Source organism: Gilliamella sp. B2838, from assembly GCF_026536185.1.
GTDB lineage: Bacteria > Pseudomonadota > Gammaproteobacteria > Enterobacterales > Orbaceae > Gilliamella.
Window position 1 is genome coordinate 230,686 of record NZ_JAFNOO010000003.1, and the last position, 57,671, is coordinate 288,356.

At 34.9% G+C, this 57,671-nt stretch carries 55 protein-coding genes, 1 tRNA gene and 1 pseudogene (2 of these 57 only partly in view); 47 read left to right on the forward strand and 10 right to left on the reverse strand.

Annotation, left to right across the window (positions count from 1 at the left end):
• The 3 genes from J3U63_RS04815 to J3U63_RS04825 form a co-directional block, all read right to left on the reverse strand.
• Nucleotides 1-1,131 carry the 5' portion of a sugar diacid recognition domain-containing protein gene (locus J3U63_RS04815; RefSeq protein WP_267344227.1) on the reverse strand. The gene continues 24 nt to the left of window position 1, outside the view, so 1,131 of the gene's 1,155 nt are visible here — the first part of the coding sequence; its start codon is at nucleotides 1,129-1,131; the stop codon falls past the left edge of the window.
• Between the two features lie 242 nt (nucleotides 1,132-1,373).
• Entirely contained in the window at nucleotides 1,374-2,531 is a 1,158-nt protein-coding gene (locus J3U63_RS04820; RefSeq protein WP_267344226.1) for a glycerate kinase, read from the reverse strand.
• Between the two features lie 17 nt (nucleotides 2,532-2,548).
• Nucleotides 2,549-3,850: a GntP family permease gene (locus J3U63_RS04825; RefSeq protein WP_267370711.1), complete on the reverse strand. Its 1,302-nt coding sequence runs from the start codon at nucleotides 3,848-3,850 to the stop codon at nucleotides 2,549-2,551.
• 399 nt (nucleotides 3,851-4,249) lie between these two features.
• Between J3U63_RS04825 and yegQ the strand changes: the two genes are divergently transcribed.
• Nucleotides 4,250-5,593 (forward strand): tRNA 5-hydroxyuridine modification protein YegQ, encoded by a 1,344-nt coding sequence (yegQ, locus tag J3U63_RS04830; RefSeq protein WP_267367005.1) that lies wholly within the window; start codon nucleotides 4,250-4,252, stop codon nucleotides 5,591-5,593.
• 56 nt (nucleotides 5,594-5,649) lie between these two features.
• Here the strand turns inward: yegQ and proA are convergent, their stop codons facing one another.
• From proA to gpt, 4 genes are read right to left on the reverse strand one after another with little or no spacing between them, the layout of a single operon-like run.
• Nucleotides 5,650-6,903, reverse strand: a complete 1,254-nt coding sequence (gene proA / locus J3U63_RS04835) for a glutamate-5-semialdehyde dehydrogenase (protein ID WP_267370712.1) — start codon at nucleotides 6,901-6,903, stop codon at nucleotides 5,650-5,652.
• 31 nt (nucleotides 6,904-6,934) lie between these two features.
• Nucleotides 6,935-8,044, reverse strand: a complete 1,110-nt coding sequence (gene proB, locus J3U63_RS04840; protein ID WP_267370713.1) for a glutamate 5-kinase — start codon at nucleotides 8,042-8,044, stop codon at nucleotides 6,935-6,937.
• A 26-nt stretch (nucleotides 8,045-8,070) separates the two neighbouring features.
• Nucleotides 8,071-9,333 carry an alpha/beta hydrolase gene (locus tag J3U63_RS04845; protein ID WP_267370717.1) on the reverse strand — a complete coding sequence of 421 codons (1,263 nt, stop codon included), beginning with the start codon at nucleotides 9,331-9,333 and terminating at the stop codon, nucleotides 8,071-8,073.
• Nucleotides 9,334-9,349: 16 nt separating this feature from the next.
• On the reverse strand, nucleotides 9,350-9,883 hold the full coding sequence (gene gpt / locus J3U63_RS04850) for a xanthine phosphoribosyltransferase (RefSeq protein WP_082209453.1): 534 nt from the start codon (nucleotides 9,881-9,883) through the stop codon (nucleotides 9,350-9,352).
• Nucleotides 9,884-10,022: 139 nt separating this feature from the next.
• Between gpt and J3U63_RS04855 the strand changes: the two genes are divergently transcribed.
• The 6 genes and pseudogenes from J3U63_RS04855 to serC all read left to right on the forward strand — a co-directional run bounded on the left by J3U63_RS04855 (nucleotide 10,023) and on the right by serC (nucleotide 17,809).
• On the forward strand, nucleotides 10,023-11,486 hold the full coding sequence (locus J3U63_RS04855; RefSeq protein WP_267332649.1) for an aminoacyl-histidine dipeptidase: 1,464 nt from the start codon (nucleotides 10,023-10,025) through the stop codon (nucleotides 11,484-11,486).
• 294 nt (nucleotides 11,487-11,780) lie between these two features.
• Nucleotides 11,781-12,791, forward strand: a complete 1,011-nt coding sequence (gene argC / locus J3U63_RS04860; protein WP_267367007.1) for an N-acetyl-gamma-glutamyl-phosphate reductase — start codon at nucleotides 11,781-11,783, stop codon at nucleotides 12,789-12,791.
• A 92-nt stretch (nucleotides 12,792-12,883) separates the two neighbouring features.
• Nucleotides 12,884-13,663 carry an acetylglutamate kinase gene (argB, locus tag J3U63_RS04865; RefSeq protein ID WP_267332651.1) on the forward strand — a complete coding sequence of 260 codons (780 nt, stop codon included), beginning with the start codon at nucleotides 12,884-12,886 and terminating at the stop codon, nucleotides 13,661-13,663.
• A 104-nt stretch (nucleotides 13,664-13,767) separates the two neighbouring features.
• Nucleotides 13,768-14,985: pseudogene (locus tag J3U63_RS04870) on the forward strand (argininosuccinate synthase); the annotation flags it as partial.
• Nucleotides 14,986-15,190: 205 nt separating this feature from the next.
• Nucleotides 15,191-16,564: an argininosuccinate lyase gene (argH, locus tag J3U63_RS04875; protein ID WP_267370720.1), complete on the forward strand. Its 1,374-nt coding sequence runs from the start codon at nucleotides 15,191-15,193 to the stop codon at nucleotides 16,562-16,564.
• A 159-nt stretch (nucleotides 16,565-16,723) separates the two neighbouring features.
• Complete coding sequence (serC, locus tag J3U63_RS04880) at nucleotides 16,724-17,809, forward strand: 3-phosphoserine/phosphohydroxythreonine transaminase (protein ID WP_267370722.1); 1,086 nt, start codon at nucleotides 16,724-16,726, stop codon at nucleotides 17,807-17,809.
• 54 nt (nucleotides 17,810-17,863) lie between these two features.
• Here the strand turns inward: serC and J3U63_RS04885 are convergent, their stop codons facing one another.
• Complete coding sequence (locus J3U63_RS04885; RefSeq protein WP_065633640.1) at nucleotides 17,864-18,226, reverse strand: DUF4156 domain-containing protein; 363 nt, start codon at nucleotides 18,224-18,226, stop codon at nucleotides 17,864-17,866.
• Nucleotides 18,227-18,448: 222 nt separating this feature from the next.
• On the opposite strand from J3U63_RS04885, the gene J3U63_RS04890 reads away from it, so the two are divergent.
• The 20 genes from J3U63_RS04890 to J3U63_RS04985 all read left to right on the forward strand — a co-directional run bounded on the left by J3U63_RS04890 (nucleotide 18,449) and on the right by J3U63_RS04985 (nucleotide 37,188).
• Nucleotides 18,449-18,525, forward strand: a tRNA-Ile gene (locus J3U63_RS04890).
• 54 nt (nucleotides 18,526-18,579) lie between these two features.
• Nucleotides 18,580-19,476 (forward strand): ParA family protein, encoded by an 897-nt coding sequence (locus J3U63_RS04895; protein WP_267347894.1) that lies wholly within the window; start codon nucleotides 18,580-18,582, stop codon nucleotides 19,474-19,476.
• Between the two features lie 40 nt (nucleotides 19,477-19,516).
• On the forward strand, nucleotides 19,517-20,848 hold the full coding sequence (locus tag J3U63_RS04900) for a replicative DNA helicase (protein WP_267347892.1): 1,332 nt from the start codon (nucleotides 19,517-19,519) through the stop codon (nucleotides 20,846-20,848).
• A gap of 13 nt (nucleotides 20,849-20,861) precedes the next feature.
• Nucleotides 20,862-22,496, forward strand: coding sequence for a ParB family protein (locus J3U63_RS04905; RefSeq protein ID WP_267355822.1), 1,635 nt, complete (start codon nucleotides 20,862-20,864; stop codon nucleotides 22,494-22,496).
• Nucleotides 22,497-22,510: 14 nt separating this feature from the next.
• Nucleotides 22,511-23,110, forward strand: coding sequence for an STY4526/YPO1902 family pathogenicity island replication protein (locus J3U63_RS04910; protein WP_267347890.1), 600 nt, complete (start codon nucleotides 22,511-22,513; stop codon nucleotides 23,108-23,110).
• Nucleotides 23,111-23,120: 10 nt separating this feature from the next.
• On the forward strand, nucleotides 23,121-24,380 hold the full coding sequence (locus J3U63_RS04915) for an STY4528 family pathogenicity island replication protein (protein WP_267347889.1): 1,260 nt from the start codon (nucleotides 23,121-23,123) through the stop codon (nucleotides 24,378-24,380).
• Between the two features lie 123 nt (nucleotides 24,381-24,503).
• Entirely contained in the window at nucleotides 24,504-25,169 is a 666-nt protein-coding gene (locus tag J3U63_RS04920) for a PFL_4669 family integrating conjugative element protein (RefSeq protein WP_267347887.1), read from the forward strand.
• A gap of 20 nt (nucleotides 25,170-25,189) precedes the next feature.
• On the forward strand, nucleotides 25,190-25,723 hold the full coding sequence (locus tag J3U63_RS04925) for a DUF3158 family protein (protein ID WP_267347885.1): 534 nt from the start codon (nucleotides 25,190-25,192) through the stop codon (nucleotides 25,721-25,723).
• 2 nt (nucleotides 25,724-25,725) lie between these two features.
• Entirely contained in the window at nucleotides 25,726-26,151 is a 426-nt protein-coding gene (locus tag J3U63_RS04930; protein WP_267347883.1) for a hypothetical protein, read from the forward strand.
• A gap of 65 nt (nucleotides 26,152-26,216) precedes the next feature.
• The gene (gene ssb / locus J3U63_RS04935; RefSeq protein WP_267347882.1) at nucleotides 26,217-26,750 is read left to right on the forward strand and encodes a single-stranded DNA-binding protein; all 534 of its coding nucleotides are present in this window, start codon (nucleotides 26,217-26,219) and stop codon (nucleotides 26,748-26,750) included.
• 63 nt (nucleotides 26,751-26,813) lie between these two features.
• Nucleotides 26,814-27,038 (forward strand): helix-turn-helix domain-containing protein, encoded by a 225-nt coding sequence (locus J3U63_RS04940; RefSeq protein ID WP_267347881.1) that lies wholly within the window; start codon nucleotides 26,814-26,816, stop codon nucleotides 27,036-27,038.
• Between the two features lie 336 nt (nucleotides 27,039-27,374).
• Nucleotides 27,375-29,399, forward strand: a complete 2,025-nt coding sequence (locus J3U63_RS04945; protein ID WP_267347879.1) for a DNA topoisomerase III — start codon at nucleotides 27,375-27,377, stop codon at nucleotides 29,397-29,399.
• A gap of 1 nt (nucleotide 29,400) precedes the next feature.
• Complete coding sequence (locus J3U63_RS04950; protein WP_267347878.1) at nucleotides 29,401-30,675, forward strand: AAA family ATPase; 1,275 nt, start codon at nucleotides 29,401-29,403, stop codon at nucleotides 30,673-30,675.
• A gap of 142 nt (nucleotides 30,676-30,817) precedes the next feature.
• Nucleotides 30,818-31,054, forward strand: a complete 237-nt coding sequence (locus J3U63_RS04955) for a hypothetical protein (RefSeq protein WP_267347876.1) — start codon at nucleotides 30,818-30,820, stop codon at nucleotides 31,052-31,054.
• Between the two features lie 549 nt (nucleotides 31,055-31,603).
• Nucleotides 31,604-32,173, forward strand: a complete 570-nt coding sequence (locus tag J3U63_RS04960; RefSeq protein ID WP_267347874.1) for a hypothetical protein — start codon at nucleotides 31,604-31,606, stop codon at nucleotides 32,171-32,173.
• Entirely contained in the window at nucleotides 32,170-32,967 is a 798-nt protein-coding gene (locus tag J3U63_RS04965; protein WP_267347873.1) for a hypothetical protein, read from the forward strand. Before J3U63_RS04960 ends, J3U63_RS04965 begins: the two co-directional genes overlap by 4 nt.
• Before the next feature lie 9 nt (nucleotides 32,968-32,976).
• Complete coding sequence (locus tag J3U63_RS04970; RefSeq protein WP_267347872.1) at nucleotides 32,977-33,747, forward strand: TIGR03759 family integrating conjugative element protein; 771 nt, start codon at nucleotides 32,977-32,979, stop codon at nucleotides 33,745-33,747.
• A gap of 65 nt (nucleotides 33,748-33,812) precedes the next feature.
• Nucleotides 33,813-34,271 carry a PFL_4695 family integrating conjugative element protein gene (locus tag J3U63_RS04975; RefSeq protein ID WP_267347939.1) on the forward strand — a complete coding sequence of 153 codons (459 nt, stop codon included), beginning with the start codon at nucleotides 33,813-33,815 and terminating at the stop codon, nucleotides 34,269-34,271.
• Between the two features lie 38 nt (nucleotides 34,272-34,309).
• The gene (gene traD / locus J3U63_RS04980; protein WP_267347871.1) at nucleotides 34,310-36,484 is read left to right on the forward strand and encodes a type IV conjugative transfer system coupling protein TraD; all 2,175 of its coding nucleotides are present in this window, start codon (nucleotides 34,310-34,312) and stop codon (nucleotides 36,482-36,484) included.
• 5 nt (nucleotides 36,485-36,489) lie between these two features.
• On the forward strand, nucleotides 36,490-37,188 hold the full coding sequence (locus J3U63_RS04985) for a TIGR03747 family integrating conjugative element membrane protein (RefSeq protein WP_267347869.1): 699 nt from the start codon (nucleotides 36,490-36,492) through the stop codon (nucleotides 37,186-37,188).
• 35 nt (nucleotides 37,189-37,223) lie between these two features.
• On the opposite strand, the gene J3U63_RS04990 is transcribed toward J3U63_RS04985, so the two are convergent.
• Complete coding sequence (locus J3U63_RS04990) at nucleotides 37,224-40,229, reverse strand: Tn3-like element Tn3 family transposase (protein ID WP_001143759.1); 3,006 nt, start codon at nucleotides 40,227-40,229, stop codon at nucleotides 37,224-37,226.
• A gap of 163 nt (nucleotides 40,230-40,392) precedes the next feature.
• Here J3U63_RS04990 and J3U63_RS04995 point away from each other — a divergent pair, with 163 nt between their 5' ends.
• From J3U63_RS04995 to J3U63_RS05070, 16 genes are all read left to right on the forward strand, one after another.
• Nucleotides 40,393-40,950, forward strand: coding sequence for a recombinase family protein (locus J3U63_RS04995; protein ID WP_152953140.1), 558 nt, complete (start codon nucleotides 40,393-40,395; stop codon nucleotides 40,948-40,950).
• 173 nt (nucleotides 40,951-41,123) lie between these two features.
• On the forward strand, nucleotides 41,124-41,984 hold the full coding sequence (locus J3U63_RS05000; protein ID WP_000027057.1) for a broad-spectrum class A beta-lactamase TEM-1: 861 nt from the start codon (nucleotides 41,124-41,126) through the stop codon (nucleotides 41,982-41,984).
• Between the two features lie 245 nt (nucleotides 41,985-42,229).
• Nucleotides 42,230-42,544 carry an RAQPRD family integrative conjugative element protein gene (locus J3U63_RS05005; protein ID WP_267347863.1) on the forward strand — a complete coding sequence of 105 codons (315 nt, stop codon included), beginning with the start codon at nucleotides 42,230-42,232 and terminating at the stop codon, nucleotides 42,542-42,544.
• The gene (locus J3U63_RS05010) at nucleotides 42,537-42,782 is read left to right on the forward strand and encodes a hypothetical protein (protein WP_267347862.1); all 246 of its coding nucleotides are present in this window, start codon (nucleotides 42,537-42,539) and stop codon (nucleotides 42,780-42,782) included. The genes J3U63_RS05005 and J3U63_RS05010 overlap by 8 nt, the downstream gene beginning before the upstream one ends.
• Nucleotides 42,783-42,805: 23 nt before the next feature.
• Nucleotides 42,806-43,168 carry a TIGR03745 family integrating conjugative element membrane protein gene (locus J3U63_RS05015; protein WP_267347861.1) on the forward strand — a complete coding sequence of 121 codons (363 nt, stop codon included), beginning with the start codon at nucleotides 42,806-42,808 and terminating at the stop codon, nucleotides 43,166-43,168.
• 16 nt (nucleotides 43,169-43,184) lie between these two features.
• The gene (locus tag J3U63_RS05020) at nucleotides 43,185-43,568 is read left to right on the forward strand and encodes a TIGR03750 family conjugal transfer protein (protein WP_267347859.1); all 384 of its coding nucleotides are present in this window, start codon (nucleotides 43,185-43,187) and stop codon (nucleotides 43,566-43,568) included.
• Nucleotides 43,565-44,233, forward strand: a complete 669-nt coding sequence (locus J3U63_RS05025) for a PFL_4703 family integrating conjugative element protein (RefSeq protein ID WP_267347857.1) — start codon at nucleotides 43,565-43,567, stop codon at nucleotides 44,231-44,233. Before J3U63_RS05020 ends, J3U63_RS05025 begins: the two co-directional genes overlap by 4 nt.
• On the forward strand, nucleotides 44,226-45,050 hold the full coding sequence (locus J3U63_RS05030; RefSeq protein ID WP_267347855.1) for a TIGR03749 family integrating conjugative element protein: 825 nt from the start codon (nucleotides 44,226-44,228) through the stop codon (nucleotides 45,048-45,050). The genes J3U63_RS05025 and J3U63_RS05030 overlap by 8 nt, the downstream gene beginning before the upstream one ends.
• A gap of 1 nt (nucleotide 45,051) precedes the next feature.
• A complete protein-coding gene (locus tag J3U63_RS05035; protein ID WP_267347853.1) occupies nucleotides 45,052-46,476 on the forward strand; it encodes a TIGR03752 family integrating conjugative element protein in 1,425 nt (474 codons plus the stop codon).
• On the forward strand, nucleotides 46,476-46,913 hold the full coding sequence (locus tag J3U63_RS05040) for a TIGR03751 family conjugal transfer lipoprotein (RefSeq protein ID WP_267347851.1): 438 nt from the start codon (nucleotides 46,476-46,478) through the stop codon (nucleotides 46,911-46,913). Before J3U63_RS05035 ends, J3U63_RS05040 begins: the two co-directional genes overlap by 1 nt.
• Nucleotides 46,913-49,684 (forward strand): conjugative transfer ATPase, encoded by a 2,772-nt coding sequence (locus J3U63_RS05045; protein WP_267347850.1) that lies wholly within the window; start codon nucleotides 46,913-46,915, stop codon nucleotides 49,682-49,684. The genes J3U63_RS05040 and J3U63_RS05045 overlap by 1 nt, the downstream gene beginning before the upstream one ends.
• Nucleotides 49,684-50,076, forward strand: coding sequence for a hypothetical protein (locus J3U63_RS05050; RefSeq protein WP_267347848.1), 393 nt, complete (start codon nucleotides 49,684-49,686; stop codon nucleotides 50,074-50,076). Before J3U63_RS05045 ends, J3U63_RS05050 begins: the two co-directional genes overlap by 1 nt.
• Nucleotides 50,073-50,477 (forward strand): TIGR03757 family integrating conjugative element protein, encoded by a 405-nt coding sequence (locus tag J3U63_RS05055; protein WP_267347847.1) that lies wholly within the window; start codon nucleotides 50,073-50,075, stop codon nucleotides 50,475-50,477. The genes J3U63_RS05050 and J3U63_RS05055 overlap by 4 nt, the downstream gene beginning before the upstream one ends.
• Nucleotides 50,477-51,409, forward strand: a complete 933-nt coding sequence (locus J3U63_RS05060; RefSeq protein ID WP_267347845.1) for a TIGR03756 family integrating conjugative element protein — start codon at nucleotides 50,477-50,479, stop codon at nucleotides 51,407-51,409. The genes J3U63_RS05055 and J3U63_RS05060 overlap by 1 nt, the downstream gene beginning before the upstream one ends.
• Nucleotide 51,410: 1 nt before the next feature.
• Complete coding sequence (locus tag J3U63_RS05065) at nucleotides 51,411-52,730, forward strand: integrating conjugative element protein (protein WP_267347843.1); 1,320 nt, start codon at nucleotides 51,411-51,413, stop codon at nucleotides 52,728-52,730.
• Nucleotides 52,731-53,081: 351 nt separating this feature from the next.
• Complete coding sequence (locus J3U63_RS05070; RefSeq protein ID WP_267347841.1) at nucleotides 53,082-54,692, forward strand: conjugal transfer protein TraG N-terminal domain-containing protein; 1,611 nt, start codon at nucleotides 53,082-53,084, stop codon at nucleotides 54,690-54,692.
• A 55-nt stretch (nucleotides 54,693-54,747) separates the two neighbouring features.
• On the opposite strand, the gene J3U63_RS05075 is transcribed toward J3U63_RS05070, so the two are convergent.
• Nucleotides 54,748-54,999, reverse strand: coding sequence for a hypothetical protein (locus J3U63_RS05075; RefSeq protein ID WP_267347839.1), 252 nt, complete (start codon nucleotides 54,997-54,999; stop codon nucleotides 54,748-54,750).
• Between the two features lie 688 nt (nucleotides 55,000-55,687).
• Here J3U63_RS05075 and J3U63_RS05080 point away from each other — a divergent pair.
• From J3U63_RS05080 to J3U63_RS05095, 4 genes are all read left to right on the forward strand, one after another.
• On the forward strand, nucleotides 55,688-56,074 hold the full coding sequence (locus J3U63_RS05080) for a hypothetical protein (RefSeq protein ID WP_267347836.1): 387 nt from the start codon (nucleotides 55,688-55,690) through the stop codon (nucleotides 56,072-56,074).
• A 78-nt stretch (nucleotides 56,075-56,152) separates the two neighbouring features.
• Nucleotides 56,153-56,704, forward strand: coding sequence for a DUF3275 family protein (locus J3U63_RS05085; protein WP_267347834.1), 552 nt, complete (start codon nucleotides 56,153-56,155; stop codon nucleotides 56,702-56,704).
• A gap of 93 nt (nucleotides 56,705-56,797) precedes the next feature.
• Nucleotides 56,798-57,376, forward strand: coding sequence for a hypothetical protein (locus J3U63_RS05090; protein ID WP_267347832.1), 579 nt, complete (start codon nucleotides 56,798-56,800; stop codon nucleotides 57,374-57,376).
• A gap of 9 nt (nucleotides 57,377-57,385) precedes the next feature.
• Nucleotides 57,386-57,671: the beginning of a DUF6094 domain-containing protein gene (locus tag J3U63_RS05095; protein ID WP_267347830.1), read on the forward strand. Its footprint extends 1,196 nt past the window's final position; the window shows 286 of its 1,482 coding nt (coding positions 1-286); it begins with the start codon at nucleotides 57,386-57,388; its stop codon lies beyond the right edge, outside the window.

A 57,671-nucleotide genomic window follows, 5' to 3' on the forward strand; every position in this document is an offset into this window, starting at 1 on the left:
ATAAAGTAACACTCGGTCGTCAAATTTGGCCAAATTAAATCCTGTTAAAGCCGCAATTTTATTTAAACGATACTCTAATGTATTGCGATGAATAAATAATGCTTCTGCAGTTTTGTTATATTGTAAATTATGACAAAACCAAGTGGAAAGTGTTTTTTGTAGTACTCCATTAGAGTCTTCTAATTGTAATTTTTTCAAAGGTGATAGTAACTCTTCAGCTTGCCAATCTTGATTTAAGCTATCAAGTAATACAGGTAAAATAAGTTCTTGATAATAAAAGTTACGACATTGTGGCATCCTTTGTTTACCGACTAACAGCGCTGTTTTAGCTGTTTGATAGGAACGGACAATCCTATCTTTATTTTGATGAAAATAGTTCCCCAATGAAATTCTCACTAGGAATTTACTGGAAGATTTGATATGACTTACTAATTGTTCTAATTTTTGTTTATGACTAGCAAGATCCCAACGATTAAATTTATTCAGTGCCGGCATCAACATGACAATTTCTGTTAATGATTTTATTGCAACAAGATTATTCTTAGTAATGTTAATTATCTCATTTTGTATATATTGTAATTCACTCATGGCAGTTTGTATGCCTAGTTGACCGCTATCAACCTCAATAATCACAACAACGTACGGTAAAGAAAGATCGATATTGAGTTTTCTGCTCCATTCTGTCACATCTACTACAGTATTCTCTGATTGAATTACGGATAAAATAAATTCTTCTTTTAAGCGATTATCTTGTGATAATTGATTAAGTAATTGCGCTTGTTCCATCATCATTTCGGCTGACATGCAAACTAACTGAGCAAATTGTGTGATTTTAGTCGGTTCGCCGGTGATGCCGATTACGCCAACGATTTCATCGTTTAATTTAAGTGGAAAATTGACGCCAGGCTTAACTCCTTTAAGTTTTTTTGCTGTAGGTGAATCGATGGTTACTACTCTTTTTTGTGAAATGGCAAGCATTGCGCCTTCATGTAGTTGTCCAATTCTATCCAAATCTCCACTACCAATAATTTTACCCTCGCCATTCATGACATTAACGTTGTGCTCGATAATTTTCATTGTTTTTTCAACGATATATTGAGCAAGAGTTGGCGTGAAATTATTAGATTTCATAGGACAAATACCTTAAAAGATTAATAATAAAATAGCCATTAAAATATTGGATCTAAATTGCATTTTGTATAAAACTTATTGTAATAATATCAACTTAAGTTATGTAAATCATTTTCTAAAATGAAAACGATAATATCTTTACTATATTAATAAAGAAAATTTTATTTATAAAAAAGGATAAAGTTTAACTAAATTTTATCTTTTAGTTTACTCTATCCTTTTTACTTATTTTCGGATGTTGCCTAGATTTTGTTTTTAAGTTGAGCAATATTAATTAAACGAGCTATATTTTCACTTGTTCGTTCAATATTGCAAAAACCTGAATCCAATAAATCTTCTATATTTGCAGCACATGGAATGATGCCAAAAATTGCATCAATTCCTTCCGGATATAGTTCATTAATATTTTTACCAACAGTACCCGCTAATGCAATAACAGGTATACTTAAGTCTTTAGCAACTTGTGCAACACCATAAGGTGTTTTTCCGAATTTTGTCTGGAAATCAATACCACCTTCGCCAGTGAAACAAAAATCGGCACCTTTTAATTTGTTTTTTAAGCCACTGTATTGGATAACAATATCAATGCCTCGTTCCATCTTACTGTTAGTAAAAGCCATTAATCCTGCTCCTAATCCACCTGCAGCCCCTGCACCAGGAATAGTCGCTACATCTTTGCCGAGTTGAGATTGGATAATCGAGGCATAATGTTTTAAATTGTTATCTAATTGTTTGACCATTTCAGGGGTAGCCCCTTTTTGTGGACCAAAAACGTTTGAAGCACCTTTTTCTCCACATAATGGATTAGTTACATCACTTGCAACTATAAACTGAACTGTATTTAGTGCTGGATTTATATCAGTCACATCAATTTTTACCAATTCAGCTAGCGCACCACCACCTTTGCTTAATATTTTATGATCTTTATCATAGAATTTAACCCCTAAAGCTTGAGCCATTCCAGCTCCACCATCATTAGTTGCACTTCCACCAATACCTAAAATGATTTTCTTTACGTCATGTTTTAAGCAAGCTAGAATCAATTCACCAGTACCGTAAGTTGTGGTAATCAACGGGTTACGTTTTTCTTTTGATATTAATTGAATGCCACTTGCAGAAGCCATTTCAATAACTGCAGTAGTTTTATCACCCAATATTCCATAATGTGCAGTTACTTTATCGCCTAAAGGACCTGTTACTTGACAAGAATAAAGCGTACCATTTGTTGCATCAACTAAGGATTGTGTTGTTCCTTCACCACCATCAGCCATAGGAACATGAATAAAATTTGCATCAGGGTATACTTTTTTTAAACCTGATTCCATTGCTTTACAAACTTCCTTTGCAGTCATACTTTCCTTGAAAGAATCCGGTGCAAGTACAAATGTTTTTTGTTTCATAACATAATATCCCGATATTAAATAATAAAGTCATATAAAATTGTTGCGACGATTGTCATCGTGCCACCAACAAGTGCTTCAAAAGGAATTAATTTCATACGTTGTTTAATTGACATGTTCATACTATTACCAGTGACATGGAAATAGTTACCTTGAGGTAAGGAGTCAATTACCGTTGCACCGGTATGCATCATGACAGCAGCGCTTATACTTGGTATTCCTAAATCAGTAATGGTTGTACCGAATGTACCGGTTGCTAGAATTACCCCTGTTGATGTTGAAGCGGTTGCTGCAGCCATTAAAATACCTGAAATTGGTGACAGGTAATAACCTGATATCCCCATAGAATCAATAATATCAATGACTTGTTTAGCGAGGTTAGATGAACCAATTAATCCCGCTATAGCACCAGCTCCGACCAAAATAAGTACAGTCGGCGTCATTTTATCGATACCTGATTTAGTGTACAGCGCAATTTTACGATGCTGACCCATCGCTAGCATACCAACCATACCGGCAATAGGTAAAACATATAATGCATCTAGTTTTAAGTTAGTTAAAAAATCAATATGAAAAATATTACCAATTGGACTTAGCATTAGTAATAAGATAGCAGTAACGGGGGCGACAATAGCTTTTCCTAATGAAGGATTATTGGTTTTTTCATCAGTATTATTTTTTAACATTAGCACTTCTTGAGTCGCGATTTTGTCGCCTTTATTTTTTATTAATGAAGCAATAATAACTGTAGCCATTAACCCAAATATTGCAGGAATGAAACCAGCTATCATCACATCGCTTAAACTTAAATTAAATCCATTTGCAACGGCTATAGTATTTGGGTTTGGTGAAATAATATTTCCTGCTTTTCCTCCTCCAGATAGTGCTAATAAAAGTGCTAAACGTGATATGCCCATTTTATTGCCGACTGATAGTGCGATAGGGGCTACGATTAATACTGCAACAGGTATAAAGACACCTGATGCGGTAATAATTCCTGTTGCTAACGCTAAAGCGAGTAATGCTTTTTTCTCACCTAATTTTCGTACCACTGCTTGGGCAATCGTTTCTGCAGCGCCCGATTCCATCATCACACCAGCTAAAATACCTGCAGCTAATACACGAATCACCGTTCCCATAATACTTTGTGTACCGCTAGTTAATATCGATACTGTTTGAAGTAAGTTTGCGCCACCAATAAAAGCACCAATGATAGCGCCAAAGAATAGTGAATAAACAGGATTTATACCACGCAAAATTAAAAAAATAGCTAAAAACAAACCTATTAGTGCACCGTACCAATTGATCAGTTCAGTCATTAAAATCCTCCTTGTTTTGAAAATAGCATTAATTTGAATTCGGCTAATTTTAATCTTAGGATGAGTTTAAAGCTATGTAACATTGCCCAAAAATCATAAGTTATAAGTTTAATAAAATTGGGCGTAGTTATAATTTGATGTGAGCTACGTCACATTATTGGGTAATATATTTATTATTTTAACAATAAGTTAGAATATATGTTTCAATATATGATTGATGTTATATTTTTTTAAGTGATTTTTACAAAATATTCTTACATGATGCTTAAAATCATTTTTTCTAAATTAAGTGATTCACATAAATTTGCCAACCGATCCGCTAAAGCGTAAAATGCCCACCTATTTTGCTTAACCTATTACTAATAAGTAATACTGACTTGAAATCAGAGGCATTTTTTAATGACAAATTTATATGCAAAACCCGAATTACTTTCTCCTGCTGGTTCTTTAAAAAATATGCGCTACGCATTTGCATATGGCGCAGATGCGGTTTATGCCGGTCAACCACGTTATAGTTTGCGCGTTCGTAACAATGAATTTAATCACGAAAATTTAGCTATCGGGATTAATGAAGCCCATGCACAGGGTAAAAAATTTTATGTGGTTGTTAATATTGCGCCACACAATTCAAAATTAAAAACATTTATTCGAGATTTAGAACCAATCGTTAATATGAAGCCTGACGCATTTATTATGTCAGATCCAGGATTGATTATGTTGGTTCGTGAGCATTTTCCTGAAATGGAAGTGCATTTATCGGTGCAATCGAATGCCGTTAACTGGGCGACAGTAAAATTTTGGCAAAAAATGGGATTAACCCGTGTAGTTTTATCGCGTGAATTATCACTCGATGAGATAGCTGAAATACGTGAAAAAGTACCTGAAATGGAGCTTGAAGTATTTATTCATGGTGCACTGTGTATGGCTTATTCAGGGCGTTGTCTGCTTTCCGGTTACATTAATAAAAGAGATTCAAATCAAGGTACTTGTACTAATGCGTGTCGTTGGGAGTATAAAGTATCTGAAGGCAAAGAGGATGAAATAGGGCAAATTGTGCATAAATGTGAACCTATACCAGTTCAGCAAATTGATCCTACTTTAGGTATTGGACCAACCACTAATCAGGTTTTTATGCTTGAAGAATCTGGGCGCCCAGGTGAATATATGCAAGCCTATGAAGATGAGCATGGCACTTATATCATGAATTCAAAAGATTTAAGAGCTGTTGAGTTAGTCGGTGATTTGACTAAGATCGGTGTTCATTCTTTAAAAATCGAAGGGCGAACTAAGTCTTTTTATTACTGTGCCAGGACTGCTCAAGTTTACCGTCAAGCTATTGATGCAGCAAGTGAAGGTAAACCTTTTGATCCTCGCTTATTAGCTGAATTGGATTCTTTAGCGCATCGAGGCTATACTGAAGGCTTTTTACGCCGTCATAAACACGAAGATATGCAAAATTATGTGCATAGTCATTCAGTGTCAGAGCGGCAACAATTTGTTGGTGAGTTTAGCGGTGAACGTTTAAATGGTCTTGCCGAAGTGATTGTTAAAAATAAGTTTTCGGTAGGCGATAGTGTGGAAATGATGACGCCAAAAGGCAATAAAAATTTTGTAATTGAACGAATGGAAAATAAAAAAGGGCAACCTGTTCCAGCAGGTCTTGGTGATGGACATATTGTTTATATCCCAATACCCGAAGAAATTGACCTAAATTATGCACTACTAATGCGTAATTTTGATTAATTTAGTTACGATTCAAAACTGTTCGGCAAACAAGCCGAACAGCCTTTACTATCTGACTATTGACGAATCAAATCGTCACCAAAAGCTATCCATTTATAAGTCGTTAATGCCTCAAGTCCCATTGGTCCGCGCGCATGCAGTTTTTGCGTACTTACGGCAACTTCAGCACCAAGGCCAAATTGTCCACCATCTGTAAAGCGAGTAGATGCATTGACATAAACCGCTGCTGCATCAACTAAATTAACGAACTGTTCGGCATTAGCTAAATCACGCGTTAAGATAGCTTCGGAATGACCACTGCCATATTCGCGAATGTGTTCAACAGCCATGGTTAGCGAATCAACAATGACAATATTTAAATCTTTTGATAGCCATTCTTGACGAAGCTCTGCATCTTCAACAGGAAATACGTTGGCAACGCCTGTTTCTAAAATTTTAAATGCATCAGCATCGGCATGTAATATTACGTTATTATCTGCCATGATTTGACTAAGTTTGGGTAAAAATGTATCGGCAATATTAGTATGAACAAGTAATGTTTCAAGTGTATTACAAGTACTTGGACGTTGGGTTTTTGCATTAATAATTATTGGAAATGCACAATCAAAATCCATACTTTCATCCATGAACATATGACAAACACCAATTCCACCTGTAATGACTGGAATAGTGGAGTGTTCACGACACAATTTATGCAAGGCTGAACCACCACGTGGAATAATCATATCAACATATCGGTCGAGCTTTAGTAGTTCATTGATATATTTACGATCAGGATTATCAATAAATTGTATCGCGGTTTTGGGCAATCCAACTTGTTCTAATGCTTGTTGAAGAATCGCTATAATAGCGGTATTGGTGTGAATAGTTTCTTTACCGCCACGTAATATTGTGGCATTGCCTGTTTTTAAACATAATGCTGCAATATCGATAGTTACATTGGGTCTTGCTTCATAAATTACGCCGATAACGCCTAGCGGCACTCGGTGACGTTGTAACTTTAATCCGTTTTCTAAGGTTGAGCCATCAATGACTTGACCGATTGGATCGGTTAATAATTCGACTTTACGTACATCATTTGCGATAGAGGCTAGCCGTTCTGGGGTTAAAAGTAAGCGATCAAGTAGTGCCTCACTTAATTCTTGTTGTTTAGCGACTTCAATATCTTTTTTGTTTGCATTAAGGATGATTGTGCTGTTTTTTTCGAGTAAATCAGCAATACTACTTAACACTTTATTTTTAATGGCAGTAGGGCATTGTGATAATTGATATGAAGCTTGTTTTGCATCTTTTCCCATCTGTTGTAACATTTTTTGCCTCTATATATAATATTTTTATAGGTTATTTAATTAACATATCATCACGATGTACAGCAACAGCGCCATATTTATAACCAATGATTTGGTTGATTTCTTGAGAATGGTGTCCTGCAATTTGTTTTAATGCATCACTATTATAACGAGTTACACCTCTAGCGATTCGTTTTCCTGACTTATCACAGATATCAATGACTTCTCCACGCGAAAAATCTTTTTCAACCGCTACAATTCCTTTAGGTAAGAGTGAACTACCATTATTCAAAATCGCGTTGACAGCGCCGTCATCTAGTATCACTTTTCCAGCATTTGGTGCGCCATATAACCAATGCTTACGATGTTCTAATGGGGTTTTTTGTGGTAAAAAACGCGTTCCAACCGATTGATTATTGACGGCATCAATTATCACATTTTCTTTATTTCCTGCCGCAATGATGACTTCTATTCCTGCACTACCTGCCACTTCGGCTGCCTGAATTTTAGTGCTCATGCCTCCGGTGCCAAGACCTGAAACACTATCCCCTGCGATGCTACGTAAATGATCGTCAATATGTTCAATTTCTGCGATTAATTTTGCATTTTTGTCGGATCTCGGATCGGCTGTATATAAGCCTTCGATATCTGTTAATAATATAAGTTTATCTGCTTGGGCTAAAATAGCCGCTAGTGCAGACAAATTATCATTATCTCCAACTTTGATTTCGGCAGTAGCGACAGCATCATTTTCATTGATTACAGGAATGATATGGTTATCTAACATTGCCTTTAAGACATCTTGAGCATTTAAAAACCTTTCACGATCTTCTAAATCGGCTCGGGTTAGTAACATTTGCCCAATGTAAATTTTGTAAATCGAAAATAATTGTTCCCAAAGTTGTATTAACTTGCTTTGCCCAACAGATGCTAACAATTGTTTTGAAGCGACAGTATTAGGAAGAGTAGGGAATTTTAGGTATTCACGACCTGCAGCAATTGCCCCAGATGTCACAATGATAATTTTATGTCCGGCTTGATGTAAGTGAGAGCATTGTCGAATCAACTCAACTATTCGAGCACGATCTAATTCTTTCGTGCCACCAGTTAATACACTGGTACCAAGTTTAACCACTACAGTTTGTTGTTTTTTATTGTCCATAACAATACTCTTTTTAAAATAATGTATTACAAAATAGTCTCCATCCATTTTACCGATTGCGTTAGAGCATCATGTAAGTTTTTTTGTAATGGTGTTTTTTGTATTGTAACTATTTTATTTTGCTTAGTTGAATGAATTAATTTTGCTTCATTAATACTACTTAATTTATCACCTTCAAAAACAATATTCATAACAGGCAAAGAACAAGTATGGGTCAAAAGGCCCTGATTTTTAAGCGAAAAATAATTTAATTCTGCTGCTAATTGCTGGTTTGATACACAAGGTAATCCAAGGCGGCTTGCTAACATGTCTTTATAAACATTAGGAAGACTTTTTTGTAATTCTTTATTTACAAACATTTCATGAACAAACGGCGTGAAATTAAATAACCCTCTAATTTTATTGGGCATTAAGTAAGCCAAACGCGTTGCAATATGTGAGCCAAATCGAAAGCCCGCAACAATAACACGATTACTATCAATCCAAGGAATGTTTGAAAGCTGTTCAATAATAGCTTGGTAAATTTGGCTACTATTTTGTGTTAAAGCGAAGTTACGACTAAAACCAACAGTTGGTAAATCGACTGTTAACATCGCTAGTCCATTTGGTGCTAAAAATTCACTGAAATATCGGTAATAATCGATTTGTAAATTACCCAATGCATTACATACTAAGACGACAGGGCATACACCATCACAATTTTGTGGTAAATGTAAAATTGTTTTAACATTACGCCCATCGACGTTAAATTCCAATTCTTTGCTTGTAAATGGTGAATAGCTTAATGCCTTATGATAAGCTTGGTAAGCACATGTTTGCGCATACATAGCTAGCTCATCATTTTTAAAATGAGGATAGCTTGCAATACTACAATATTGACTAGCAATCAAATAATATTGATTTAATTTAGATTTATTATCTTCAGTTAAATTGGATTTATCGATAGAATCCGCTTTGGCTTGCCATTTTGCTGCTTGATTCAAAAACTCATAAATCCAATTACCTGGTTGATAACCAATGACTGAATCTAACCAGTTATCATTGGTATGGCGTTTGGTCGAGGCAGCTATTTTTGATAGTACTTCTTCCAACTCTAATTTGGGTAAACCACGCCAATACCATAAAATAGGATTAACAATCCGATACCATTTTGAATCAACTTCACCATCTAATGGGCTAACACTGTTACCTTCGCTGCAATCAATACGATTGACCAGCGTGGTTGTTTCAGGATAATCATATTGTGGTTTAAAGATCTTTTCTGATAGGTTTTCGGTATTTGTTATCACAACCTTAGTATCCTTATTATTTGTGGTCACTAATCGGTTTTACAAACATCACGCCAGTATCCCATGGTTGTTCAATCCAAGTATCTTGCTCGATATCCACAATATAATCATCAACTAATGGTTTACCTGCTGGTTTGGCAAAAATAGTAACAAAGCGTGCTTTAGGATACATATCTCGAATAGTATGAGCTGTATTACCTGTATCAACTAAATCATCAACGACAATAAAACCTTCACCATCGCCATTTGCTTGTTTTAAGATTAACTTTTCGCGTTGATGATCATGATCATAACTTGAAATACAAACAGTATCGACATAACGGATACTTAGTTCACGAGCAAGAATCGCAGCAGGAACTAAACCACCACGACTAACAGCAATGATGCCTTTCCATTGGTTTGCGGGTAATAATCTTTTTGAAAGTTGTCGACCATAGGATTGTAGCATTTCCCATGTTACGTTGAATTTTTCTTTTTCAGCGATGAGTTCTGCTTTATGTTGTTTTTTAGCTTGAATTTCTTCTTCTGTTAGTGTTTGTTCTATTGACATGAGTAACCTGCAATTTTAATCGTTAATAAATTAATATTAATGGGCTTGAAATAGATGTAAAATTGCACCTTATTATAGAGTGATTAGACAAAAAAAACCACTCATTAATTCATTAATGACATAATATTGAGGTTAAATTATGCTATCTACACTAAAGCCAAAATTTGTTTGGCAGATTTTTAATGATATTTGTAAGATTCCACATCCTTCTCATCATGAACAAATGATAACTAAATATATCGTTGATTTTGCCAATTCACATCACATCCGTTGTGAACTTGATAAAGTTGGTAATATTTTGTTAACAAAACCTGCAACTAAAGGGATGGAACATTGCCCATCAATTGCATTGCAAGCTCATATGGATATGGTTCCACAAAAAAATGAAGGCACAGTCCATGATTTTTTTACCGATCCTATTGAAGCCTATGTTGATGGCGAATGGGTTAAAGCAAAAGGAACGACACTTGGCGCCGATAATGGTATTGGTTTAGCATCAGCTCTAGCTGTTTTAGTCGATCCTGCCATTGAACACGGTCCAATTGAAGTTTTAGTGACAACGTCGGAAGAAACAGGTATGCATGGTGCATTTGGTTTGCAACCAGATTGGTTAAAAAGTCACTATTTGATTAATACTGATTCTGAAGATGAAGGCGAAATTTTTACTGGGTGTGCTGGTGGGGTCGATTTTACCTCTACTTTCGCTGTGACTTATGCCGTTATGCCTGAAAAACATGATTGTTATATGCAGATCGCCCTTAAAGGGTTGAAAGGAGGGCATTCTGGTTGTGATATACATTTAGGGCGCGGTAATGCAATTAAATTAATGGCGCGATTTTTAGCTGAATATGCGCAAGATATTTCATTTCGCCTCGCTGATATTAAAGGTGGTTCACTCCGTAATGCAATTCCACGGGAAGCTTTTGTCGAAATCAGTTTAAGTAAAGATGATTTATCTAAATTTGAATCTATTATTGATCAATACAAATCGACATTACAAAATGAATTAGGACAAGTCGAGCCAAACCTAGAAATTACCTTAACTGAAGTTAAATCCGATAAGATTAAACGCGTTTTAACGACAGAACATCAAAATAAAATTATCAATTGGTTAAATTCGGCACCAAATGGCGTAGTGCGAATGAGTGATCAATTGCAGGGTGTTGTTGAAACCTCATTAAATTTAGGGATTGTGAATATTGAGGATAACCAACTGTATGTTCATTTTTTAATTCGTTCACAAGTTGATAGTGCAAAAGATGCCGTTGTTTCAACACTTATTTCACTTAGTCAATTAGCTAATGCCAATTATGAAATAAAAGGGGGATACTCCGGTTGGGAACCTAATTTAAATTCGAGCCTTTTACAGTTAGCACAAGATAAGTATTATGAAATCTTCTCGCAAAAACCGAAGATTATGGTTATCCACGCTGGATTAGAATGTGGTTTATTTAAGCAGTCTTATCCAAACATGGATATGATCTCGATTGGTCCAACCATTGTTTCACCACATTCACCTGATGAAAAAGTTAATATCCAAAGTGTAATTCGTTATTGGGAATTACTCATTGCAATGTTACGCTCTGCAACTCAATTAAGATAATTTTAAAATCCTGTCGTGTTTATCCGACAGGATCTTTTTAGTATCACTTCTAATTTTTTCTTAGACATCACTTATTTTAATTGAGTGATGATTCATACAATCACGCTAAAATATCTATCTTTTAACGTCTTAGGTGGCATAAACCGCTATACTGTCCAAATTGTTTGCTAAAGATTAAATTAAAAATGAAATTAAATTCATAAAAAGTGAATAAAAATTCATTTTATTGCTTGTGTTGATATAATAAATATCCTACTATATGTCTATTATTAAAAATAATAAATAAGGAATAATATGTTAAAAGCAATAATTGTGGGAGCGAGTGGTTATGCAGGTGCTAAACTTGCTTATTATTTAAATAAGCACCCTAATATCGAGATTATCGCCTTAACTGTTTCTGAAAATAGCCAAGATGGGGGAAAATGTATCTCAGATCGGGATTTATATCCTCAATTAAAAGGTATTGTTGATTTACCTTTAATTGCAACCAATGATTATTCTTCCCTTATCGAGCAGGTTGATGTTGTTTTTCTCGCAACTGATCATCAAGTTAGCCATAATATTGCGCCTTATTTTTTAGAGCGAGGTTGCACTGTTATTGATTTATCAGGTGCTTTTCGTGTTAATGATACTTCTTTTTATAAGCAATTTTATGGTTTTGAACATCAACATAAAACATGGTTAGAACAAGCAGTATATGGTTTGGCAGAATGGAATTATAAGGCAATAAAACAAGCACAATTAATTGCAGTGCCTGGTTGTTATCCCACCGCATCACAATTACCGCTAAAACCATTAATTGAGGAAGATCTACTAGATAAAACGCAATGGCCTGTTATTAATGCTGTAAGTGGCGTTAGTGGTGCAGGTCGTAAACCTTCACTTAATAATCTATTTTGTGAAGTGAGCTTGCATGCTTATGGATTATTTACACATCGACACCAACCTGAAATTGCCACACATTTAAGGCAAGACGTTATTTTTACTCCCCATCTTGGCAGTTTTAAACAAGGTATTCATGCCACCATTACTTGCCTTGTAAAAGAAGGTGTTACATCAGATGATATTTTTGCGGCTTTAAATAAATATTATCACAATAAACCGTTAGTCAGAATTTATCAAAAAGACTGGCCTGCTTTAAAGTCCGTAGTGGATTTGCCATTTTGTGATATTGGATTTGCGTTAAAAGGGCGACATCTTATTTTGATTGCGGTCGAAGATAATTTATTAAAAGGTGCAGCAGCGCAAGCGGTACAATGTATGAATATTCGATTTGGTTTTGAAGAAACAACTTCATTATTTTAGGTGAAATAAATTCAACGACAAGCTTATTAACAATTTGCAACCTATTCAATTTTAGAATTGATTAACTTAATTTGAATCAATAGGAAATGAAAATGAAACCATTAATTATTAAACTTGGTGGAGTGTTACTCGATAATAAAGATGCATTAAGTGATCTATTTGACGTGATTAGTAAATATAAGAAGAATTTTCAACGTTCACTTGTTATTGTTCATGGTGGAGGTAGTGTTGTTGATTCTTTAATGGACCGTCTATCCTTACCTGTTGTGCGCCGAAATGGATTACGTGTTACGCCTGCTGATCAGATTGATGTTATTGTTGGAAGTTTAGCAGGCAGTGCCAATACTACCTTGTTATCTGAAGCAAAAAAATTAGCTATTCCAAGCGTTGGGCTCTGTTTAGCAGATGGTAATAGTGTTGAAGTTAAACAGATATCAGAAGAATTAGGTTATGTTGGGGAAGCTAGCAGTGGCGATCCTAGATTAGTAAATTTACTACTTAATTCAGGTTATCTACCCATTATGAGTTCTATTGGTATAACTCAAGAAGGTAAAATGATGAATGTTAATGCCGATCATGCAGCGGTTGCACTCGCAAAAACATTAGATGCTGATTTGATTTTACTTTCTGATGTTGTTGGTGTTTTAGATGGTAATAAGCAATTAATAGCATCATTAACTCAATCAAATGCCGATAATTTAATTGCTACTGGGGTGATTACCGATGGCATGGTAGTAAAAGTAAATTCAGCTTTTGAAGCGGCTAAAGCATTAGGTAGACCTATTGATATAGCCAGTTGGAAACAAGCAGATAAACTAATTGATTTATTTAATGGAAAAACAGGAATAACAGGGACAAGAATTATTGCTTAAATATAATTCAGACAGTATATTAAACTGGTCATTTATATTTAAAGTAAGTAACAAACGTCTTTAACTCATTTATTTGTCGTAAGTTAATTAAGAAAGGGTATAACATGAAAAAGAGTGGAACAAAAAAAGTTGTTTTAGCCTATTCAGGTGGTTTAGATACATCAGCAATTATTCCTTGGTTAAAAGAAAATTATGGCGATTGTGAAGTTTATGCTCTAGTCGCTAATGTTGGTCAAGATCCTAAAGAGCTAAAAGATGTTGAGAAAAAAGCTAAAGCATCTGGGGCAGTAGCTTGTAAAGTTGTCGATTTACGAGAAGAATTTGTTAAAGATTATGTTTACCCGGTATTAAAAACAGGTGCTTTATATGAAGGTACATACTACCTAGGCACTTCTATGGCTCGTCCTATTATTGCTAAAGCGCAAGTTGAATATGCTTTAGAGGTGGGTGCCGATACATTATGTCATGGCGCTACAGGTAAAGGGAATGACCAAGTGCGCTTTGAAACAACGTATACTGCACTTGCTCCACAACTTAAAGTTATTGCACCTTGGCGTGAATGGGACTTGCGTTCGCGCGAAGCTTTAATTGATTATCTAAAAGTACGTAAAATTCCAACAACTGCAACCGTTGAAAAAATCTATAGTCGTGATGAGAACGCATGGCATATTTCAACAGAAGGTGGTGTACTTGAAAGTACATGGAATCAAGCCAATGCAGATTGTTGGGCGTGGACAGTATCACCAGAAGATGCACCAAATAAACCAGAACTTGTCACCATTGGTATTGAAAAAGGTGAAGTGGTTTCAGTCAATGGCAAGAAATTATCACCATACAATTGTGTTGCGACTTTAAATAAAATTGGTGCTAAACATGGTGTAGGCCGTGTTGATATTATTGAAAACCGTTTAGTTGGTATAAAATCGCGTGGTTGTTATGAAACCCCAGGGGGCACAATTATGATGACTGCATTACGAGGTTTAGAACAGTTAATTTTAGATCGTGATAGCTTCAAATGGCGTGAACAGTTAGGTTTAGAAATGGCTTATGTTGTTTATGATGGTCGTTGGTTTGCGCCATACCGTCGTTCAATTCAAGCGGCAGCTGATGTTTTGGCTGAGGATATGACAGGTGAAGTTGTCGTTAAACTTTATAAAGGAAGTGCTACAGCCGTTCAGAAAAAATCACCTAATAGCTTATATAGTGAAGAATTTGCGACTTTTGGTGAAGATGAAGTGTACGACCACAGTCACGCAGGTGGATTTATTCGCTTGTTCTCATTATCTTCACGCATTCGAGCATTAAATGAAGGTAAGAAAAAACAACCAGCTAAAAAAGCTGATACTAAAACAACAGCAAACAAATCGAAAACAGCGACTAAAACTAAAAAATAGTTTTAACCACTAAATTTGATAAAACTTAATAATATATACAGGCAAAGTCCTGTATATATTGTTTATGGTGTTATAGAATTATTAATTAATTTATAAATTTATAATTGATTTAAAGATAATATTTGAGGTAATTATGGCATTATGGGGTGGGCGTTTTAGCCAAGCAGCAGATCAACGATTTAAACATTTTAATGATTCTTTACGCTTTGACTATCGGCTTGCAGAGCAAGATATCATTGGATCAATTGCATGGTCTAAAGCATTGGTGACAGTTGACGTTTTATCTTATGATGAACAAAAAAAATTAGAAAAAGCTTTAAATGAATTATTAGAATCAGTACGGCAAAACCCACAACAAATTCTACAAAGTGATGCGGAAGATATTCACAGTTGGGTAGAGCAAAAACTCATCGAAAAAGTTGGTGATTTAGGTAAAAAATTACATACGGGGCGTAGCCGTAACGATCAATCAACAACCGATCTAAAATTATGGTGTAAAGATGAAATTGCTCACCTTATCACTGCTATTAACAAGCTCAGAACGCGCTTAGTGCTTACAGCCGAGCAGCATCAAGATGCGGTTATGCCTGGCTATACCCATCTACAACGTGCACAACCTGTTACGTTTGCGCATTGGTGCTTAGCGTATTATGAAATGCTTATACGTGATGAAAGTCGTTTACAAGATACATTAAAACGTTTAGATGTTAGTCCTTTGGGTAGTGGCGCGCTTGCTGGCACAGCATATCCAATCGATCGTGATGAGTTAGCTCATTGGTTAGGATTTTCCTGCGCGACCAATAATAGTTTAGATTCTGTTTCTGATCGTGATCATATTTTAGAACTATTGAACAATGCGTCAATTGGTATGGTTCATTTATCTCGATTTGCTGAAGATCTAATCATTTTCAATAGCGGTGAAGCTAATTTCATTGAATTGTCTGATCGTGTAACCTCGGGTTCATCATTAATGCCACAAAAAAAGAATCCTGATGCATTAGAACTTATTCGAGGTAAAGTAGGGCGAGTTGCAGGTGCACTAACTGGGGCAATGATAACCTTTAAAGGCTTACCTCTTGCTTATAATAAAGATCTGCAAGAAGATAAAGAACATTTATTTGATGCACTAGACACATGGCATGAGTGTTTAGATATGGCCGCATTAGTGCTTGAAGATATAAAAGTCAATTATGCTGTTTGTCGACAAGCTGCAAAGCAAGGTTACGCTAATGCAACTGAACTTGCCGATTATTTGGTGGCTAAAGGGATACCATTTAGAGAAGCGCATCATATTGTCGGCGAAGCGGTTATTGGTGCAATAGCAAAACAAAAAGCATTAGAAGAACTCTCTTTGGATGAATTAAAAATCTTCAGTTCGGTTATTGAACAAGATGTTTATGAAAATCTCTCACTTGAATCATGTTTAGCTAAGCGATTAGCCAAAGGTGGTGTATCACCACAACAAGTTAAAATAGCGATAGCCAACGCAAAACAACAAGTTTTATAACTTTCTATCTAAATCTAGCTATATAATTTGCCGATGATAAGTCGGCATTTTGATAAAAACCTATTTATTAAACAAATATTTTTACTAAAAATATGATTGTATATCTTTTAAGACAGTGTAAAAATAGAGCTCTTTTTGAAAGGATTAAAGTGAATTGCAATGAGTAAAAGTTATAACTTTAGTGCAGGTCCTGCGAAACTACCTGCTGAAGTCTTAAAACAAGTTCAAACTGAATTATTAGATTGGCATAATACAGGTGCTTCTGTCATGGAGTTAAGTCATCGAGGTAAGGATTTTGATGCTTGTGCAATTGAAGCAACCAACGATCTTCGTGATATTCTAAACGTACCTAATAATTATAAAATTCTCTTTAGCCAAGGTGGAGCAAGAGCGCAATTTGCTGCCGTACCTTTGAATATTCTTGGTAATAAAACAAGTGCTGATTATGTAAATAGTGGTTATTGGAGCCAGTGTGCCGCCAAAGAGGCAACAAAATACTGTAATGTGATTGAACAAAATGTGGTGATTAAAAACCAAGGCATGACATCAATCAAACCCATGTCCGAATGGCAATTGAGTGATGATAGCGCGTATATTCATTATTGCCCTAATGAAACCATTGACGGAGTGGAAATATTCGAACAACCTAATTTTGGCGATAAAACAGTCGTTGCTGATTTATCATCTTGTATTTTATCTCAACCGATTGATGTAAGTCGCTATGGCATTATATACGCGGGGGCACAGAAAAATATTGGCCCTTCAGGAATCACGATTGTCATCGTTCGGGAAGATCTAATTGGTCATGCTCAAAAAGTATTACCTTCCGTTTTAGACTATAAAATCTTAATGGATCATGACTCAATGTTTAATACGCCACCTACATTCGCTTGGTATATGTCTGGGTTAGTATTCAAATGGATTAAAAATTTAGGTGGATTAAAAGCGATTGAGCAACGTAATCAAGCTAAGGCACAATTGTTATATCAATTTATTGATCAATCCGATTTTTATCGTAATACCGTGGCTATCTCAAATCGATCCATCATGAATGTAACCTTCTTGTCACCCAATGACGATCTTGATAAAAAGTTTGTTAGCGAAGCAACACAAGCAAATATTATCGGAATTAAAGGTCACAGAATTGCTGGTGGGATGAGGGCTTCAATCTATAATGCAATGGATCTTGAAGGCGTTAACTATTTAATCGATTTTATGAAGCACTTTGAAAAACAGTACGGATAATTATTTAAAACTCTGTCAAAAAAGGGAGCCATTAAGCTCCCTTTTTTATTTTGCTTAATTGTTGCAGCGGAAAACTTCACCAACCATGACAGCATCTGTTGGAGCGACTTCTGATATATAATTCAATGATGCATCTTGGGCATTATAAATCACATTTCCACCCATAGCGGCAGCTTTATTCATTAAATCTGAAGCGGCATCTCGAATAAGCTCACTGTGTGTTTTTAAGCCAGAAAATAGTGAGCTACGACGACCTTCTGCTTTACCAACAAATTGACAACTAGCGGCAGGTTTTGTGTCAATAAATTGAACTTGTCTACCCGCAGAGGTGAGTTGATAGTTAGAGTTACTACAAGCATTTAAAAGTAATGCAGTTGAAATAGCTGCACTAATAAGTAAACATTTTTTGAAAGACATAATATTTCCTCAACCAATAAAACAACGAATAATTATTTATAAAGTTATTGTATCAGGTTAATAGATTAAAAAATATCTGTAATTATTAATCAATATAGCTATGGCTACGAGTTAAAGATTAATAATTAAGCAACCCAACCTATTTTAATAATTAATTGTAGCAAATTAAAAATAACTCTATTATAATCGCAACCCTACTAATTAAGTAGCACTTCTTAATATGGCCCCTTAGCTCAGTTGGTCAGAGCAGTCGACTCATAATCGATTGGTCACTGGTTCAAGTCCAGTAGGGGCCACCATCAATATCATGATTTTAATGTTTAATAAATTTTAATTTTTTAAGGGTTAATATCATGAAAAAAAATGCAACAGTTATCACTATAGCCGATACGAAAGGCGGTTCTACCAAATCTACTACAGCGGTTAATATTGCGGCTTTTATAGCTCATTCAGGTTTAAAAACATTATTATTAGATTTTGACTTAGAGCAGCCAACAGCTTGTTCATATTTTCCATTGCAAAAAGAAGCGCCATTTGGCGTTTATGAATTTCTTATAATGCATGAAACAGATTTAGATAAACTAATATCTGCGACGACAACAAAAAATTTAGATGTTATGTCATCAAACAGCGTTAGACAAGAAATCGTTTCACATTTAAACGCTTCGGCCGACGGTATTATACGTCTAAAATCATGCTTAAAACTTCTCAAAAGTGAGTATGATGTTATAGTCATTGATACTGTAGGAACAATTGATCCAACTGTTAACATGGCAGTACTTGCTTCTGATGTGGTTTTATCTCCGCTAGATCCTTCCATGCCAGGCGTTCGAGAATACCTACGTGGTACTATTTCTAATTTGTTTAGAAGTTTGATTCCTTTCACTGATTACGGCATTGTATTACCGCCCGTCTATACTTTTTTTAACCGAGTAGAAGAAAATAACGATTGCCGTCGTATAAAAGAACTCTTTAACCAACAAATCAAATCTCTGTCACAGCTACCTTTTCAAATTACTGTTTTAGATAAAGATATTAAAAAGAAAAATAGTTACAAAGTTGCTGCATCTCTTGGTATAGCAGCGTTTCAGCATTATACCGAACCAACAAATAAAGTAGAACACCCTTATAAAATAACAAAAGCACAGGCTCAAAGTATCAAAGAAGATATTTATTATTTGTGTCAACACCTATTGCCGAAGTACAAGTTAAAGTTTGACGAATTTATGAAAATTGAAATTACTCATTAATCATTTTATTCCTGTTTTTAATAAATATTAAGGTGATTATATGAATAAGCAATTTTATTCTAATGATACTGAGCGATCTGTATTAGGTGCATTATTAATCGATAATAGCAGTATCGATGATTCATTTGAAATAAAAGTGGATGATTTTTATATACCACAACACAAATTGATCTTCGATGCTATAGTCTCTTTAATACAAGAGGGTAAGAATGCTGATATTTTGACAGTATCTCAGGCTCTTTCCGAAGAAAAACTTAGGAGCTGTGGTGGGTTAGCATATTTAGCTGAGTTAACTAGAGATACACCAAGAGCAACAAATTATAAGTACTATGTATCAATTTTACGTAATTATACAAAAGCTCGTAGTGCTAATAATATTGCGAAAACATTGATAAAAAATCTTTCAAAAGCATCATTTAGTGATTCAGATAGCAGTAATCAGATTATAGCAAAAACTGAATCCGAACTTTTTCAGCTGGGACATGCCATAGATAATCAAGATGAGCAACTTATACCCGCAATGTTGAGTAATCTTATGACATTTTTGGAAACAGAACACTCTCCATTTATTCCAACATTTTTTAAAAACTTAGATTCTAAAATAGGTGGGTTGGAACCCAAAGAGATTACGATTATTGCAGCAAGGCCTTCTATGGGGAAAACCGCGTTTCTTATTTCAATGATATACAACCAAATAATAGCGCTTAATGACAATCCAAATTTACCTAAACAACCTATTTTTGTTTTTAGTTTAGAAATGGATTCACAATCATTAATGTTGCGATTATTAGCTGCATTAGCTCATGTACCGTTTATCGATATAAAGAATAAAAATCTTGACGATAGTGATTACGGAAAAATTTCTCAAGCAATTGCAATTTTATTGAAGTTAAAAAAATTTCTTATTATTGATGATAATGCGCATTTAACTCCTAGTATTTTTAGACGTAAAGTTCAGCGTTATATACGCTTATATGGTCAACCAACATTTGTAGCAGTTGATTATGTGCAGTTAATGTCATCAGGTGAAAAAAACAATGAAAATCGTGCTGTTGAAGTGAGCAATATTAGTAGACAACTAAAAATTCATTGTAAGGATTTCAATATTCCCTTAGTTCTGCTTTCACAATTAAACCGTTCAGTTGAATCTCGTTCTGATAAACATCCTCTTTTGTCTGATTTGAAAGAATCTGGCAGTCTTGAGCAAGATGCGACAACAGTAATATTGTTATATCGAGATGAAGTCTATAACGAAAACAGTGAATGTAAAGGAACAGGTGAATTAATTGTGGCCAAAGCTCGTAATGCTGCTACAGGTAAAGTAGTAGTCAAATTTGATGGGCCATATATGCATTATCAAAATTTAGTTTAAGGAATATATTAATATGATGGTAGAACAAAAATCATCTGTAGACGTTATGCGTGAACGTATGTCTACAGGTTTTCCCGACGGTGATCGGGCGACCACTAAAATTACATTGAATGAAATGCCTATGCGAGTAAATCTAGATGAATTAAGACCTAGCAAGGTATTACCACGCTTGAAAAAAAATGAATTATATGAAGATATTAAAGAATCTATTCGCAAAAAAGGACTTGATAATGCACCTGTAATTACAAAAATGCCAGGAGAGGAAGGGTATGTAATTTCAGATGGAGGAAATACACGATTACAAATTTTGAAGGAATTGTATGATGAAACTGGTGATAAACGCTTTTATACAATTAATTGTCTTTTTCGCCCCTGGGGGGGAGAGCTGAAATCTATTGTTGGACATTTAACCGAAAATGGACTTCGTAATGATTATACATTTATAGAAAAAGCATTGGGCGTTGCTAGGAGTAAAGTTTTGTATGAAGAAGAAGCTGGCAAAACACTTTCTTCACGAGAGTTAAGTGAAAGGTTAAAAAATCACGGGTATCCTATTTCTTATGTATTAATCACTAAAATGCTCAATACAGTTGATTATTTGTATCCCTACATACCGGAGATCCTGAAATTGGGATTGAGTCGAAATCAAATAGAAAAAATTTTAATGTTAAGAAGTATATGTTCGGATATATATAAACGTTCGGAAAAATATGATGATGACAATGCTTTTGTTGAAGGTTTTAATTTAGTATTAAGTGAATTTGATTATGATCCCGAATTATTTAGTTATGACCGTTTGCAAGACGAGATGTTTGGTTATTTTGCAAAATTGCTGGACATAAGCTATCAGCTTTTTGAATTTGAATTAGAAGAGAAAAAACATAAAGGGATAAAGAAAAACTTGTCACCAATCGATGTTAGCAAAAATGACGCTAATACTGAACAAGGTGAAGTAGATACATTGAAAGTTGCTGCAATACAAAAAGATGAATTGCAACAGGATTTTTCATCTGAAACTGATGTTAATAGCCAACAATCTACTAAAGTTGGCCAAATTTCATTTAAAAAAGAGATAAATCCAACAATAATATCCGATGATGATCCTGAACCCTCTTATACTGTTTCACCGAGTGGCGATATTACTGTACATGACGGAACTGATGTTAACTCAGTTATAAAAGAAATAATTGAATCTACAGATTTAGCAAAAATTAATCCACATGCATACAGCCTCAGTGCTAATTTAAATACTTATGGTAAAACAGAAAGAACACCTATTTTAGATTTATGGAAATTGCCAGAACAAGCTACTAATTATGAATATGTTTTTCGAGATATAGCAGGGCATGTACTTGATATATTTGATGAGCTAAGAATTAATAAAGAATCTTTTGCATTTTCAATTGATGAGAATGACAAATCAAAATTACCCGTCATTGCGTTTAACAAGCTTACTATTGAAGACGAAGCTGATCGTAAAAAATGCATAGCATATGAGTTGTTATCATCCTTACTTACAGAACCAACTGAAAAAACTGCTAGCCTATATTGTTTAATCACTGAATTCAATGATTTTGTAGTGATTAAATTTTTACGAATTATTCGTTTATTCCGAGTTTATAACGAGTTTTTAAACCAACAACATTAAATATGAGGCATATTATGGTAAGTGTCAGTAACAATATAAATTTAGCGATCCTGAATATGGTCCATAATTTTATTAATGAAGGAAAAATTCAGTCATTAATTGAAATGGGATTTACTATTGAACATTTAAAGCAAATGAAAGAATTGAGTTATTCACAAATTACTTATATTGCAAACTCACCAGTGCTGTTGATACAAGTTACCATAAATACAAAATTATTTGATGTTGTATTGGCAAGAGCAAAAGAATTTGAAGAAAGAAGTCATATTATTGATAAAGCATATTCACTAGGCGCATCTATAGAAATTTTAAATAAATATTTTGGATTATCAACATCTGATATTAGTTGCTCAAGGAAACTTAAAGATTTAACTGTATCAAAGGGGCGTTTTAGGAAACCTGACGATGCGGAAAAAATAGTTATTTGGGAACAATGGCAGCTTAAAAAAAATGAAAATTCCGATATTTTAATAAATGATGATTTAAATCGTTTATTAGTTTATATGGATATTACTCAACATGTTTCTATAATGAGCGATGATAATATTGAACCGTTAACATTGACATCGGTAATTAAAGAACTAGAGCCATTAATTAATTCAAGTAATTTGTAAATCAAAAATTATGGTAGATTTCGAAAATCAAATTAACTCATTACGCAATGCGTTGGTAGAACAGAAGATAAAAAGCGATTCTTCTGATGAAAAGATTGCTATGTTTTTTGCAGGCAATCAATATGACTCAATGCCTCGAGCTTTATTAGAAGACGATTCAATTACTTCATTAGATAAATATGCTTGGCAACGGTTGTATATTGAACTACAAAAATACAAGCACAGTAACTATTTTCCAACTTACGATAATTTACAAAAGTTGTGGGGGAACCAAGGAGGTACATTGTCTAGAAAAACTGTGCGAGAAATACTTTCTAGATTAGTTTTATCAGGCTGGTTGTCATTTAGAATGATTCGAAGCAGTAGTAATGGTCAAATTATGGGTAATATTTATATTCTTCATAATACAGCACTGCCTCTTGAAAAGATAATTGATGAAAGTGTTATACATATTTTAACATCAATGCTAAATAAAAGTAGCATTACAAAATCATTAGCTATGTTGGCATACAATCTAGTTAGCACGTATATCAATAAAAGCACTCAATCAGAAAAAGACATTTTTTTGCACATTAACGATGCAAAAACTGAAACCGATATAAATTACAATTTTAATAATATTGCATCATCGTTACTCAATCATTTACAGAATTTATTAAGTTCCCAAAAGAAACTAAGTGAAAAAACACCAAGTTTTCAAAAGGAATTAAGTAAAAAACAACTAAGTTCCAAAAGTGAACTGAGTCTGAATTCACAGAGTTCCCAAAAGAAACTACCAAAAAAATCATCATGTTATGATTCATCTAGTAGTACTAGTAGTTTATATAGTAGTACTACTGATAGTAATATTTTGTTAGATATTCCAGATAATATCAAAGCTTGTCTTGGGCAAGGATTGAATGATGTTATCAGTGCGATAACTAAAAATAGTTTAGATATACAAATTGCCAATAATGTAATTAAAACGATCTCTCAGAAAGATATTACTAAAATAAAAAATATGACTGCTTATCTTGTGACAAATATACAAAAAGCCGCTCGAGGTGAATATAACCTCATTCCAACAAGTAATCAGAAAACATCACTAATCACGTTAAATACCCCAACAGATGAAGTTCCTAAACAGAAAATTTTAAGTAACTTACCTGTTGAGAAGAGGGTGATTAGCAAAGAAAAGATAGAGGAACTTTTGAACCCATTGAAAGATATGTTACTTGAGGTTAACCCTAAAAGTGTTGTTACGGGGGGTAACAGTGAGCTAAGTAGTTAATTTACTGTTACGGGGGATAACAGTGAGCTGAGTAGTTAATTTACTGTTACGGGGGGTAACAGTGAGCTGAGTAGTTAATTTACTGTTACTTAAAATTTATTTTATTTAAATAGGAGTATTTACATGGAAACAATTGAAACCAATCAAGTAGGTGTTTTACGAAGCGATATTAGAATAGAGCTTCATAGTGTTCCCGCAATTCAAATCTGGTATGGCAGAAAAAAAACTGATGATAAGCATCCGATTCAAAGTATGACAAGAGCTATTGCTTATTTAAAAGTTATTGAAATAGCAACACGTCTTGATGACCCCTATGCAGACATTAGATTGACTAAGTTCTATGAACATATTACTAAAATTGAAAAATTATTAGAGCTTGAGAATTATCGTATTGATGAAATACTTAAATCAGTACCGTCTGGTTTTAAAATAAGTGATGCGACATCAGTTAAACCCGTCGATCTGAGCTTATTTATTAATGTACCTAGTGGTTATCAATTAGTATTTTTACTGTGTAAATTTGATTTATTTGTCCGAAAAGTTCAGCTAGCTAAGCATATTTCATTAATCAAAGGTGGTGATGCATCAGATAGGCAAAATATGATTGCTCATGAATTACGTTCGTTAATTACTTATATAACTAAATATAAACGCCTAGGCGTAACTCGAAAAGATTTTGTTGATAATACCCCGTTAGCAACTAAAGCTATTGAGCTATTCGGAATTGTACCAGAAGAAATATTAAATGCAGATAAAATTCGAGACAGAACTATATCAATCATGAACTAACTTAATAAGGTGTTTATCTAATGAATAAGTTTTATAAAGATGAATATGCAAATACACTTTCTCTATTAGATTATCAATTTGCAGAACAATATCTATCCCTAAAAGGCCTTTTAAAGCCTTTTAAAGGTAAGGGGGAATATGAAACTATTTTACAAGAAATTGAATCCTACCTTTCTAGATTAGAAAATATTGCAGAAAGACTCATCAATGACACAAAGGATAAATTACCAATTAAGTATTTACCTTTTTATTTAAAAAAAAGACGCTTATCCAATGGTTCAGTGTATTTAAGTTGGAAGTATAAGAAAATAGTCATTGTTGATGGTAAAACCAGTCGTACTGAAATTGAAGGAAAACAATTGATATTAGATGCCTTGGAACAAAACAATTTGAGTTATGAGGATAAAAAATTTATTCGGCAACTGGAAGTTGATCGTTTAACGTTAAATTTTCAAATGAGGATATGTATTCGAATCAGGCATTTAATCAATGAAATGTTACCTAAATTTGATGAGTTGAATCAATTTGATGATAAAACCTGTATGGATAAGTAAAAATGAAAACAGAGAATAGTGGGTCAATTTTTTTTATTATTATGGTAAGCATACAATTGATGTTAGTTTCGAATATTGCTCTTTATCTAACAACCGATTTATCCAATCATCAATTAATAAGTATTTTAAGCATATTCAATATTATTTTTTTAGTTGTATTTATTTTTGTATTACTTATAAGCATAAAATCAAACTTACTGGCTATTATTATTTTAATAATATCATGGGCATTTTCCTTAAGTTATTCAATAAATGAAAGTAATCATCTTGGATTACTTAATAATCAAAATGTATGGCTAATATTTAAAACTGAAAATAATTGCAAATTGATATCAAAAGGGACTGTTAATTTTCTGATTTTTCCACTTGCAAATAATGGTTGGTTGTGTGCTGATGGGGTTATTTACTATAACCACTTTGATATGTAAATAAGGAAAAATATGCCTAGTAATGGTATTTAACTTTAACAAATTTAATATATAGGAGCATTAAAATGGCAAGTCGAGGAATCAATAAAGTAATTTTGGTAGGCAATTTAGGAACCACCCCTGAAGTGCACTATTTACCCAATGGTGGAGCTGTTACAAATTTTAGTATTGCAACATCGGAAACTTGGAAAGATAAGCAAACTGGTGAAGCAAAAGATAAAACTGAGTGGCATCGAATTGTCGTGTTTGGTAAATTAGCTGAAATTGCTGGCGAATATCTTAAAAAAGGGATGCAAGTTTATATTGAGGGACAGCTTCAAACTCGGAAATGGCAAGATCAATCAGGAACAGATCGTTATACAACTGAGGTCGTGGTTAATATTAATGGAACATTACAAATTCTAGGTAGACTTAATAGTAAGTTGGATGATACTACATCGCAAAATTTGGGACAAAGTGCAAATAATCAATCCTCAGTGCCGGCAGCTGCACAACAGCAAGAAACACCATCTAATGAACCGTCAATGGATTTTGATGACGATATACCTTTTGCTCGATACGGTATGATGTATCCAAGGCATATGATTCATGTTATTTAGTTATTAAAAGTGACTAATGATTCAATAAAAGTGGTGTGGATAGGATTTAAATTGGAGATTGCTATGAGAAATAAAGACTGGGTTCCATCAAGAGTAGTGGGTGAATTAAAAATCAGAGGCTTTACATTAAGGGGATTGTCTCGCAGTAGTGGTTTAAGTCCAGATACATTGAGAAATGCGTTATACCGTCACTGCCCTAAATACGAAAGAATTATTGCAGAATATTTAAAAGTTCCTGTAGAAAAAATTTGGCCTAGTCGTTATAAGCCAGTTACTAATAATGACTAAGAGAAAGTTATTGGCAGTAGACATTTTTATTTTAGAGTAAGGATCATAAATTTTGGATAAGATTTTAATACTTACAGTTATTTTATCATTACTAACAGTAACGGGTTACTCGAATAAAAAATATAATACACTAAACATGAAAGCTTGAATGAATAATCCGTTTCTTAAAATTAAGTAAAATGCGCAAAGTTTGCGCTTTTTTTATATGCTGGTTATTTTAATATGTGTTTTAATTGAATAAATTATTTTAATTTATTCAATTTGATTTCTATTTAAATGTAGTTATCAATAAACTAATTGATATTCTCATATAATTAAAATATATGAGGATATATTATGCTTTTATTTATTTGCGAAAAACCTAGTCAGGCAAAAGATATTCAAAATCATATCGGAGTAACGATAAAAGATAATGGGTTTAATCGTAGTGCTGATGGTTCAGCATGTATTACTTGGTGTATTGGTCACTTACTTGAGCTTGCAGAGCCAGAATATTATGATGAAAAATTTAAAAATTGGAATATCGATCATTTGCCAATTTTACCTCAAGAATGGTTATATAATGTTAAGAAGACAACATCAAAGCAATATAAAGTTATTCAATCGTTAGTAAAAAAAGCAAAAACGATTGTGATTGCTACAGACCCAGATAGAGAAGGGGAGGCGATTGCATGGACACTTCTTGAACGATTAAATTGGCGAGGTGTAACAAAACGGTTATGGTTATCAGCTCTTGATGATGTTTCCATAAAAAAAGCACTAAGCAATCTCAAGGGAGCAAGTGAAACTTATCCACTATATTTAGCTGCACAAGCACGAGCAAAAGCAGATTATCTTGTTGGTTTAAATAGTACCAGATTATTCACTTTGCTTGGTCGAAATGCAGGATTTAATGGCGTATTGTCAGTAGGACGAGTTCAAACCCCAGTGTTGAAATTGATTGTTGATAGAGATAGGGAAATTAAGAATTTCAAACCTAAACCCTACTTCGATATTAATATTCATTTATCTAAAACATCTCAATCATTCAATGCAAAATGGATCCCTAAAGAATATATCGATGATGCTGGGCGATGTTTGAATGAATCATTTGTACGACAAATAGCCCAGAGAATACAAAATTCTGGACAAGCAAAAGTGACAGATATTAACACTGAGAGAGTTAAAATAGCCCCACCTTTAGCTTTTAGTTTAAGCGATTTACAAAAAGCATGCTCCCAAAAATACGGTATGAAAATGACGCAAGTATTGGATGTTGCACAATCACTTTACGAAACTCATAAACTTACAACTTATCCAAGAACTGATTGCGGATATTTACCTGAGTCAATGTTTGATGAAGCTCGAACGATAGTCTCTGCTATTATGAAAAATGACCCAGAAATGGCCAAGTTTTTGACAAGCGTCAATTTAGAACTCAAATCTCGTGTTTGGAATGATAAAAAAGTTACTGCCCACCACGGGATAATCCCTACTGCTAAGATTGCTGAATTATCACAGCTTAGTGACGATGAACTTAAAGTTTACGATTTGATTCGACGTCATTATTTAGCTAACTTCATGGTGCATAGTGAGGTTGATAAAACAGTGGTTAATTTAACAAGCTCTAGTGAAAAATTTCAGGCCCGTGGAACGGTTCAAGTTGAACGTGGTTGGAAAATGTTATTCGTTAATGAAAACATCGAAAATGCTGAAGATGTTGATGATAAGCAAAAATTACCAGCATCATTATTGTCAGGTGATATTTGTAGTATTACAAAGACGGATATTAGAGCATTACAAACTAAACCTCCAGCACATTTTGATGATGGTAGTTTGCTTGATGCAATGAAGCAAATTGCAAAATATGTTGAAAACCCAAAATTAAAAAAAATGTTGAAAGAAACATCAGGAATAGGAACTGAAGCTACAAGAGCCAATATTGTCGGTACACTTGAAAAACGCAACTATATTGAGAGAAAAAAGAAAAATATAATCGCAACGAATATTGCTTACGCATTGATAGATGCTTTACCTTCAGTTTTAAAAGATCCTGGTATGACTGCGTTATGGGAACAAGAACTGGAAGATATTGCCTCGGGTAAACAGCAGCAAAGCGAATTTATGCGTAAGCAATATATTTTTGTAAATCAGTTGATACAAACACATAGAACAACCGTTTTAGCTCAAAACACATATGCGACTAAAGCAATATCGTTTCGATGCCCTGAATGCAGTAGTGGTGAACTGATAAAACGCAAAGGTGAAAGTAAAAAAGGATCATATACGTGGTTTGGTTGCTCACGTTACAAAGAAGGCTGTAAGTTTACATGTTTTGCAGACAAGAAAGGTAAGCCTATTTTGAAAAGAAGGGATGATTAGTATGAGCGTTAAATCTAAAACACTAAAAAAAATACCAATGTGGCAACACGCCATTGATTTACATAAAAGTCTTTATCCAGAAGATTTTGGTGTCCTCGTAAAAGATGCAGATTATTTTCGTAAAATCAGCGATATTCTCATTAATCGACGTAAAAATAAAATTTGTAGCCTTCTTGATATAGAGCGATTGCCATCTCCCTTAATGTCATCAAATGCTTTACCTGTTGTTATAAAAACAGGTAAAGGGCGACGTCTTATGTTTAATGATGCATCGGGTTTTTTTAGAATTAAACTTAATAATGAGCATACAGTTCATATTTTACGCTCTGTATTGAACTCTAAAGTATCAATTGAATACACAATTGGTACAGAGAAAGCATTGTTATTATTACATGATATTTGTGATACAGGAACAAAGAAGATCATAAGAAATTTACCCAAAAAAGGTGTGTGGGAAATATCTTACTATAATAATTCAGCTTGCTACTGGAGAGTTCAACCAAAAACATTAGAAGAATTTAAACGATTTTCTAATCATCCAAGATATAAAATTTTAGAGGATGATTTTAACCAATTTTTTACTGAAATTGATCTTTATACCCGTTATGGTCAATCCGGTATGAGAAAAGTGTTGTTAACTGGACCTCCTGGCACTGGAAAAACCACTATCGCTAAAGCTTTATCTGTTATTCATAGAAATGATGTTGTGGTTATTTATGCCACGGGAGATAGTTTTTTCTTAGCTTGTGAAGAGGCAGCAAAAAAACAAAGACCAGCACTAATTATTGCCGAGGAAATTGATGAATTATATAAAGCCAATGCTTCAGTACTTAGTTTTTTGGATGGTAGTCTAACACCAAGGAATAAAGCTGGTACATATGTTATATTTTCAACTAACTATCCTAAAAGAATTGACCCTCGAATAAGTAAACGACCTGGTAGAATTGATAAAATTATTTCTGTTAGCGCATTTAGAAGTAAAGCTGCAGCTGAGTGCGCCAAAATGTATCTTCCGCAAGATTGCTATATCAGTGATAAAGACTTAGGGGATGCATTAGATAGAACAACTCCAGCCGAAATTAAAGAGATTATTAATGTGGCTTTAGGGATGATAAGAGTGACTAAAGATGATTTAACAGGAGAATCTCTCATTAAAGCCCGAAACTATCTGAGTAAGTCATTAAAAAATGCGATAGAGGAATGTGATGATGATTCGGATGTTCGAAATGAAATTTATGAGCGTAATGGACCACAGTTGGATTATTCGGACTATTAATATAAAGATTAATTCAATCAGATTTGATATTAGATTTATGAGTTTGATTTTTTATTTTTCTCATTAGTTTTATTTATTATTTACATTGACTTTTGCTAAGTTTAATATAACGTCTTAAACCAATTAGAGAGTAAAATGATCTATGAAACAAAAAAAATCAAATATTCATCGGATTCATCCGAATGACTTTGATAATTATGAAGATTTTGATTTTTGTCGTGCTTGTGCGATCTTACAATATCAAATAGAACTGCAAATTACTGAGATTTTTAGTCAAGTTGAAAATGGTGAGACAGTAATGATATGGGATACTAAAGGTGATCCTGAATTATTTCGTGATATGCAAAAGGCAGTGAAAAATCTAGAGAGAAACCCATAAAATATACGGATGATTGTAACAACTCTGTGTAAGTTACAACATATGCATAAAAACCGATAGGGCTTTATGTTTATCAGAGTTTATTTGATTCACTTTTCAATTTTTTAAATGTATACAATAAAGAACTCAGTTCAGGGTAAATACCATTGTAGCAGGAAAAACAGTGGTATTTACCTTGTTTGTTCTATAATGACTAATAACAACACCAAAACTGAATGGTAAAAAATCAGTAGCCCTTAGTGCGTTAACGCGTGCCAAATAAGACTGTTTAGAAACAGACTTATTTATTCGGTTCAACTCAGCTTACTTAATAGCGAATCGAAAATGTGTATGAAATTGCATGATTTTTGAGGGGAAAGTGCATTTCGTCACTTTTATTGAGTTATCTTCAATTCTAATTATATTAATTATATATATACAAAAAAACAAGAAGCCCATTTTGATAAATGGGTTTTTTGTTATACTCAGAATTGATTTATTTGTTTACTCATCCATGATTGCATTTTACCTTTCTACTTTCTACACATTATATATCTAAGGGTAAATACAATGAAAATCGCTATCTCTATGCTAGCATTACTTCCAATATTTGTATTAATGGGATGTACAAATAACTCTAAAACTATTGCCTCTAAAACTAAAATAGAATCTAAGTCTACCCAAGTTTTGCAGACAGATCGATATACCATTGTTGAACTAGACGATCCAACTCATAAATATGTATTAGAGCAAATTATAAATATTTCACTACCTAAAAATTTAAACTTAACGGTTAAAGATGGAATGGAATATGTGTTAAACCAATCGGGCTATTCTCTTTGCACTAACTCAGATATCAATATTCTTTATGAAAGTACTTTACCCAAGGTTCAATATAAAATTGGACCAATTTCATTAAATGATGCTCTATATGTTATGGCTGGGCCTGCTTGGAATTTAGTTGTTGACGATGTAGAACGAGAGATCTGCTTTCAACTAAAAAAGGGATATTTTCGAAAACAACAACCTATATCCTCAGTTAAACAAGAACCTCAACTTGATACCTATAAAGTCCCACCGAAAATAATAGAAACAAAAGATTCTAAAAATACTATTGATATTAGAGGAAGTAAAAAATGAAGGATACGTTAGTAAATAAATTAAATATAAACGGACCAGTTACTATAACTAAAAAAATGGTAATTATGATATGTGGTGTATTTGCAATTTTTTTTACATTAATAGCGATAACGTTGTTTTTATCTCTCAATAACTATGATAATTATCAATTAATATCCAATAGCTACAACGAATTATTGGAAAAAGTAAACACAAATAATGTAAGTGTAAATAATATCAATGCATTAGAAAAAAAATTAAGTGAAATTCAATTAGAGCAAAAAAAAATCAATGTAGATTATGATAATTTGAATACACGCTCTGCACGTAGTCAACAGGATATAATGTCATTACAACTAATTCTAAATGATCAAAATCTCGATAGCAAATTAGATAATCTTGAAACAGCTATAACAAATATTGAAATTGAATTAGACGCAGTTAAAAATGTTCAAAAAATGCAACAAGAATCATTAGATGGTATTGCTACATCTTTCGAACAGTTTAAACAACAAATCATCCAAAAAATCACAATGATGCTATCAAATAATAATAAATCAACAGATACAACACGAAAAAATACAGAGAATAAAGCAGCAAGTTTAATAAATTTCAAATATCAATTGTCTAGCATTGAATTTAGATCAGGTGAGTTAGTGGCTGTATTTCTACCTAAAGATGCTACATCTTTATCATCGTTAAAATTTGTAAATGAAGGTGATCAGCTAGATTCTTGGAAAGTTGCAAAAATTGATAAGAATTCGGTGAAATTAATAAATAGTAAGCAACAAGCTTATACTCTAACGATAGATTAAGGTGTAAATATGATACTAAAAAAACAAATATGCTTGTTATTGCTATTAAGTTTTATTTCTTGGAATTTATTAGCTAATTCTCACCTAGTTTCTAAGAATACCGATTCCACTGAATCTGAATCAGTTGAAAAATTTGATAAGGAATCTAGGAATACGCAAGATGAGAAAATTAAAGAAAAAGCATCTTTTTGGGGATTAACAGTTACAGAATGGCAAAAATATGAAAACCTTATTAATGAAAAAGGGCGACGATATTGGTCTCCTAATCTTGATCCTCTAACAACTCTTGGCGTTGAATCTGAAACAGAAGAAGAACGAGAACATTACGCAAAACTTCTCGTAAAAAAAGAATTTGAACGTACTGCTAAAGAACTTGAATTTCAACGAATTTATAATCGTATGTTTAAGCAACTTTATCCAAACACATTACCCATCGAACTGGATGATAATCCTAATTTTGTCGCACCTCTAAATTATGAGGGGGAACGAATAGTTTTATTTATCGATGTTAATGATAATGTCAGGGGAGAAATATTATTAGGTAAAGCATTGAAAACTAACAAGGAAATTGATATTTATTTGTTGAATACCAAACATGATGATCTAGCGGTCCAAAAGTGGGCCAACCTAAATCATCTTCCTCTTGATAGAGTAAAGAGTGGTGAAATTACATTAAATCACAATAATGGTCAATGGGAACACTTAGGAAAAAATACCTTGCCTATTTTGATACAAAATCAAGATGGTAAGTGGAGACAAATTGAATTGGGTGATTTGTAATGTTTATATTCAAAAGAGCATTGAGTTTAATTTTTATCATTTCTATAACTACTACACATTCTGCAATGGCTGATTTGAATGTTATTAGGGACTATGGCGGGAATTCAATGGGAATATATTATGATATGTTAGATCCTCAAGATGAATATAGCAAACAGCAACAGCAGTTTTTAGCTCCAGAAAACATGAAAATTGATGAAGGAACATATTTACCTGTCCACAGCGAAAAACTTTCTGTAGGTAGGTTTGAGTCTTATCAAGTTGATTATCCCACATTAAATCCTTTTATCATTTTAGGTGCTGATGATCTTTCAATTGAGTGGTTAAAAGCAAGAAATAATGATCTAGAAGCGATTGATGGGTTAGTGGGGGTCGCCGTCAACATAAATGATGTCAATCAGCTTAAAATGTTAAAATCTATTACTAAAATCCCTATATATGCCATGCCTGGTGATGAGTTAGCAGAGAAGTTTCAATTAACACTATATCCTGCTTTAGTTACAGCAACAAGCGTTGAACAATAAGTTTTTCCTAGATGTTAACATAATATAAATATTAAATCATGAGTAATGAACACGGTATTGAAACGATATTCAGACCTGCCTCTGAAATGTATAGTGCAGTTACATCTATCATTTGTGCATGGATCTGTCTTTTTGCACCATGGGCAGTAGCATTATCATCCTCTGTTAATATTGGTGTTGCAGGGGCATTTCTTCTGTTTGGCATTTATCGAGCTAGGCAAGGTATAAAAATTATTCGTTATAAACGTAATATAAAACGTTTACCGTTTTATTCTCTGACAAGTGAACAAATCCCTGTTAGCCAAAAATTTCTTTTTCTGGGAAGAGGGTTTAAATGGGAGCAAAAACACTTACAAAGAATTATCTTATGTCGGCGAGAAGAATATAAACGTTTTGTTCAACCATCACCTATATATAGGGCTGCTAGACAATTGGAACAAAAGCATGAAAAAAGCCTTATAGCAAAGTGTACTAGTTCAAATCGTTGGTTTAATCCATTGAAACCATTACCACCAGTTGGCGGAAACCCATTCTTACATGGTGTTGAAATTGATGAGATTGATATTATGATGCCATTTGTGGATAGAGGAGGTCATACATTAGTACTGGGAACAACAGGTGTCGGAAAAACAAGACTGTTAGAAGTACTTGTTACACAAGATATAGCTAGAGGTGATCCTGTTATTGTTATTGATCCTAAAGGAGATGCTGACGTATTAATAAGAATGTATGCTGAAGCAAAACGAAACGGCAGATTAGACGAGTTTTATGTATTTCATTTGGGTTATCCAGAAATATCGGCTAGGTATAATGCTATTGGTCGTTTTAGTCGAATTACTGAAGTTGCACAACGGGTTTCGGCTCCACTGGCAGGAGAGGGGAACAGTGCAGCATTTAAAGAGTTTGCTTGGCGATTTGTTAATATTGTTACCAAAGCTTTAATTGAGTTGGGTCGTCGACCAGATTATATACAAATCAATCGTTATACAAACAATATGGATGTTTTATTTTTAGAATATGCTCAGCACTATTTTGAAAAACATGATCCGAAAGCATGGATTACTATTAGCGAAATGGCAACAAAAATTAATGACAAGAATGTTTCACTAGCAATGCGAGGAAGAGATAAATTTGTCGTAGCACTTTATGACTATATAGCTGCTAAAAAAATTCGTGATGATGTTCTTGAAGGTTTGCGTTCAGCAATTCAATACGATAAAACATACTTTGATAAAATTGTTGCTTCATTAATGCCATTTTTAGAGAAGTTGACAACAGGAAAAACTGCACAATTATTAGCCCCCGACTACTTGGATATCAATGATGAACGACCAATTTTTGATTGGGAGCAAGTTATTCGGAAAAAAGGAATTGTCTATATTGGACTTGATGCGCTGTCAGATGCGGTGGTTGGATCTGCGGTTGGAAACTCAATGCTAGCAGATCTGGTATCAATAGCTGGATATATTTATAAATATGGTGTTGATGATGGGTTACCGGGCGAGAATAGATCTAAAATCAATGTGTGTTTACATACTGATGAAGTAAATGAAATTATGGGAGATGAGTTTATTCCACTTGTGAACAAAGCCCGAGGGGCAGGAATAAATGTTACTGCATACACTCAAACGATTTCAGATATTGAGGTTAAAGTGGGGAGTGCCGCAAAAGCAGGGCAAGTGCAAGGTAATTTCAATAATATAATTATGCTACGAGTTCGTGAAACTAAAACAGCAGAACTTATTACGTCACAGCTTCCTAAAGTTGATATTTATAAAAATACGGTAGTATCAGGTGCAAGCGATACACCGAGTCCTGATACAAAAACAGATTTTACTTCGAGCACTCAAGACAGAATTAGCACTGAGTCAATGCCATTACTAGAGCCGTCAGAACTAATACAGTTGCCTAGAGGTCAAGCATTTGTCCTGACTAACGGAGGGGTTTTATATAAAGTTCGCATGCCGCTTCCGTCTAAAGAGCAAGATATTATGATGCCCGATTCCATCAATACACTTTCTAAAGAAATGGCCAAAAGTTATTCAACGGGTGAAAACTGGTGGTTAAGTTCACATTCAGCATGGGAAAAGTCTGAAATAGATAATGATTCAGAAATTAATTGTTCTCAGGAAAATGAATTACCAGTTCATTTAGCATTGGACATTGATGATGATGAAAAAGCTTTTTTACATACTTTAAATTCGGATAAATAAGAATCATGGCTAATATTGAAAAATCGGACACTAATTCGAATACAACAAGAAAAAAAGGATTTATTGTCTCTATAATTTCTACCCTTTTTTTTTCACTTCTTATAAGCATTGTAATTGAATGTATTGGTATAACATTTTTTTGGCCAGAACTAGGTGATAGTCATAGTAAAGAAATGCTTAATACTGAGTTTGGTTACTTGACTAAAGACTTTGTTGATAGTTTTATTTTGTCTGAGCCTTTAGTTTTTGCAGAAAATATTATTACTAATGCATATCAATTTATTGCTATCAAAACTGGATTAATTGAAATAATAGATGGAACAGTGAACGATGAGAGTTCTATTATATATAAATATATTAATTCAGTAGGCGTTTACGTGAAAGCCATTATTAATGTTATATTGGTTTTTTTGGTTCGCTTAGTTATTTTGATTCTTTCAATACCTATTTTCATACTTGCATCTATTGTTGGTTGCGTCGATGGGCTTGTTCGGCGAGACATTCGAAGGTTTGGAGCGGGTCGTGAATCAAGTTTTCTATATTATCATTCTAAAGCGTGGATAAAGCCCATGTTAATTTTATCATGGCTTATCTATTTATCAGTTCCTTTCTCAATCCATCCCAATACGATATTTATACCGATGGCTTTTTTATTTGGTCTAAGTATTAGCATTACATTTGGTTCATTTAAGAAATATTTGTAAGCGGGGTCTGACGCTCAGTGGAACGAAAACTCACGTTAAGCAACGTTTTCTGCCTCTGACGCCTCTTTTAATGGTCTCAGATGTCCTTTGGTCACCAGTTCTGCCAGCGTGAAGGAATAATGGCCGAGCATATTGATATGTCCGTGGCAAAGCGGGGAGAGGCGTGCGATATCTTCATCATTCAGTGTTTCACCCTGCGCCCGGAGATGATCCAGGGCTGCCTGCATATAAATAGTGTTCCATAACACGACGGCGTTAGTGACCAGCCCCAGTGCGCCCAGTTGATCTTCCTGACCGTCGGTATATCGTTTTCTTATCTCACCTTTTTGACCGTGACAGATGGCTCTGGCAACGGCATGGCGACTTTCTCCCCGATTAAGCTGGGTCAGAATGCGCCGGCGGTAATCTTCATCATCAATATAATTAAGCAGATACAGCGTTTTGTTGATGCGCCCCACTTCAATGATTGCCTGAGTCAGTCCGGAAGGACGTTCACTTTTCAGCAATGAACGGACCAGCACTGAAGCCTGTACTTTGCCCAGCTTCAGGGAGCCAGCGGTCCGGATCATTTCGTCCCACTGAAGGACTATTTTTCGGGGATCTGATTGCCCTCTGGCAATATCATTCAGCACGCCATAGTCGGCATCATGGTCCATTCGCCAGAAAACCGAAGCACCGGCATCAGCCAGGCGTGGAGAAAACTGGTATCCCAGCAGCCAGAAAAGGCCAAAGACAAGTTCGCTGGCACCTGCTGTATCGGTCATAATTTCGGTTGGATTCAGCCCGGTCTCCTGTTCCAGAAGACCTTCCAGCACAAAGATAGAGTCCCTCAGCGTCCCCGGTATAACGATGCCATGAAAGCCGGAATACTGATCGGACACAAAGTTGTACCAGGTGATCCCTCTGTTATTACCAAAGTATTTGCGGTTCGGTCCGGCATTGATTGTTCTGACTGGCGTAACAAAGCGCATTCCATCTGCAGATGCCACTTCTCCTCCACCCCATATCTGTGCCAGTGGCAGCGTTGCCTGAAAATCAACCAGTCTGGCATTAGCGCTGGTGATAGTTTCAGCCCGCAGATAGTTCGCTTTTGTCCAGTTCAGCCGGTGTCGGGTCAGTGCAGGAACATTTGATCTGATCAGTGGTTCCAGACCGATATTGCAGGCTTCAGCCATCAGCACGGCGCTGATGCTGACGGGCAGATCATCAACTCTGGCACTGGCTTCACTAGCATGGAAAAACTCATCAGCAAATCCGGTATGGGCGTTAATTTCGAGCAGCAACTCCGTTAAATCCACCGGAGGGAGTAGATCACTGATCATTTTGCTCAGTCGTTTCAGACTGTCCGGCTCATCAAGACTGGCGAGGGGAGAAATTGTCAACCGGGGCTTCGGGCCAGAAACATCGAGTTCGACAGCCTCATTTTCGCAAAGACGTGCAGCAACCTGTCTGTAACGACTATCAAGCTGATGACCCAGAGATTTTATTGCTTCCTGCGGGTCTGTCGGGTGCCCCAAAGAACGATAAACCTTAATCCGGTTTGCCTGCCAGTCAGCACCCTGTAGTAATCTTGCACGAGGATCTCCCCACCGGTTACTGCCGGTAACGTAGACATCCCTCCGCCTCAGACTATCCTGCAGTTTACTGAGAAAGCAGAGCGTGTATCCCCTGCGGGTGATATGTTTTTCCTTGTTAATCACCAGCCGTTTCCATGACCGACTGATAATTTCCGTTGGTGCGTCGTCAAAAAACTGCCGCCGTGAGCTGAACTCCCGGCTGAGGTAGTCACAGGCATTCAGAGTGGTAACCCCGGCAGGTGCGGATGAAAATTTAACGGTATTCAGCAGATGGGGCAGGAAACGACGAACGCGCCCGTACTGCTCCACCATTTCTTCATGAAAATTATCGTCTGAGGGCCGGGCAATTTCACGGACAAGCGTGATGATTTCAGCCAGCTTTTGCCTTGGGATGTAGCTGAACACCTCAGCACGAATCGATTCGTCCGGTGTTTCTTCTTTCAGCAGGTACGAACATGCGCTGGCGAGCGCCAATGCAGATTTATCCAGATCCTTCAGCGAGCGGAGCCGTTTTTTCTGCCCAATCTTTCTGGCGTCACGGATGATAACGGCCAGCATGGCGTCCAGAACGTCCAATGCATCATCCAGCGCCAGCGTTTCCCATGCAAGGACAAAGGCAACCAGAACCGCCATCCTTTTCTGCGGTGACATCCTGGCAATATTGAACACCGAAGTCATACCAGCATAACGTGCGAGATTTTTCAGGCGCACAGCCGGGAGTGTACTCAGGTTTTCAGCATGCAGGCCAAAATCGTTCAGAGTTTTCCAGCGTTCAATTGCTTCATTAAACGCCGGACCACTGATGGTCACAGGGCCCTTTTTCAGTGATTCCAGTAAAGACAGGCGGCTGCAATCAGTTGGCCCCAGCAGCATCTCCAGCTGTGAACGCTGTTCGGCTGACGGTATCAGTGCCAGTTTGTTCCACAGGCGCAACGTCGCCTTTTCCCTTACCTCTGAAATCAACCGGGTCAGCGTAGTGGCTCCGGGGAGAATAATACGATGTTGCATAAGCCACCCTGTCGCCAGATCGAAAAGCAGGCCAGGACGTTCGTTGCTTATCCAGCTCCGGGTATATAAAAGACGGGTAAGGCGAAATGTCCAGGGCCAGGCAAATTCACGATACTGATAGTGCTGACGTATCAGCGCTGCATGCTCACGGCGGGTATTTTCCCTCTGACCGTATTCTGCAAGAACGGTGATATCACGAATCCCGAGCTGTCTGGCGGTAAAATGCCGGACGCCGGAAGGAATATGATTCATATCGGTGAGGAAGGTGCCCAGAAAACGGACACATCCAATTTGCAGGGCAATGCCCAGACGGTTGTGATCACCTCTGCTTTTTCCGATAAATTCCTTGTCTGCTTCATCAAGGTGAAAATATCGTGCCAGCTGAAGCTCATCCGGTTCACCGGTGAATCTGCCATAGCTTTCAGTCTGCTCAGTGGTCAGAAAGTCAACGGGCATATCGGCCTCCCTGCCTGACGGGCATTTAGTAACATTTTTGCAACCGTACGAAATGTTATAAATTATCGGACATCGTAAAACTGTTACATTAATATGTCTATTAAATCGTAAATTTGTAATAATAGACATGAGTTGTCCGATATTCGATTTAAGGTACATTTTTATGCGACTTTTTGGTTACGCTCGGGTCTCAACCAGTCAGCAGTCTCTTGATCTTCAGGTCAGAGCACTCAAAGACGCAGGTGTGAAAGCAAACCGTATATTTACCGATAAGGCATCCGGCAGTTCAACAGATCGGGAAGGGCTGGATTTGCTGAGGATGAAGGTGGAGGAAGATGATGTCATTCTGGTTAAGAAGCTCGACCGTCTTGGCCGCGACACTGCCGATATGATCCAACTGATAAAGGAATTTGACGCTCAGGGCGTGGCAGTCCGGTTCATTGATGACGGGATCAGTACCGACGGTGATATGGGGCAAATGGTGGTCACCATCCTGTCGGCTGTGGCACAGGCTGAACGCCGGAGGATCCTAGAGCGCACGAATGAGGGCCGACAGGAAGCAAAGCTGAAAGGAATCAAATTTGGCCGCAGGCGTACCGTGGACAGGAACGTCGTGCTGACGCTTCATCAGAAGGGCACTGGTGCAACGGAAATTGCTCATCAGCTCAGTATTGCCCGCTCCACGGTTTATAAAATTCTTGAAGACGAAAGGGCCTCGTGATACTATAGGTTAATGTCATGATAATAATGGTTTCTTAGACGTCAGGTGGCACTTTTCGGGGAAATGTGCGCGGAACCCCTATTTGTTTATTTTTCTAAATACATTCAAATATGTATCCGCTCATGAGACAATAACCCTGATAAATGCTTCAATAATATTGAAAAAGGAAGAGTATGAGTATTCAACATTTCCGTGTCGCCCTTATTCCCTTTTTTGCGGCATTTTGCCTTCCTGTTTTTGCTCACCCAGAAACGCTGGTGAAAGTAAAAGATGCTGAAGATCAGTTGGGTGCACGAGTGGGTTACATCGAACTGGATCTCAACAGCGGTAAGATCCTTGAGAGTTTTCGCCCCGAAGAACGTTTTCCAATGATGAGCACTTTTAAAGTTCTGCTATGTGGTGCGGTATTATCCCGTGTTGACGCCGGGCAAGAGCAACTCGGTCGCCGCATACACTATTCTCAGAATGACTTGGTTGAGTACTCACCAGTCACAGAAAAGCATCTTACGGATGGCATGACAGTAAGAGAATTATGCAGTGCTGCCATAACCATGAGTGATAACACTGCGGCCAACTTACTTCTGACAACGATCGGAGGACCGAAGGAGCTAACCGCTTTTTTGCACAACATGGGGGATCATGTAACTCGCCTTGATCGTTGGGAACCGGAGCTGAATGAAGCCATACCAAACGACGAGCGTGACACCACGATGCCTGCAGCAATGGCAACAACGTTGCGCAAACTATTAACTGGCGAACTACTTACTCTAGCTTCCCGGCAACAATTAATAGACTGGATGGAGGCGGATAAAGTTGCAGGACCACTTCTGCGCTCGGCCCTTCCGGCTGGCTGGTTTATTGCTGATAAATCTGGAGCCGGTGAGCGTGGGTCTCGCGGTATCATTGCAGCACTGGGGCCAGATGGTAAGCCCTCCCGTATCGTAGTTATCTACACGACGGGGAGTCAGGCAACTATGGATGAACGAAATAGACAGATCGCTGAGATAGGTGCCTCACTGATTAAGCATTGGTAACTGTCAGACCAAGTTTACTCATATATACTTTAGATTGATTTAAAACTTCATTTTTAATTTAAAAGGATCTAGGTGAAGATCCTTTTTGATAATCTCATGACCAAAATCCCTTAACGTGAGTTTTCGTTCCACTGAGCGTCAGACCCCTAAGCCAATTTTTTTTAAAAAATCAAAAAAGATTTAATTGATGTTTTTTTCATATTAATCATTATAGTAGAAATCCGGTTCAAAACTGGAGAAAAAACATGCGAAAGCATCCTAACATAATTCTTTCAATAGTTGGTTTATCTTTATTGTTAAGCTCTGATTTGGCTGTAGCAAACGAAAAAGAAGAACTCGCATTAGTGTTAAAACAACTCAAACAAGTTAAACAATCTTTACTTAAAAGTGAAATTGTTTCAGGAACCGAGCAATCAGAACGTTATCATTTTAACTATAAAGCAATACAAAATGATATTGATCATGTCATGCAAGGTATTGAAAGCTACATATCCCCGACAAGATCTCAACCTCGTTCGCTTAACTTTCCAGTGATTGAAGGCGAATATCAAAATGAATGATATGAGCGAAAAAACACTTAAGGCTTTTGAAGATGGTGCAACATTCACAATGGATCAATCCTTCAATTTTTTTGGTGCAATATGTATCGGTATAGCTCTATTTATAGTAGCTATCATTATTTTTTGTCTCTTAAAAGGTTTAGGGAATGAAGGTCTAAAGATTGATGAGTTGCCATCAGTTATTATTCGAGCTGTTGTTTTTGTTTTAATACTGGGATCTTTTATTTATTTTCAATAAAAATTTTTAAGGAGAAAAAATTCATGTTTAAAAAAGCAAAAGAATTATTTCAGATAAAAAGTAAGATCTTTCTATTTGGGTTAGCTTTATGGGGACAACATGTAATGGCAAAAATGCCATCTATAGATGACCCATCACAGGGTAAAAAAGGCGGGCTATTACCCAATATGCAAGCATATATGTATGACGGTTTCGCCGTTGGAGGGTTGATTATCGTTGGCGGTGCTTTTATTGTCGCAGCAAAAAATATCCTAATTGAATATAACAATATCGGCGAGGGTAAAGGCTCGTGGGCAAAATTTGGTACTTTAGTTGTTATAGGTGTTGTATTAGTTGTTGCTTGTATTTGGTTTGCAACATTGGCAGCTGAAACATTGCTAAATTAATAGATAAATAAATAAGATGAAAGATAACGACATTAAAATGCTTCCAGACCGTCTTAATCGGATGCCAGTAGTTTACAAAGGTATGACAGTCCGTGAATTATTATTGATGATTGGAGTTGGTACAATTATTGGTAGTTTGTTAGGAATTATCTTATTTATCTTATTTGGTCGCTGGGTGTTAATTCCCTCAGCGATTGTTTTCATGCCATTGCCAACCCTTTTTTTTGGTGGAAATAAAATCGCTAAATTAAAGCGAGGTAAACCAGAAACTTGGTTTTCACGGTCTATTGATTTGTTTTTCGCAAAGAAAGGATTCAATGGAAATAATCTAATTTTTAATGATGAACAATTTATCGTTAGACGAAAAAAACGAAAATATAATAAGGTAAAACAAAAATGAAATATTTACATGCACTTACTGGGAGAGATAAACACATCCAATCACTGAGATTTGTGATTATTGTATTGCTTGTAATTATTTTAGCTATGGCCTGGGGATGGCGTTCAGCGCCTAAAGATTTGACTATTCATATTCCACCAGATACTCGGTCGGGTAGTACTCGGCTTTGGTCAGATATAGATCCTAGTAACATATACGGATTTGCATTTTATATTTTTCAGCAACTTAATAACTGGCCAAGCAATGGAGAAATTGATTATAAACGTAATATAAATAAGCTCACTCCGTACTTAACACCACAATGCAAGGTGGTACTATTGAATGAATATGAAGAAAGACGACAGGGCGGTGAACTAAGAGAGCGCGTTAGAAATGTAGCTGAAATTGACGGACGTGGAATTAATTCAGAGATCAAAAATTATCAAACGAATCAGTTTGAGCCAAGAGTACAAATTTTATCGGATAAAGCGTGGATTGTAACATTCGATTTATATATTGATGAATATTACAAAGGGGAAGCCGTTAAACGAGCAATGGTTCGTTATCCACTTAGTGTTGTTAAAAGTGATACAAATCCTGAAGAAAACCCTTGGGGTTTAAAGCTTAATTGTTATGCAAGCCAACCTTTAAGACTTACGTCGTCTGTAGGAGAACACAATGAATAATCAGATGATTTTAAAACTTCCTCAATTGATCATGACATTATTGATTTTTGTATTGTCAATTAATAATGCTATAGCTGTTGAATTAATTACATGGGACAGAACACCTATCAAAATTACTATTAATCAGAATGATGAAAGAATGGTAATTTTAGAAAGAAATATATCAGTCGGATTACCCATATCGTTACAAGCTAAGCTCCGAGTACAAAGCCTAGGCGGGGTTTTATATTTAAAAAGCAATGCGCCATTTACTGAAACTCGATTAATGCTAAAAGATCTCGAGTCTGGTGAAATAATTTTAATTGATCTTACAGGAAATGGACCATCCAAAAAGAAATTAGAAACAATTAAAATCACGACTGAAGATGAAGCTAATTTAAAAAAAATAGAAGAAAATTATACAACTGTACATGATGAACAAGCATTACCTACTCCAGTTTTGCTTACTCGATATGCAGCACAAAATTATTATGCCCCCTTGCGAGCAATTGAAAAAGTACCTGGTATTAAACAAATTTCTATGTCTTTGCCTCCAATATTAACCAGGCTTGTGCCACAACTTCCTATTACTGCTGAGCCTAAATCAGTGTGGAGGCTAAAAAATTATGAAGTTGTAGCCATCAAATTAGTTAATTATAGCAAAGGTTATGTCAATTTAGATGCAAGGCTGTTGCAGGGTAATTTTTATTCAGCAACATTTCAACACAATATATTGGGTCCTCAAGGGGAACCTGCTGATACCACTATGCTTTATATTGTTACTAAAGGTAAAGTAATCAATGCATTTTTACCTGAATTAAATGGTAGAGGGGAATAATATGGCAACAATCAAAGGTAATAAATTGTTACCAATTATCGTTGGTAGTTTAATCCTAGTGGGGATTTTTATTGTAGTCATTTCGAATAAAAATAAAAAACAAGCATCATCAGTAACTGATGAAATCGTTGAAATAGCAGATTTGAATGAAGAAGATTTATCTGTACTAGGCATTACTGGGGATACTGAAAAAGATACAGTTCAGACTTTAGTGACGCTAGTTAAGACGTTAAAAAAGGATCAAGCTGATATAGTAAAAGAAATTAAAAATTTAAAATCTGAAAATGAAAATTTGAAAAAAACAAGAGTACCACAGTATAAGATAGAACCTCCATCAAATGATTCCAAATCTAATGAGCCTTCAGAGCTAGAAAAAAAAGTTTCAATTCTGACAGATAAGCTTAATAAATTAACAACAACCTCAACCATATCTAGTTCTAATGAAACGGTTGATTCAAAATCAGTTTCAATCCCAATAGGAAGAGGACAAGCAAGTCAGTCAAGTAGTAATGTTGATATATCTAATAGTGATGAAATTCAATGGGTTAATCCTGCTGACCAAATTGTTAGTAGTAAAGGTAGAAGTGCGCCGGAATTTCAGTTCCCGTCCAGTTTTAATGGGAAGGACCCAATTCGTTCAAAATTGAAAGATCATAAAGATAATATCAATCAGCCTATTGGCGAGCGAAAAGAAGAAAAAGATCTTCAACCATTTTATACAGTACCTGTAAATTCAACTCTAATCGGCTCTGTTTCAATGACAGCGTTACTTGGACGAGTTCCTATTGATGGTGTTGTATCAGATCCGTATCCGTTTAAAGCCGTGATAGGGCGAGATAATTTAATTTCAAATGGAATTGAATTACCACATGTTGAAGGAGCAATTGTTTCTGGGACTGCATCCGGTGATTACGTTCTATCTTGCGTAAGAGGTAACGTTAAATCAATTACATTTGTTTTTGATGATGGGCGAATTATCACTATTCCTGACTCAAAAAATAATGGCAATAAAGATGAAAGTATTGGGTGGTTATCTGATGAATATGGTATTCCATGTGTTTCAGGTGAAGTCAAATCTAATGCCAGCCAATATTTATCAACTGTAATAGGGTTAGGTACAGCAGCAGCAGCGGCAGATGCAATGGCACAACAAAATACTACTGTTGTAACAGATGGATCAAATGTTACCAATGCCGTTACTGGTAATAATGGTCAATACGTTTTAGGAAAAGGACTGAGTGGAGGAATTAATCAGACGATTGATTGGTTAAATAAACGCTATGGGCAAACTTTTGATGCAGTTTATGTTCCACCAGGTAAAGAAATTGCCATTCACATTAATAAGGAGCTACAAATTGATTATTTATTTGATGGCAGACTTGTTGATTATGAGATGAATACTAAAAAAATTGGAGTGCTTGATTAATGAAACAGAAACAAAAAAAAATGACTATTCTTTTATTAACTTTTGTCACAGCTCTATTTTTATCTGGTTGTAGTACTTCAAAAGAAAAAATGTTTCCACATAGCAGTGAGACAATGAGTGATATTTACAATAAAAAAACAGGAGGAGGTGCTTCTCAATTGTTTGATAATCGACTTCAACTTAGACGAGAAGTTGATAATTTAACCCAAAATGTTGAAATGATGACTCATACACGAACAGCAGAACAAGAAATTAATAATCTCTTTCAACGTTTACCGAACCCCGATTTAGTTATGTATGTCTATCCTCATTTGACTAATGGGAAATTACCCGTACCAGGATATTCAACTGCATTCTCATTCTATGGCGATGTGCAATATGCTATGCCTGGTGAAAGAGTGGATAATTACTATGGTGAAAGAGTGGAGAATTACTAATGAAATTATTTAGTAAGAAAAAAGGTTTACAAAAAGAAATTCAAGTAAGTGATAAACCTAAAAGGCAAGGCAATTTGACTCATAGGCATAAAAAAAACTTCATTTATGCCAGTAATGGGAAGAAATCAATTATTGATTATTTACCTTGGGTTGAATTTGATGAGGTTCACAATTCAATTTTACTTGAAGATGGTCGCTCTGTTGGTGCGGTATTTGAAATTATTCCGTATGGCACTGAAGCAAAATCAATATCTAAACTTCGTGATATAAGTGATATTGTAACAAATAGTATCGAGGATACTTTTGATGAAAGAGATACTAATCCATGGATCATACAATATTTTTGTCAAGATGAGGATAATTTGCAAGATTATATCTCTTTATTAAGACAATATCCTAAACCACATGCTAAAGAAACTGAATTTACAAAAAAATGGCTAAGCATAATGGAAGCGCATCTTGATAATATTACTAAAAAAGATGGGCTTTTTTTTGATAATACAGTTACTAAAACACTTTGGCGAGGACAAATTAGAAAAACTCGGCTGGTTATATATCGATATCTCGGTACCAAAGAACGTGAAGATTTAAATCCACAAGAATCACTTGATATTGTTTGTAATAATTTGACACTTGCGTTGAAAGGAGCAGGAATTGTAGTCAATAGATTGGGAAAAAATGAGGTTTCTCGTTGGTTAGCTCAAATATTTAATCCCTCACCGTTACAAGGTGGAAAAAACTTTATTAAGCAGTTGATGGATGAGCAAAAACAGATTGATGAGTTACCTATAATTACTGATTTTGCAGAAAACCTTTTTTATAGTGAGCCAGAGATTAAAGAAGGTTACTGGCATTTTGATAATACACCACATGCGGTTGTTGTTGTCGATAGATTAAAGCTTCCCCCCAAGATTGGCCATATTACAGGTGAGACAAGTAAAGCCGATGGAATAAATGCGCTTTTTGATGTATTGCCAGAATCAACAATGATGTGTTTAACAATTGTAACTCATCCTCAAGATAAACTAGAAGATCATATCAATTTTATTCGTGGTAAAGCGATTGGTGAGAATGCTGAATCTTTGTCTGTTAAAGAAGATTGTGCTGAAGCTATGGAGTATATTCGTCAACGTAAAAAAATGTATTACAGCTCTGTTGCATTTTATGTTAAGGATTCAAGTATAAGTGGATTAAAACGTAGAATACAAGCACTGAGTTCAGTACTCAACAACAATGGTCTTGTCACAGTAGCTGAAGCTAATGAAGTTGCTCCTGCTTCCTCGTTTTTACGATGGTTGCCGATGAATTATAACCCTCAAAATGACCCACAACGATTATACGTTAAATTTAATTGGTGCAAACATTTGGCTAATTTATTACCTGTTTTGGGAAGGAGCACTGGAACAGGTCATCCAGGCGTAACTTTTTTTAATCGAGGAGGTGAGCCGTTAAGCTACGATCCTATGGTTGATAAAGCTCAAAATGGTCACAAACTTATTTTAGGTCCAACCGGTGCAGGTAAATCAGCAACACTAAATATCGAAATAGCTCAGCTTGTTGCTATGTATCGTCCACGAATGATTATTGTCGAGACGGGTAATTCTTTCGGCCTTCTTGTTGATTTTATGGAGCAACAAGGAGTAAGCGTTTATCGAGTTTGTTTAAAACCAGGAAGCGGTGTAGTGCTTAATCCATTAGCTGATTCTCATTTAATTTTACAAAATAAAGATATTCAGTTTGAAATCGATGAAAACAATTTGAGTGATGATATTGTTAGTGAAGCACTTGAACAAAATGATGATGAAGATGCACAACGAGATGTGCTTGGTGAAATAGAAATATCTATACGTTTAATGATCACAGGTGGAGAAGAAAAAGAGGATGAGTTGCTTCGTCGTTCAGATAGGGCAATGATTAGACAGGCTATCGTTATGGCCGCTCAAGTTGCATATGCAGAAAAACGGCAAGCTATTCCAAGTGATGTTCAAGATGCATTATTTTCTTTAAGTAAAGATGTAAATTTACCAGAAGCTCGGCGTGCAAAAGCATATGAAATGGCTGAATCATTAAGTATGTTCACTCAAGGATTTGAAGGTGAAATATTTAACCAACAGGGAACATCTTGGCCTGATGTTGATGTGATTCATGTCGATTTAGCGACTTTTGCCCGTGAAGGTTATGAGGCTCAATTATCAATTGCATATATTTCTCTAATTAATCACATAAATAATATGGGGGAACAATATCAACATCAATCAAGAGCTATCGTTAATATTACCGATGAGTCACATATTATTACCGTAAAACCACTTACAGCAGCCTATTTAACAAAAGCGTCAAAAATGTGGCGTAAATTAGGAGTATGGTTGTGGTTAGCAACTCAAAATATGGAAGATTTTCCTGATGCTGCATCAAAGTTGTTATCGATGATAGAGTGGTGGGAAATGTTAGTAACAGAATCATCTGAAGCAGAGAAGATACGTCGTTTTAAAGCATTAACAGATGAACAAATTTCAATGATCACTTCTGCTTGTAAATCTGCTCGTCAGTACACCGAGGGCGTTGTGTTATCAAAAAATGTAGAATGCCTTTTCCGAATCGTTCCCCCAAGCCTTTTTTTAGCACTAGCTATGACCGAAAAGGATGAAAAAGCGGAGAGAATGAAACTAATGAAAGAATTTAATATCAGCGAACTAGATGCTGCTATTAAAGTATCTGAAAAATTAGATGAAGCTCGAGGTATTAGTTCACGAATATCTAAGGATTCATAATGAATGATAATACTTTTTTATTTAATGCAACTTCATTAAAAAAATCAAATATTAATCTTGTTCATAGTAAAGATTTTGAAGAATTCAGTTTTGAATTATTAGGAAAAATTGGGGACATAATTTCGACTAAATTACGTTTGTGCCGTATACCTGTAGATGATCATACCAAATTTGAAATACTGTATAAACAATATGCTTTAATCGCTTTTGAAGGAAAAAAATCAGCGTGTTTAATTGAAGTATCATGCAATCCTAATTTAAATAAAATCCATTGGCCACAATTAGCTGATATTGAAACAGGGAAACGTCTATGTATTGATGTTGTTGACTGGATTGATGCATTTTTGCTTATTAAACATTTAATGACTTTAACTGTGGGGGCTGATGCATGAAACGTATATTAGGACTGATTGTATTTGCAAGTTTTCAATGTATTGGGGCAGATATTCATAGTATTGATGTTTTCGTTAATCATGAGCAAATAAGTCAAATTAAAAATTGTCATGATAATTGTCAAATTTATGATTTAGATGGTACAGAAATTCTTTTGAATTCTTTTTTTGGTGAGTTATCTAGTGATATTAATGATGCTTATTCGGATGTTGAGAAAAAATTGAATTCTTCAGAGTGGAAAACGTATGAATCTAAAATAATTGAAGCCCAAAAAACGGTTATAAAAGCATTTAATCTTGGTATAAAAAAATACCCTGCAATTGTTATTAATGAAAAAAATGTGATTTACGGAATAACAGATGTGGCACGTGCAATTCATGATTTTAATGAGGGGAAATAATGATAAAAAAAATAAAATTTAGTTTACTTGGACTCATAATTACTATGCCGAGTTTTGCCACTTATATTAGTACTCAACAAATAGTTCAATCAGCTCTCTCAACTAGTTGTACTGAATATAAAATTGCAGGGACATGTTTTTGGCTTTTTTGCTCATACGGATGCAAAATCAGAACATCTGTAAAAGTGAAGCATTATATTCCTGATGTTGTTATGTCTACATATGAACAACCATTTAAAAATCCTTGGACTGAAATTAATACAATCACATCATCAGCAAGTTCATTAGTAGGGTCAAATATTCAAGGAGGAGGGGATACAAATAATCGTCAAGCAAATAATCGAACAAAAATTCGTTTTAAAGATGTTCAAGCTATTGGGCATCCAGGCGGTGCTGCTTTTTCTCAAATGCTGTCAGGTATGGGCTACTACTGTGATAATGGGGTAACGCCATTTTATCCTTATTTCGTGAGTGAACTTGATTTTATTGCATGGCGATTAGCACTTGTTGAATCAGTATATCCAGAGGCATTGTCTCCAGGCGTACGAGAGATTGGTAATTCCTCTAATATGTGGGGAAATATTTATCCAAGAGCAGGGGCGGTTACGCAAAATGATGATTTTAAAGCAGGGGCTGTGGTGGTTCAACGTGGTGCTGATGTACTGACTAATAGTAATTCATTACATATTGTTCAAAATTATACTAAGCGCAAAAAAGATGGTTTTTGGCCACCGGCTCCTGTTAAAGAAAATACAAAAAATCATAAATGGCAACAACTGGCACCAACATTGAATATGTCATGTGGCATTTTTCCAAATATTGATGATACAGCTAGTATTGATGGGGCCTATGTTTATGCTTTGTGGAGACCGTATGCATGTTGTAAGAAACGAGGGCAAAAATTTTTATACAGTATTGATTCTGGGGGATGATATGGCAAAAAAAACAACAATAACTATAACAACATTATTACTAACAATTAGCGCATATAGTTACGCTAATTCAACTGGGGGGATATCTGATAGCCTTTATTATCGTATCGGAGGTGGTTCAGTAAAGGGATCTACATATACATTTGATAAACCCAAATCGATTATAAATATGGGCAAATGGAACTCAAGTTTGATGTGCGGTAATTTTGATATTAGCTCAACAATTTCAAATCAACTTAACGGTGTGACAGATGGTTTTAACAATATTATGAGTGAGGTTATTAACAATGCTAAAGGCGCAGTGGCCAGTTTGCCCGCTTTGATTATTCAACGCTCTAATCCTCAGCTTTATGATTTGTTGACAAACGGGGTGTTACAAGCAAAGTTAGATTATTCCGATATTAAGACTAGCTGTAAGCAACTAGCTGAAAAGATGACTGATTATTCAGATTCTGCAAGTTTGGTTCAATCTGCTAAGGCCGAAAATATGGCCGAGATGTTGAATGGAAAGAAAGTTGATGCTATTAGAGTTGATAAACAAATTGATAATGAGGCCGGAAAAAATGGTATCTCTTGGATAGGAGGATCAAAAAGAGGCGGAAAGGGACAACACCCCATTAACATAACTAGTGATGTCGCATTAGCTGGATATAACTCATTGATTAATAGAACAGTTACAGATACAACACCTGTTAGTAATGCGCAAGATAAGGGAGGAGTATATAGAACATGGAATAAACCAAGTGACGCACAAGTTTGGTTAACTGATGTAATCGGTGAACGAACCATGATAACTGATAGTGAAAATAAAAATGATAATGATATAGGAAAACCAGGTACAGGTTTGAACCCTAAAACTCAAGAATACTATGAACTCTATTATAAAAAATTAGTTGATCTAGTAAATGGCACAAAACCAATTAATAAAGCAGAATTGGAATCATTGGAAGGGAGTTCAGTGAATGTAACTCGGAGCGTAATTGAAACTTTACGAGAGGATAATGAAAGAGTCGTGCTAGTGAGCCGTTTAGCTAGCGAGATGGCGTTGTCTAGAACTATTGAAGAGGCAATGATGGCAAGACGTATTATTTTAGCTGGACGTAAAGAGCCAAACATCGCAAAAAATGAGCAAGCCCAATCTAAAATTATAGATCAAATCGATGAGCTGGATATGGAGCTGAATCAAATTAAATTAGAGTACGATATGCGTAAATCTATTGCTGGAAATACTTTATTAGTCATACAAGAGCGAAAATTGCAAAGGCAACAAGGCATTATTTTTCCAATCGACAGTCATGAATCTTTTGATGCAAATAAATAATGGGCTAAATATGAATAAGAAAAAAGCTATTAAATTTGTCATTTCTCTTTTTATTTTACTTGGGTTGCTTTGTTGCATAGTATCTATTTTTTCATTTGAAACAGAACATAAAGTTGCTTCCATTAATGGATTTTTGAATAACAATTATTGTTTTTTTCTGGTAATTCGTTTAGTCATTTATTGTTTTATTTATTTTCTTTTATTTAAATTTAAACAGATGATAAAAACCAAAATTAAAAATGAAAAACAGAAGGATTACAACAAGCTATTCTTCAAAACCAGCATTATATGCGTTGTTTTAATTTGTTTTAATGAAACAATGCTCTTTATGCGTTTTATGGGGTAATTAAAATGTCTGCAATGAGTTTTTTTGACTATGTGACATTGTCACTAGCTTGGTTGATTAATAACGGAATATGGAACATTATATCAACATCTGGTATTTTTATTTTGCCATTTATTTTTAAAATGCTTAGCATTCTTATGAAAATTAGAGAAGATGGTGAATTAAAAGGTAAGCATGCAAACGTTATTGTTACTCGATTAGAAACTTACGTTTATATAAGTATGGTTGTAATTTTCTTTGCATGTTATCCCTCAATCCCTCTTGATATTCGAGTATTACATTATGAACATAGCGGATATTCAGCAGTTATAGATGAAGGAAAAATTACACAACAAAAAATGAATTGTTCTTATGCCGAAATATCACCAGAAAATTCATCATTTAAACATAATAATATTCTACTTAGTGGAAAGCAAGTCTATGTACCCATTTGGTGGTACTTTGTACATTCTTTATCTTCTGGTGTTACACAATCTGTAGTTACGACATTACCGTGTAATACGGATTTACGAGAGGTTCGTTCAACAATTTCAGAATTAGCTGTGACAGATCCGATTTTGAAAAAAGAAGCGAATGAGTTTTATTCATTTTGTTTTAACCCGTCTTTTAATAAATTGAGTGCTGAATTACCTAAATTACCAGATGATTTAATCAATGATGTAACATGGCTTGGGTCATCATATTATTTAAATACACCAGGATATTATGATTCTTTTAGAGCTCAGAAACCTCAAAAAGATTGGCCATATGACGAGCAGAGAGATGTCGGTTTAACACCAGGTGATGATTATACTGGTTATCCTTCGTGTAAAGCATGGTGGAGCGATAGTAAAGTTGGATTAAAAAAGAAAATTATTGATAATATTAATCTACAAATCAAGATTGAATCTAATGAAAAATCAAGAACGGGTAATATAAATCCTAACATTAATAAATTTTCATTTTGGGAGTGGATAACAACAAATCAACAAGAAAGAGATGAAATTGTTTTACGTTCGGTTTTATCAGCCAAAAAAATGTTGGCCACCTCCGATTATATGTTCCTTGATTACGGAAATAAAGATCCTTCAGTATCTCAACAAATTGGTAGTGCAATTGCATCTACTGGTGTATTTTTTAAGTCTATGACCACATTCATAGAGGTTGATGCATTAAGACAAGCAGCTCCGATGCTACAGTCAGTATTATTAATGTCTGTAATTATTTTATTACCCATTATCATATTGATTGGAGGGTTTGAGCCTAAAACTGTAATTACGCTAACATTTATTATATTTTCATTGATATTTTTAACATTCGTTTGGGAACTTGCTCGTTTTCTAGACTCTAGACTTATTAATATTATGTATGAAAATAATGCTGTTCAATTTATGACTGATAGGTGGACAAGTGATAAATCTTTAATTGATATTATTACGTCAATAATCTTTATTGGATTCCCTATAATTTTGCTAGGAAGTTTGTCGTGGGCTGGAGTGAAAACGGGCGTAGCAATAAATAGTTTTATGGATAGAAATTCAAGTAAAATGCTAGAGGCAGGTAAGGAGGGAATAAATAAAGCTAAACAAGGTGGTCAAATAGCAACTAAAGTAATAACGAAAGGTAAAAGTAAATAATTAATAGCGTCAAAATAACTGGCATTAAATACTAAATGTCAGTTATTTAAAATAATTACCACTTTATCTCACCATCTTTTGTGTAAGCATGACCATCATCATCGAAATATGCTATTTCATCTTTGTTCTTTTCTTCTTTAGTACTGGTTTCACACCACATATCAAAAAGCTTTACTACAAAAAATAGTAATGCTCCGACAAATGTAAATAACAAAGTTATACATTTGATGAATATCTCAAATCCATCACTATTAAACAGCATTTTATGGCTTGTGTCTGATTGTATTGACTTATCTTTATTTTTCATTGTTATGTCTTTGATTAAAATTTATGCTTTATATATAAAATATATTTTGCTCTGTGTCAATGCAAAATGCTTAAATGGCAAAACAAAGGGTAAAAGGGTAATGGATATTAATGGTAATGGGCCATAATGGGAATGGCCCTACCTTGAAAAGGCTAAAAGAAAAAGGGCATAACATAACTATCTGTTGATTCTGAATTTAATATTGAATTTAGCGAATAATTTGCATTATAATAGAAACTGTTTTCAGCTACTTTTGTAGCAAACAACGAGAAGATGATCGTTAATTCTCAGACGTTGCCAGTGAAATGGAACGTTCCTTTATTAAGGTGATCACATACCATTAGCCAACAAACTCACTACATTCGTAGGTTGGTAGCATCTATTTGATGTTGAGTTCATATAAACTTATCTTTTACTCACCCATAGGGGAATATTTTCTCCTGTGGAAATTATTCTCCTTATTTCACTTAATTAGGAGAATATCCATGTTAACCAACGAATACATACTTCTTTCAACAGAATATTTCCTTGCTTTAGTTAATTGCGAAGCAACTATTCCAGATGATGTATCATTAAGTTCAATTATTCAACAATACTTACATAAGTCTAAATTATAATTTCAACCAAGAGGGGGAGATTTTCACTCCTCTTGGGTGATATCTCCTGATTTTTTTTGAGGAGGGTTATTATGAAATGGTATTCAGAGCATAATATTCATACTAAATCTGAGTTGATTAATTTATTAATTGCTCCTGTGTATAGTAAATATTATGAAGAAAAAACATTGCAATTTTATGTTTGTAATGACTATGTTCATGGTTTAACCATATTATGGTCATTAATTGAATTTAATGTTACAAATGATTATCAAAATATTTTACTAGCGGGTAAATATTGTTATATAAAATGTAATTTGATCAAAAAAATTAACGAGGCTTGGAGCTATTCATTTTATTGTGAATCATCTTTTCCTCCATATAATTCATGTCCACTTAATTATCTTGAATTAGCTAATTTTGAAGTAAATCAAGAATGGCGTACTCAAGTTAGAAATTATCATCAACTACAAAAATAGTTTTCCTATTTAAACCAGCTCACCTCATGACATGATGAAAGAGGTAATGGTTTTTACTTTTTATCCTGGAGCATTAATATGATATCAATACCTGGTGAATTAGTGATTACGACCAGAACGGGTAAATATGGCAATTTCAATGTTGCAAAGCTTTTTACGTCCATCGGTGAATTTTCTTTAAAAGATAATAAACTTTTGGATCAGTATGAAGCTGGTAAGTATGAAGGGTCATTTGTTATTAAACAAATCAAATCTTCTTCATATAGTTATGGCAACCGCGTTGTTATTGAATGTTGTGCATATATTGAAGATATGGATCTAGTTAATTCATTTAACTTGGATGAAACAGATTCAGAAATAATACATATATCAGAAGACCCTATTTGTCAAAGAGAGTCATCTGAGGTTCAGAAAGTTAATTCTGAGCATCAATCTGAAGAAACTATGATTATCCATAGTTCAGGTGATGCAGAACTGTTTGGGTTTTTGTGGCCAATAGGTGATCAAGTTAAACTAGATTCAACAGAGGATCGCTTAAAAATACGATCACAGAAAAAACGGTTAATAGAACTTGGTTACTGTTTTGATTATAAAAGCCAATGTTGGAATAAATTGCCAGAACAATTTTAACTTAACTTTTCTATTTATCTCTAGGGAGAACAAGGTCTCTCTAGAGATCGTTTCTCCTTAGGTTGATTATATTGATTTAAGGGGAAACTTTTAATGAGTAACATTCTTATATTACAAGATATACCAGATCTGAAATGTGATTGTTGTATTGCGAATAATGACTCCGAACTGATTTTTTTATCTGTATGGGGAAAAGATACGGCAATGCAGGAGCTCTTTGCAAAACTTACGATTGGCGAAACAACTAAGCATGGTTTGAAGGATATTAAGTTAAATCATCATCGAGTGTTTTTAGCCGAAGGAAAGCATTATGCAAAACGCACATTGAAAGTAACAAAAACATTATTTGGTTCGTTGATTCATGCCTTTATTTTTGATAAACGCATTATTGAACCAAACCGTGATTCAAATTCAATGATTTCTATTTATAAAAAAGAAGATATTTCCACTATATATAATCGTTACTTTGATGCAATTAAAACTCTTTCCTCTGTACCATTTTTAGAACATTGGGCTGACGAAATCGTATCGATTGCTAAACAACAAGGAATGATTAAAGAACATAAAGCAATTGTTGGTGACATTGATGCAACAACAATCATTGTAAACGACACAATATTAACTCAAATCATGAGTCAAAATATTCGTGATGGTATTTTAACTTTATTATAGGAAGTATGTATGGTTGCACTTTTATCACCACGAGTGGCGCATAATTTTGCTAAAAATGGCTATTATCCAACGGATGATGCTACAACAAATGCAATTGTTAGTCATTTTGTAAGAACTGATAATACAGCTATTAGGGTTTTAGATCCTTGTGTCGGAGAAGCTCGAGCAGCAAGTAATATTACGTATTCAATTAGTCATAAGGCAAAACTGTATGGTATTGAATACAATCGATATCGAGCAGATATAGCTGAAAAATATTGTGATGTTCTGTTAAAAAGTGACTTATTTGATACCG

Excerpts from the sequence above, each read along its gene's own strand:
- J3U63_RS04820 (WP_267344226.1), bottom strand. The coding sequence starts at position 2,531 with ATGAAACAAAAAACATTTGTACTTGCACCGGATTCTTTCAAGGAAAGT.
- J3U63_RS04825 (WP_267370711.1), bottom strand. The coding sequence starts at position 3,850 with ATGACTGAACTGATCAATTGGTACGGTGCACTAATAGGTTTGTTTTTA.
- yegQ (WP_267367005.1), top strand. The coding sequence starts at position 4,250 with ATGACAAATTTATATGCAAAACCCGAATTACTTTCTCCTGCTGGTTCT.
- proA (WP_267370712.1), bottom strand. The coding sequence starts at position 6,903 with ATGTTACAACAGATGGGAAAAGATGCAAAACAAGCTTCATATCAATTA.
- proB (WP_267370713.1), bottom strand. The coding sequence starts at position 8,044 with ATGGACAATAAAAAACAACAAACTGTAGTGGTTAAACTTGGTACCAGT.
- gpt (WP_082209453.1), bottom strand. The coding sequence starts at position 9,883 with ATGTCAATAGAACAAACACTAACAGAAGAAGAAATTCAAGCTAAAAAA.
- J3U63_RS04855 (WP_267332649.1), top strand. The coding sequence starts at position 10,023 with ATGCTATCTACACTAAAGCCAAAATTTGTTTGGCAGATTTTTAATGAT.
- argC (WP_267367007.1), top strand. The coding sequence starts at position 11,781 with ATGTTAAAAGCAATAATTGTGGGAGCGAGTGGTTATGCAGGTGCTAAA.
- argB (WP_267332651.1), top strand. The coding sequence starts at position 12,884 with ATGAAACCATTAATTATTAAACTTGGTGGAGTGTTACTCGATAATAAA.
- argH (WP_267370720.1), top strand. The coding sequence starts at position 15,191 with ATGGCATTATGGGGTGGGCGTTTTAGCCAAGCAGCAGATCAACGATTT.
- serC (WP_267370722.1), top strand. The coding sequence starts at position 16,724 with ATGAGTAAAAGTTATAACTTTAGTGCAGGTCCTGCGAAACTACCTGCT.
- J3U63_RS04885 (WP_065633640.1), bottom strand. The coding sequence starts at position 18,226 with ATGTCTTTCAAAAAATGTTTACTTATTAGTGCAGCTATTTCAACTGCA.
- J3U63_RS04895 (WP_267347894.1), top strand. The coding sequence starts at position 18,580 with ATGAAAAAAAATGCAACAGTTATCACTATAGCCGATACGAAAGGCGGT.
- J3U63_RS04900 (WP_267347892.1), top strand. The coding sequence starts at position 19,517 with ATGAATAAGCAATTTTATTCTAATGATACTGAGCGATCTGTATTAGGT.
- J3U63_RS04905 (WP_267355822.1), top strand. The coding sequence starts at position 20,862 with ATGATGGTAGAACAAAAATCATCTGTAGACGTTATGCGTGAACGTATG.
- J3U63_RS04910 (WP_267347890.1), top strand. The coding sequence starts at position 22,511 with ATGGTAAGTGTCAGTAACAATATAAATTTAGCGATCCTGAATATGGTC.
- J3U63_RS04915 (WP_267347889.1), top strand. The coding sequence starts at position 23,121 with ATGGTAGATTTCGAAAATCAAATTAACTCATTACGCAATGCGTTGGTA.
- J3U63_RS04920 (WP_267347887.1), top strand. The coding sequence starts at position 24,504 with ATGGAAACAATTGAAACCAATCAAGTAGGTGTTTTACGAAGCGATATT.
- J3U63_RS04925 (WP_267347885.1), top strand. The coding sequence starts at position 25,190 with ATGAATAAGTTTTATAAAGATGAATATGCAAATACACTTTCTCTATTA.
- J3U63_RS04930 (WP_267347883.1), top strand. The coding sequence starts at position 25,726 with ATGAAAACAGAGAATAGTGGGTCAATTTTTTTTATTATTATGGTAAGC.
- ssb (WP_267347882.1), top strand. The coding sequence starts at position 26,217 with ATGGCAAGTCGAGGAATCAATAAAGTAATTTTGGTAGGCAATTTAGGA.
- J3U63_RS04940 (WP_267347881.1), top strand. The coding sequence starts at position 26,814 with ATGAGAAATAAAGACTGGGTTCCATCAAGAGTAGTGGGTGAATTAAAA.
- J3U63_RS04945 (WP_267347879.1), top strand. The coding sequence starts at position 27,375 with ATGCTTTTATTTATTTGCGAAAAACCTAGTCAGGCAAAAGATATTCAA.
- J3U63_RS04950 (WP_267347878.1), top strand. The coding sequence starts at position 29,401 with ATGAGCGTTAAATCTAAAACACTAAAAAAAATACCAATGTGGCAACAC.
- J3U63_RS04955 (WP_267347876.1), top strand. The coding sequence starts at position 30,818 with ATGAAACAAAAAAAATCAAATATTCATCGGATTCATCCGAATGACTTT.
- J3U63_RS04960 (WP_267347874.1), top strand. The coding sequence starts at position 31,604 with ATGAAAATCGCTATCTCTATGCTAGCATTACTTCCAATATTTGTATTA.
- J3U63_RS04965 (WP_267347873.1), top strand. The coding sequence starts at position 32,170 with ATGAAGGATACGTTAGTAAATAAATTAAATATAAACGGACCAGTTACT.
- J3U63_RS04970 (WP_267347872.1), top strand. The coding sequence starts at position 32,977 with ATGATACTAAAAAAACAAATATGCTTGTTATTGCTATTAAGTTTTATT.
- J3U63_RS04975 (WP_267347939.1), top strand. The coding sequence starts at position 33,813 with ATGGCTGATTTGAATGTTATTAGGGACTATGGCGGGAATTCAATGGGA.
- traD (WP_267347871.1), top strand. The coding sequence starts at position 34,310 with ATGAGTAATGAACACGGTATTGAAACGATATTCAGACCTGCCTCTGAA.
- J3U63_RS04985 (WP_267347869.1), top strand. The coding sequence starts at position 36,490 with ATGGCTAATATTGAAAAATCGGACACTAATTCGAATACAACAAGAAAA.
- J3U63_RS04990 (WP_001143759.1), bottom strand. The coding sequence starts at position 40,229 with ATGCCCGTTGACTTTCTGACCACTGAGCAGACTGAAAGCTATGGCAGA.
- J3U63_RS04995 (WP_152953140.1), top strand. The coding sequence starts at position 40,393 with ATGCGACTTTTTGGTTACGCTCGGGTCTCAACCAGTCAGCAGTCTCTT.
- J3U63_RS05000 (WP_000027057.1), top strand. The coding sequence starts at position 41,124 with ATGAGTATTCAACATTTCCGTGTCGCCCTTATTCCCTTTTTTGCGGCA.
- J3U63_RS05005 (WP_267347863.1), top strand. The coding sequence starts at position 42,230 with ATGCGAAAGCATCCTAACATAATTCTTTCAATAGTTGGTTTATCTTTA.
- J3U63_RS05010 (WP_267347862.1), top strand. The coding sequence starts at position 42,537 with ATGAATGATATGAGCGAAAAAACACTTAAGGCTTTTGAAGATGGTGCA.
- J3U63_RS05015 (WP_267347861.1), top strand. The coding sequence starts at position 42,806 with ATGTTTAAAAAAGCAAAAGAATTATTTCAGATAAAAAGTAAGATCTTT.
- J3U63_RS05020 (WP_267347859.1), top strand. The coding sequence starts at position 43,185 with ATGAAAGATAACGACATTAAAATGCTTCCAGACCGTCTTAATCGGATG.
- J3U63_RS05025 (WP_267347857.1), top strand. The coding sequence starts at position 43,565 with ATGAAATATTTACATGCACTTACTGGGAGAGATAAACACATCCAATCA.
- J3U63_RS05030 (WP_267347855.1), top strand. The coding sequence starts at position 44,226 with ATGAATAATCAGATGATTTTAAAACTTCCTCAATTGATCATGACATTA.
- J3U63_RS05035 (WP_267347853.1), top strand. The coding sequence starts at position 45,052 with ATGGCAACAATCAAAGGTAATAAATTGTTACCAATTATCGTTGGTAGT.
- J3U63_RS05040 (WP_267347851.1), top strand. The coding sequence starts at position 46,476 with ATGAAACAGAAACAAAAAAAAATGACTATTCTTTTATTAACTTTTGTC.
- J3U63_RS05045 (WP_267347850.1), top strand. The coding sequence starts at position 46,913 with ATGAAATTATTTAGTAAGAAAAAAGGTTTACAAAAAGAAATTCAAGTA.
- J3U63_RS05050 (WP_267347848.1), top strand. The coding sequence starts at position 49,684 with ATGAATGATAATACTTTTTTATTTAATGCAACTTCATTAAAAAAATCA.
- J3U63_RS05055 (WP_267347847.1), top strand. The coding sequence starts at position 50,073 with ATGAAACGTATATTAGGACTGATTGTATTTGCAAGTTTTCAATGTATT.
- J3U63_RS05060 (WP_267347845.1), top strand. The coding sequence starts at position 50,477 with ATGATAAAAAAAATAAAATTTAGTTTACTTGGACTCATAATTACTATG.
- J3U63_RS05065 (WP_267347843.1), top strand. The coding sequence starts at position 51,411 with ATGGCAAAAAAAACAACAATAACTATAACAACATTATTACTAACAATT.
- J3U63_RS05070 (WP_267347841.1), top strand. The coding sequence starts at position 53,082 with ATGTCTGCAATGAGTTTTTTTGACTATGTGACATTGTCACTAGCTTGG.
- J3U63_RS05075 (WP_267347839.1), bottom strand. The coding sequence starts at position 54,999 with ATGAAAAATAAAGATAAGTCAATACAATCAGACACAAGCCATAAAATG.
- J3U63_RS05080 (WP_267347836.1), top strand. The coding sequence starts at position 55,688 with ATGAAATGGTATTCAGAGCATAATATTCATACTAAATCTGAGTTGATT.
- J3U63_RS05085 (WP_267347834.1), top strand. The coding sequence starts at position 56,153 with ATGATATCAATACCTGGTGAATTAGTGATTACGACCAGAACGGGTAAA.
- J3U63_RS05090 (WP_267347832.1), top strand. The coding sequence starts at position 56,798 with ATGAGTAACATTCTTATATTACAAGATATACCAGATCTGAAATGTGAT.